This window comes from Pseudomonas sp. MWU12-2029 (assembly GCF_023242425.1).
GTDB classification, from domain to species: domain Bacteria; phylum Pseudomonadota; class Gammaproteobacteria; order Pseudomonadales; family Pseudomonadaceae; genus Aquipseudomonas; species Aquipseudomonas kribbensis.
This window is the reverse complement of sequence record NZ_JALJDY010000002.1, coordinates 632,918-674,688: the sequence shown is the minus strand read 5'-3', so window position 1 is coordinate 674,688 and position 41,771 is coordinate 632,918. Positions and strand designations below refer to the sequence as shown.

Annotated in this window: 19 protein-coding genes (1 of these 19 cut by a window edge); 8 read left to right on the top strand and 11 right to left on the bottom strand. The window is 61.7% G+C overall.

All coding sequences use genetic code 11. The features are described from left to right. Positions 1 to 75: 75 nt before the first annotated feature. The 4 genes from M5B44_RS07865 to M5B44_RS07850 form a co-directional block, all read right to left on the bottom strand. Positions 76 to 1,254: a PepSY-associated TM helix domain-containing protein gene (locus M5B44_RS07865; RefSeq protein ID WP_248738743.1), complete on the bottom strand. Its 1,179-nt coding sequence runs from the start codon at positions 1,252 to 1,254 to the stop codon at positions 76 to 78. Positions 1,255 to 1,330: 76 nt separating this feature from the next. Further along, a complete protein-coding gene (locus M5B44_RS07860) occupies positions 1,331 to 3,832 on the bottom strand; it encodes a TonB-dependent siderophore receptor (protein WP_248738742.1) in 2,502 nt (833 codons plus the stop codon). Positions 3,833 to 3,919: 87 nt separating this feature from the next. Then, a complete protein-coding gene (locus tag M5B44_RS07855; protein ID WP_248738741.1) occupies positions 3,920 to 4,930 on the bottom strand; it encodes a FecR domain-containing protein in 1,011 nt (336 codons plus the stop codon). After that, entirely contained in the window at positions 4,930 to 5,430 is a 501-nt protein-coding gene (locus tag M5B44_RS07850; RefSeq protein ID WP_248738740.1) for a sigma-70 family RNA polymerase sigma factor, read from the bottom strand. Before M5B44_RS07850 ends, M5B44_RS07855 begins: the two co-directional genes overlap by 1 nt. 311 nt (positions 5,431 to 5,741) lie before the next feature. On the opposite strand from M5B44_RS07850, the gene M5B44_RS07845 reads away from it, so the two are divergent. Beyond that, positions 5,742 to 7,622, top strand: a complete 1,881-nt coding sequence (locus M5B44_RS07845; protein ID WP_085712595.1) for a methyl-accepting chemotaxis protein — start codon at positions 5,742 to 5,744, stop codon at positions 7,620 to 7,622. Positions 7,623 to 7,680: 58 nt separating this feature from the next. Here M5B44_RS07845 and M5B44_RS07840 read toward each other — a convergent pair whose 3' ends face one another. The 5 genes from M5B44_RS07840 to M5B44_RS07820 form a co-directional block, all read right to left on the bottom strand. Beyond that, a complete protein-coding gene (locus M5B44_RS07840) occupies positions 7,681 to 8,148 on the bottom strand; it encodes an SRPBCC family protein (RefSeq protein ID WP_248738739.1) in 468 nt (155 codons plus the stop codon). 23 nt (positions 8,149 to 8,171) lie between these two features. Then, entirely contained in the window at positions 8,172 to 11,561 is a 3,390-nt protein-coding gene (locus M5B44_RS07835) for a non-ribosomal peptide synthetase (RefSeq protein WP_248738738.1), read from the bottom strand. A 13-nt stretch (positions 11,562 to 11,574) separates the two neighbouring features. Then, a complete protein-coding gene (locus tag M5B44_RS07830) occupies positions 11,575 to 12,504 on the bottom strand; it encodes a diiron oxygenase (RefSeq protein WP_248738737.1) in 930 nt (309 codons plus the stop codon). Then, a complete protein-coding gene (locus tag M5B44_RS07825; protein ID WP_263860132.1) occupies positions 12,501 to 13,274 on the bottom strand; it encodes a DUF3050 domain-containing protein in 774 nt (257 codons plus the stop codon). Before M5B44_RS07825 ends, M5B44_RS07830 begins: the two co-directional genes overlap by 4 nt. A gap of 752 nt (positions 13,275 to 14,026) precedes the next feature. Next, positions 14,027 to 14,737: a GntR family transcriptional regulator gene (locus tag M5B44_RS07820; RefSeq protein WP_248738736.1), complete on the bottom strand. Its 711-nt coding sequence runs from the start codon at positions 14,735 to 14,737 to the stop codon at positions 14,027 to 14,029. 195 nt (positions 14,738 to 14,932) lie between these two features. Between M5B44_RS07820 and lapG the strand changes: the two genes are divergently transcribed. Both lapG and lapD read left to right on the top strand, forming a co-directional pair. Next, entirely contained in the window at positions 14,933 to 15,625 is a 693-nt protein-coding gene (lapG, locus tag M5B44_RS07815; RefSeq protein ID WP_114880931.1) for a cysteine protease LapG, read from the top strand. Between the two features lie 14 nt (positions 15,626 to 15,639). Next, entirely contained in the window at positions 15,640 to 17,583 is a 1,944-nt protein-coding gene (lapD, locus tag M5B44_RS07810) for a cyclic di-GMP receptor LapD (protein ID WP_248738735.1), read from the top strand. Between the two features lie 50 nt (positions 17,584 to 17,633). On the opposite strand, the gene M5B44_RS07805 is transcribed toward lapD, so the two are convergent. Together M5B44_RS07805 and M5B44_RS07800 are read right to left on the bottom strand one after the other, a co-directional pair. Further along, positions 17,634 to 17,972 carry a tryptophan synthase subunit beta gene (locus M5B44_RS07805; RefSeq protein ID WP_085712603.1) on the bottom strand — a complete coding sequence of 113 codons (339 nt, stop codon included), beginning with the start codon at positions 17,970 to 17,972 and terminating at the stop codon, positions 17,634 to 17,636. Between the two features lie 148 nt (positions 17,973 to 18,120). After that, positions 18,121 to 34,353, bottom strand: a complete 16,233-nt coding sequence (locus M5B44_RS07800; protein ID WP_248738734.1) for an immunoglobulin-like domain-containing protein — start codon at positions 34,351 to 34,353, stop codon at positions 18,121 to 18,123. A gap of 360 nt (positions 34,354 to 34,713) precedes the next feature. Between M5B44_RS07800 and M5B44_RS07795 the strand changes: the two genes are divergently transcribed. The 5 genes from M5B44_RS07795 to M5B44_RS07775 all read left to right on the top strand — a co-directional run. Continuing rightward, a complete protein-coding gene (locus tag M5B44_RS07795) occupies positions 34,714 to 36,066 on the top strand; it encodes a TolC family outer membrane protein (protein WP_085712605.1) in 1,353 nt (450 codons plus the stop codon). Positions 36,067 to 36,100: 34 nt separating this feature from the next. Further along, complete coding sequence (locus M5B44_RS07790; protein ID WP_114880934.1) at positions 36,101 to 38,257, top strand: type I secretion system permease/ATPase; 2,157 nt, start codon at positions 36,101 to 36,103, stop codon at positions 38,255 to 38,257. After that, complete coding sequence (locus tag M5B44_RS07785) at positions 38,247 to 39,614, top strand: HlyD family type I secretion periplasmic adaptor subunit (RefSeq protein ID WP_085712607.1); 1,368 nt, start codon at positions 38,247 to 38,249, stop codon at positions 39,612 to 39,614. Before M5B44_RS07790 ends, M5B44_RS07785 begins: the two co-directional genes overlap by 11 nt. 287 nt (positions 39,615 to 39,901) lie before the next feature. Next, positions 39,902 to 40,798, top strand: coding sequence for a TauD/TfdA dioxygenase family protein (locus M5B44_RS07780; protein ID WP_248738733.1), 897 nt, complete (start codon positions 39,902 to 39,904; stop codon positions 40,796 to 40,798). An 18-nt stretch (positions 40,799 to 40,816) separates the two neighbouring features. Then, a protein-coding gene (locus tag M5B44_RS07775) for an ABC transporter substrate-binding protein (protein WP_134825062.1) crosses the window boundary here: on the top strand, positions 40,817 to 41,771 show its 5' portion. Its footprint extends 71 nt past the window's final position; the window shows 955 of its 1,026 coding nt (coding positions 1-955); the start codon lies at positions 40,817 to 40,819; its stop codon lies beyond the right edge, outside the window.

Genomic DNA, 41,771 nt, shown 5'->3' with positions numbered 1-41,771 from the left:
AAGATTAAATTCCGAAACCCCAACTGCGAAAGCAGTTGGGGTTTTGTCGTTTCAGAGCCTGCAAAAGCCCCATCTTCAAGCCGCTCTGCGTGCCTTGCTGCTTCGACGAGCCTGCCATTTGCGCCACCAGATATAGACGCCAGTCCCGGACAACCCCGCAATCAGAACACCCAATACCGCGATCATCACTTGTCCGGTAAAACCTATGATCCGTCCCCCATGTATTGGCAACTGCAACCGATAGAACCGCTCTCCCAACGTCCCTTCTCCTGCGATCTCCTGCCCCAGTAATCGTCCGTCGGTACCGTGGAAAAACAACCAGGATTTGCCGTGGGCCTCGGTGTCATGCTGTCCAAACCCTGCGCCGTAGAAGTTGTACTCAAAGCTGTAATACAACTCGCCGATCGCCGATCTCAGCCCCAACCTTTTTCCCTCCTGCTGTGCCCTTTCGTAGGCCTGTTGATAACTCAAGCGAGTGATCCCCAACTCATCGGCAGGCATTCGACCTCGGGCCTCATATACGCTCGGCTCAATCGGAGAAAACAGTGACACCGCCGGTTTGAAGACCTGGCTCGGCAAGTTCATGGCCACGCTGCTGGCGGCTATCGGTAGCAATAACAACCATAGCCACAAGCCCCCAGCCCGATGCAGATCGAAGTTGAGCCGATAGGCATGCCCGCCCTTGATCCTCCAGGCGCTCGACCACTTCCTCCAAAAGGGTTTGCCTCGCGGCAAGGTCAGCCAGAGAGCGATGAAGCAATCGATCACCCAGGCAATGGCCACCAATCCCATCAACAGTAAACCCCAGTTCCCGGGCAGCGTCAGGTTGTAGTGGAACTCAAGAATGAAAGGAATGAAGTTCTCTCGCTGAAAACAGCACTCGCCCCAATAGCGCTGGCCTTTTTGCTCGCCATTGACCGGGTCCAGGTAGAACACCTGATTACGCTCATCGAACGGTTTGCCCGTCGCCGGATCATTACGTGGAACTGCCGCCAGCAAGGCTGTGTGGCCTGCCTCATTCGGGTACTCCATGTACCAGACCTGCAGCTTCGGATGTGCAGATTGCACCGCATCGACCAGATCACCCGGTGGTAGGCGCTGCCCTTCGGCCGAAGCCTCGTAAAACCCCGGGTTCAGCCACTCATCCAACTCATGATTGAACGCCAGAATGCTCCCTGTAATCCCCGCCAACAACAGAAAAACCGCCGTGGCCAAGCCGATGTACCGGTGCAGTAAAACCAGAAACGAACGCATGAAAGCTTCCCCACGAATACGACAAAGCCAGTCCCTGAATCTCAGGAACTGGCTTTTTTATGCACAAGACAAAGGCTTAGAACTGGTAGCTGACCGTGGCGGCGACGTTGCGCTCTTCGCCCATGTAGCAGAAGTTCAGACTGGCGCAGGAAGCCACGTAGGATTCATTGGTCAGGTTGTTCGCATTCAGGCGTACATCGACGCCCTTCAAACCAACCTTGCCCAGGTCATAACCGATCGACGCGTCGAACAATGTGTAGGACGGCACCTTCATGGTGTTCTCTGCATCCGCCCAGCTATAGCCGACGTAACGCACACCGCCGCCCACTCGCACGCCATCAAGCGCTGCGCTGTCGAGCTTGTAGTCCGCCCACAGCGATGCCATGTGCCGCGGCGCCTGGGTCGGCGAATTGCCTTTGTTCTCGATCACGTTTGTCGGGGTGCTCAGGGTGCTGACCATCGACTTCGAGTATTCGATGTCAGTGAAGGTGTAACTACCGAGCACTTTCAGGTTGTCGGTGAGCTGCATATGCGCTTCCAGTTCCAGACCCTGGGAGCGGACAGCGCCTACAGCACGATAGAAGTTTTCCTGCGGCAATTTAGTCGCGAGGTTTTCCTGATCGATGCGGAACAACGAGGCCGTGAACAGATTGTCGGTGCCAGGCGGCTGGTACTTCAGACCTGCTTCCCACTGCGTGCCATCTGTCGGGGCCAGTGGATTACCGGCGCTGTCGGCATAGGAGTTCGGGTTGAACGACTCCGAGTAGCTGATGTACGGCGCCAGGCCGTTATCGAACAGATAGAGCGCCCCGACACGGCCCGTCAGTTTGGTGCGCTTGTCGCTGATCTCGGTGCCGACCGGGCGGCCCGCCTCGGCAATCCGGTTCTCCTCGGACGTCTCTACCCAGTCCTGACGCAGACCCAGCGAGAAGCGCCATTTATCCATTTCAATCAGGTCTTGCAGGTAAACCCCGGTCTGCTCCAGACGACGCAGATAACTGGTCTCGCCGTACATATCGATGGCGGCGTTGCCGTACACCGGATTGAACGCATTGATAGGTGCCAGGCCGCCGCTGGTCCAGTCGACCACGGTTTTGCGTCGCTGGTAATCCGCTCCCATCAGCACCGTGTGCTTGGTCGCACCGGTGAAGAATTCGGCCTGGAGCATGTTGTCGACGATGAACGCATGCAGGCGTTCGTCACCGCCGGTGTAGTAGCGATTCAGCTCGTTGCTGGTCGGCGACGTCCAGCCATAGGCGTACACCTGATCCATATTCACTTTGGAGTCGAGGTAACGGAAATTCTGCCGCGCGGTGAAGACGTCGTTGAAACGATGTTCGAATTGATAACCGAACGACTGCTGATCGCGAGAATAGCCATCGACTCCCGGTTCGCCTTCGAAGAAGTGCGGCGAGATCCGGTTGCCGTTGCGCTGATGAATCGTGCCATCGGCCGGCACGCCACCGTGATAGCCGCCATCCGGGTCATGCTGCAGATAGGCGTGCAGGGTCAGCGAAGTATCTTCGTTGAAGTCGATGCTGACGGTCGGTGCAAGGGCGAAGCGCTTTTCCTTGTTGTGGTCGAATTGCGTGTCGGACTGATCCGTCAAACCGATCAGACGATAGGCGATGCGCTTGTCGTCATCGACCGGGCCGCTGAAGTCAAAGCCGACACCACGCTGGCCCTGAGTGCCCACGGTGGCCTGGATCTGGTGATAGGCCTCGTACAGCGGTTTCTTGCTGGTCAGTGCCACCAGGCCGCCAGGCGAGCTACGGCCGTAGAGCACGGACGACGGGCCTTTCAGGATATCGACGCGCTCGAGGAAATACGGATCGACCTGCATGGTGCTGTAGGTGCCGCTGTCACCCATGGACTTGAGGCCGTCGAGGTAGATGTTATCCACCGAGCCATCGTTGAAGCCGCGCATCGCCACATAGTCGTAACGGTGCGTGGCGCCATAGGGGTTGGTCAGCACGCCGGGGGTGTACCGCATCGCCTGGGACACGGTTTGCGAGCCCTGGTCGTCCATTTGCTCGCGAGTGACCACGGACACGCTTTGCGATGTTTCCAGCAGTGCGGTACTGGTTTTGGTGGCGATCTGACTGTGCGTCGCGTTGTAGCCGTCCATGCTGCCCAGTGCGTTGCCGAGGGCGAAGCCTTTGATATCGGTGGTTGGCAGGGCCAGTGCTTCGGTTTCCGCAATCGAGCGCAGGACGTAGCTGCTGCCGTCCTGGCTGACCGCCTCCAGACCCGAGCCGCCCAGCAGATGACTCAACGCCTGATCGGTCGAATACTCGCCCTGCACGCCGGGTGATTGTCGGCCTTGAGTTTGCTGCGGGGTCATCGACAAGGTAATGCCGGCCTGGCGCGCAAACTGATTCAGCGCTTCGCCCAAGGGCCCGGCGGCGATGTTGTAGCGGTGGCTGCTGACCTCACTGGCGCTCGCCGCGACGCTCAGGTTCGGCAGCAGGCCGACGCCCAGTGCCGTGGAGAACAACGCGGCACGAACGGCGTGGCGCAGAAGGCCCGATTCGACGGTGAAATTCAGAGTGTTCTTACAGGTAACGCGCGCAGTCATTGTAGGTTTCCGTGGCAAGTCGCGAAGGCTGAGTTGAAGTGCTTACTGACTAAGCCGGCCTTGCCATGAAAACCCGCCAAAAAAATTTCAGACTGCTCGTTCCAGCGTTACCCACCAGCGGGTGCGATAGCGCAATTGCACCGGCAGTGTCTGCGGCAGGATCGCCAGCAGCTTGTCGGTGTCATCGAGGCGGAACACGCCAGACAAACGCAGATCGGCGACTTGTGGAGCACAACTCAAGAAGCCAGGACGATAGCGACCAACCTCTTTGAGGAAGTCGCCCAAGCGCATATTGCGCGTCACGATCAGCCCGTCGATCCAGGCGCCGGCATCCATGTCCAGCGGCGGAGCAGGGCGCGCCTGATGGTGGTCGATCAAATAACTCTGACCGGCAAGCACCTCGGTGGAAGCGCCAGCACTCGTCCGCGGCAAAAGAATCGCGACCCGGCCACTGGTGACGCTCAGGCGCGTGCAATCACCTTCCTGACGCAGGATGAAGCGCGCGTCGAACGGCTCATAGGTGCCATGACGGCTTTGCACTCGCAGCGGTCGATCGACCACCGAACCTCCGCCGGCGCCGCAGGTCACGATGATCTCGCCCCGAGTCAGTTTGATCAGCCGCTGTTGCGCCGTGTAATCGAGGTCCACGGCGCTGGCCGTGTTCAGTTCGATCCGCGTGCCGTCAGGCAACTGGAATCCACGACGTTCGCCGGTGGCGGTGGCGTAGTCGGCGCTCCATTGCTGCCAGGCCGACGTATCTCTGGCCAGCCATGCGGCGGAGCCCATCAACAACGCACCGGACAGCAGTTTCAACGCCTGGCGGCGTCCGAGGCCCTGCGCACTGTTCTCCAATGTATTGAATGCCACTTGTGCGCCTGGCACGGCACGCAGGTTGTGGGTCAATTCGTTTTGCAGCGATTGCACCCGCTGCCAGGCCAGTTCGTGATCGTGGTGTTCGGCGCGCCACTGTTCGCATTGGTGGCTCAAGCGCGAATTGCCATGATTGTTGCGCAGGCGCAGCAGCCAGTGGATCGCCTGTTTGACCACTTTCTGCTGTGGCTCGGCGCTTCGGGCGATTGACAGGTTATCCACCGGCATCAGCTTTCGTACCGCAGCACGTAGCAGTGATACAGCGCATCGGCGACGTAGCGCTCCACCGAGCGCAAGGACAGACCCATCTGCTCGGCGATCTGCTTGTGGGTCAAACCTTCGCACTGCGCCAGCAGAAATGCCTGACGCACTTTGGGCTTCAGTCCCTCAAGCATGCGGGCAATGCTTTCCAGCAGCTCAATCACCAGCGCGCGGGCTTCAGCGCTGGGTGTTTCGGCTTCGGGCAAGTGAGCGATGGTTTCCAGGTAGGCGCGTTCGATTTCTTCGCGACGCCAATGGTCGATGACCAGACCGCGAGCGATGGTGCGCAGGAACGCGCGGGGCGCCTTGAGTTCGAGACGCTCGGTGCGTTGCAGCAGGCGAACGAAAGTGTCCTGGGCCAGATCCGCCGCATCGGCCGCATTGCCCAGCCGCGCGCGCAACCAGCCGTTGAGCCAGCCGTGATGACGACTGTAAAGCGCCTGTACTGCAAACTCAGGTGAGGACATGAACGCGACAGCCCGGACGTCACAAATGATAATTAGTCGCATTGTCAGCAAGGGTTACAGAATTTGCAACCGACGCTGCAAAACAGTCATCAAAAAATGCCAGGCGAACGCTCTGGCACGCCGTTCGGCGGGAAGCTGGCAGAAATGCCGTCCATTTCCTACAAAACGCTAAGTTTTCTCCGAATCGTGCCGACAGACTGGTGAGACATGCGTGCACCAAAGTAGAGCAGCCATCAGAACGCTGCCTGCGCTGTACATGGAATGTTGCATCCGGAACGCATCCCCACTTTTGGCATAAGAAGTCCCATGAAATGAATCTCAAGTTCAGCCATAAAATCCTGTTGGCCGCCTCGGGCGTCGTGGTCCTGGCGTTCGCGCTGTTCACTTTGTACAACGACTATCTGCAGCGAAATACCATTCGTCAGAACCTGCAGTCCTCCGTCCAGCAGGCCGGCGATCTGACCGCCAGCAGTGTGCAGAACTGGATGAGCGGACGGATTCTGGTACTGGAAAACCTCGCGCAGAACGTCGCTCATCAGGGCAAGAACGCCGATTTCCCGGGGCTGGTCGATCAACCGGCCTTCACCTCGAACTTCCAGTTCACCTACGTCGGCCAGGCCAACGGTGTGTTCACCCAGCGCCCTGACGCGAAGATGCCGGACGGCTACGACCCGCGTCAGCGCCCGTGGTACAAGCAGGCCGTGGCCGCTGACCAGACCATGCTGACCCCGCCATACATGGCCGCCGTTGGCGGTCTGGTGGTGACCATCGCCATGCCGGTGAAAAAGAACGGCGAGCTGCTTGGTGTGGTGGGCGGTGACCTGAGTCTGGAAACCCTTGTGAAGATCATCAACTCGGTGGACTTCGGTGGCCTGGGCCACGCATTCCTGGTCAGCGGTGACGGTCAGGTGATCGTCAGCCCGGACAAAGACCAGGTGATGAAGAACCTCAAGGACATCTACCCGAACGCCGATGTGCGCATCCAGAAGGGCAACCAGAACGTGGTGCTCAACGGCCAGGAGCGCATCCTGTCGTTCACCCCGGTCACCGGCCTGCCGAATGCCGAGTGGTACATCGGTCTGTCGATCGACCGCGACAAGGCCTACGCTGCGCTCAGCCAGTTCCGTACTTCGGCACTGATCGCAATGTTCGTTGCAGTGGGTGCGATTGCAGTCTTCCTGAGCCTGTTGATCACCGTGCTGATGCGTCCGCTGATTACCATGGGCCGCGCGATGCAGGACATCGCTCAGGGTGAAGGTGACCTCACCCGTCGTCTGGTAGTGGAAAGCAAGGATGAGTTCGGCGAGCTGGGCAGTTCGTTCAACCAGTTCGTGGAGCGGATTCACGCGTCCATTTCCGAAGTGTCTTCCGCGACTCGTCATGTACACGACCTGTCGCAACGGGTGATGGCATCGTCCAACGCCTCGATCATCGGTTCCGACGAGCAAAGTGCACGCACCAACAGCGTGGCGGCCGCGATCAATCAGTTGGGTGCCGCCACCCAGGAAATCGCCCGCAACGCCGCCGACGCTTCGCAACACGCCAGCGGCGCGAGCGAGCAGGCCGATGACGGTCGTCAGGTGGTCGAGCAGACGATTCAGGCGATGACCGAGCTGTCGCAGAAGATCAGCCTGTCGTGCACCCAGATCGAAACCCTGAATGCGAGCACCGACAACATCGGCCACATTCTCGACGTGATCAAAGGCATCTCCCAACAGACCAACCTGCTGGCGCTCAACGCGGCCATCGAAGCGGCCCGTGCCGGTGAAGCCGGACGCGGTTTTGCGGTGGTGGCGGACGAGGTGCGCAACCTCGCTCACCGTACCCAGGAATCGGCGGAAGAAATCCACAAGATGATCACCTCGCTGCAGGTCGGCTCCCGCGAAGCGGTGACCACCATGAACGCCAGTCAGGCGTCCAGCGAAGAGAGCGTTGAAGTGGCGAACCAGGCCGGTCTGCGTCTGGTCAGCGTGACCCAGCGTATCGGCGAAATCGACGGCATGAACCAGTCGGTGGCAGCGGCGACCGAAGAGCAGACCGCCGTGGTGGAAACCCTCAACGTCGACGTCAACCAGATCAACCTGCTGAACCAGCAGAGCGTGGCCAACCTCAATGAAACGTTGAAGGATTGCGATGCGTTGTCGCAGCAGGCCAACCGTTTGAAACAACTGGTCGACAGCTTCAAGATCTGATCGCTTGCGATAAAAAACAGCCCGCTGCGGAGTGATCCGCAGCGGGCTTTTTCATGCCTTACACAAACAGCTTCAGCACATTGCCCATCGCATCATCGGCAAATCCCTGGACGAAATCCTTGAACCCCGACAGCGCCTCGGGCCCGCCGCTGGCCGGCTCGGCAATGATCGTCCAGGTCGCCCGCGACTTGCCCGCGCCCAGCGATTCCACATTCATCGCCGCCCACAGATTGGCCACGCCCAGGGTGTTGTAGATCGTGGTCCAGGTCATGCTCAGCGCCTGGTCGTCCCGGGAGTTGAGTTGCTCGACCACCACGTTGCCATCCTTGAAGAACTTCTTGCGCAGCGAAGACACGCCTTCGCCGGTCATCTCGATGTGCGAAAGCGCCGGAATGAAACGATCGAAGCCGTCGAATTTTCCGACCACCGCCCACACCTGTTTGGCGTCCACCGGCACTTCCACCGAAGACACCACGTGGCAGCCGTGAGGGTTTTTGATCAGGGTGTCGGGTTGCAGATTGCTCATGATGTTGCTCCTTGTTTGATGAGTCAGATGAAGTTGATTTCTTTCAGGTAGTCGCAGCCGCGACGCAGCAGTGCCGGGGATTTTTCCGGGTAGTGCGCGCCCATCTGTTGCACGCCGGCCTGGGCGTTGGCGTGGCCGATCAGGGAGATGTCGCCGATGTCTTCCTCAAAGCCGTTGAGGTAGAAACCGAGTACGCCGAACAGCGCGTTGTCGGCATCGACCCGACCCAGTTGCTGTTGCCAGTCGGCAACGCTGACCAGCGAAAACTCGCTGCCGGTTTCGCGGAACGATGCAACGTAGGCATCCCAGCTCAGAGGCTCCGGGTTGTGCAGGTTGAACACCGCCCGTTCGGGCGAATAACGGCTGGCATGGAAGGCGATGAAGCGGGCAAGAAAATCCACCGGCATCAGGTCGAAATTCAGCGCGAAGGCCGGCACCTGACCGAGCTGGATCGAGCCCTTGAGCATCAGCATCAAACGGTTCTTGTGCGGTTGGCAGACGCCGCTGAGGCTGTTGAAACTGATGTTGCCGGGCCGATACAGATTGACCCGCACCCCACGCTCCCGCGCCCGTTCGAGGATACGTTCGCCGACCCACTTCGAGAGGTTGTAGCCGTTGCGGATGTAGATCGGCGGCGTCGGTGCGGCGGGCAATTCCAGCACCCGGCCTGCGTCGTCGACGGTGCTGGAAGCCGACAGGGTCGAGACGAAATTGAACACTTTCTTGCTGCGCCCTTCGCACAACCGCAGCAGTTCGAAAACCGGCTCGACGTTGTCTGCCGCCAGCGACTCGTAATCGAGGACGTGATTGACGTTGGCCGCGTTGTGAACCAGCGCGCCGAACTCGCGATCCAGTCGCTCGAAGTCCTCATCGGACAGGCCCAGTTGCGGCCGGGTGATGTCCGCCGAATAGACCCGCACCCGACTCAGGTCCAGATGCTCCAGCCGGTTCTCTCGCAACGATTGGGCAAAGCGCTGCGCCGCCGTTTGCCCGCCGCCGTCGCGCACCAGACACGCCACTTCGCTGGCGCCCCACCCCAGCAACGCCTCGACGATGTGCACGCCGACAAAACTGTTGGCGCCGGTGACGATCACCTTGTGCACATCGCCCATGCGGCTGATTGGCAATGGCTCGATGTCCAGCGGTCGCTCGGCGTCGGCCATGGCCTGGGCGCTGAGCACCGCGCTGTCATCGGTGCCGCGTACCAGGGTGGCGAGCTTGGTGATGGTCGGCAGTTCGATGAAGCGGTTGATCGAAATGCTGCGGCCGAATTCCTCCCGCAGACGCAGGAGCATGCGCGACAGCAGAATCGAGTGACCGCCGAGATTGAAGAAGCTTTCATCGGTGGAGATGTCGCTGGTCGGCAGCTCCAGCAGTTCGCCCCAGATCTCCAGCAACAGCGCTTCATCAGCGTTGGCCGGCAGGCATTTCGGACCGCTGTCCTGCACGCTCACCGGCAGCTCCAGCAACGCCTTGCGGTCGACTTTACCGTTGGCGGCGAACGGCATGTTCGGCAGTTCTGTCCACGCCACCGGTTGCATGTAGTCCGGCAGGAACTGCTGGGCATGTGCCTTCAGCGCATCGCGGGCGGCGTCCGATTGCGGCTGGGCGAGGAACGCCAGAATCCGCCGCTGACTGTCGATCACAACGGCGATCTGCCGATACAACTGGCTCTCGCGCAGGCACCGTTCGATCTCTTCCGGCTCGACCCGGAAGCCGCGGATCTTCACCTGATTGTCGCGTCGTCCGCACAGCTCGATGCCGTCCTCACCCCACTTGGCCATGTCGCCGCTGCGGTAGGCGCGCAGACGCCGGCCGTCCGGCAACTCCAGGTCCAGGTAACGCTCGGTGGTCTGCTGCGGATTGTTCAAATAACCCAGGCACACGCCAGGACCGATGATGAACAGTTCGCCCACCGTTTGCTCCGGCACCGGTTGCAAATCGTCGTCGAGAATCAGTACCTGGCTGTTGGCAATCGGCCCGCCGAGGGTGCGATTGCTGTCGCCCGGTTGCAGCTGCCGCGCGGTGATCAGCACCGTCGCTTCGGTGGGGCCGTAGAGGTTGTGCAGTTTGCCTTGGCGCGTCAGTTGCTCGATCACGAACGGCTCGCAGACGTCACCGCCGGTCATGATCTGCCCGACGCTTTGCAATTGCTCCAGCGGCAGGATGCTCAGCAGTGCTGGCGGCAGGAACGCGTGGGTCAGCTGCCGGCGGCGAATCAGCGCCACCAGTTGCAGCGGATCACGGCGCTGGTTGTCGTCGGGCACCACCAGTTCCGCGCCTTCGAGCAGGGTCGGGAAGATGTCGATCAGCGACGAGTCAAAACTCAGCGACGAGAACTGCAGCACCCGGCTCTCGGCGTGCAACTGCACGTAATCGGCGTACCACGCGGTGAAGTGCGCGAGGTTGGCCTGACTGAGCAGCACACCCTTCGGATGGCCGGTGGTGCCGGAGGTGTAGAGCGCCATGCACGGTGCATCGAGCTTGGGCCGGTGAAGCATCAGCGGTAACGCCGGATCGACTTCAGTGCGGTCGATGCGGCAGACATCCAGCCCCGGCATCAAATCGCTCAGCGGATGTTCGCCATCGTGCAACAACAACACAGCACCGGCGTTTTCCAGGATGTACTGCTGGCGCTGAAGCGGATGGCTTGGCTCCAGCGGCAGATACACAGCGCCACTGCCGAGAACCGCCAGGATCGAAGCAAACAGCGCGTCGCATTTCGGCAGGCAAATCCCCACCACCCAGGGTTGCGGTTGTGTCTCCAGCATCGTCAGCAACTGCTGCTGGATCGCCCGGCTGTGATCATGCAACTGGCGATAGCTGATCGACTGCTCGGCGAGGTGCAGCGCCGGGCGTTCGGCATGCTCGATCAAGCTCTGTTGCAGGCGCTCTATGACTGGAATTTGCGCCTGTTGCAGCAAGTCCGGATTGGCCGTGGCATTGAAGCGATGCACATAGGCCAGGCTGTCGAGAAACAGCAGGTTTTCCACTTGCTCGAAGTCCGGTGCACGGGCCGTCATCGCGTGCTGGAAATATTCGGCATCGCGGGAAAAACGGCTGACCAGCAGCGCCACTTCGTCCACCACGAGTGCGAGTGTTCGCTGGCGCAGGGCCTGACCGTTGCCGGAGGGTTCGTCGGCGATGGGCACGCGGCTCAGCAGTGTCGAGTCGCAGAGGCACAGCAGATCGAGCACCGGCAGTCCGCCGACGCCCGTTGCACCGATACCCAGACGCAAGGTCAGGTGTGGTGTCACGCCGTGATTCTGTGGCGCAAGACTGCCGTCGTCGATCACCAGATCCATCGACGGAGCCGCTTCCGACAGCAATGAATGACCGTGTTGTTCGAGCTCCAGCGCCAGGTCGGTCAAGGCCTGGCTGCGGCCCTTCAGCAAAATGTCGAGACGTCTCATGTCAGCCTCCGTGTCAAACCAGGTAGTCGCGCAGGGCGTGCTGTACGCACGGTGTGTCGAGCAGTGAGCTGTTGTGGAAAAAGCGCACGATGTTGCCCACCAGCGGGTGGTGGCGATTGATCGGGAAGGCCAGCCCGGCCATCTCGTCTTTCAGTGCGCGGCGGGTCGCATCGTTGACCGGCAAGGCATCGATCAGGCGCAGGTCGAACGACTTCTGGATGTCGTTGGTCAGGTAGTGGCCGATGAACACCGGCAGGATCTGCGCGATACATTCGCGATCCGCGTCACTCGCGGTGTGCCAGTAGATGCGCACCATCCGCGCCCAGAAACTCGAGTGACGGCCCTCGTCGAGCAAGTGATCTGCCATCAGGCCCTTGATCGACGGCTTGACCGTGTCGTCCCGGGCGAACGCCGCGACATCGCCGGTCACGGTGTTCTCGGCGATGGCGACGCAGATCAGCTCCACGGCGCTGCGCAAGTGCTCCGGGGCCAATTCGACGGCGGCCGGAATCGCCCGGCTCAGTTCGATTTCATTCGGCAACTCGATGGGTTCGATGCCGGTCATGGCCACGGTCTGCTGCATGAAATCCATCGCCACCAGCGCGTGGTAATCCTCGTCCACGACCACGGTCATGGCGTCGTAGCGACAGGCGAACGGGAACGCCACGGCGAAGCGGTTCTTGGCAATGCTGCGGGCGGTCTTGTCGACGATCTCGGTCTCGAAAATCACCACGTCGTTGATGAACTTGTACAGCGTCTGCACCAGGGCAAAATCACGCTGTTCCGGGCATTCGCGCAGGAAGGTTTCACTGAGCACCAAGGGTTGGCGACTGAGCGGATAGATCAGCCGCGTATCGTCCTCCAGCACGCGGCGCGGCCGGGTGCGGATGGTGGCGCGGCTTTCCCAGGCGTCGGCGAAGGATTGGTAGTCGGCGGCGTTCATTCGGCCACCTCCGCCAGCGGCTCGCGCATGCTCAGGCGCAGGCCGTCCCACAGGGCGATGCGGCTTTCCACGGCAGCGATGGCGCTGGCATAGACCTCGGCCTCACGCTGCGGATTGCCATCGACCAGGCGCTCCAGCAGTTGCTCGGCGGCGGGGCCGTGGTCTTCGGAGTCGACTTCGATGTGTCGCTCCAGGTAGTAGCGGAAGGTCGGCGCCTGCTCCACGCCGATGCCCCAGGCATCGAGCATGCGCTGGAACATGGTCGGGATCACGCTCTCGCGACCATGCAGGAAAGCCGCGGCTACACTGTGCCCCGGTGCATGCAGCGCGGTGTGCAGGGTGTCGCGTACGAATTGCGCGGCGGCCGGGTCGACCTCGACACTTTGCAGCGCGACGTCATAGCTCACGCCCTCCTGTTGTAGCGCGACAAAGCGCTCCACCGCCGAGGTGCTCGCACCGACTTCGCGCATCGCATCCAGGTACAACTCGAAATGACTGTAATGCCCGTGTGACAGCCGATCGTCCGACTCTTCGCCAAGCACGATTTCATTGATCAATCGTGCGGCATGGGGATCGCGCGGCGGCAGCCACGGTAGTCGGGTGCAGGTCAGTTCCTGTTGCAGGCGTTTGGTCAGCGACATGAAGTCCCATACGGCAAAGACATGGGATTCCATGAAGCGTCGCAACACCGACAGCGAATCGATTTCGGAGAAGATCGGGTGAACGCTGAGTTCGGCTTTCTTTTGGGCGAGTTGTTCTTTAGTTGGCATGATGCGAGCCTCTGGCTTATAGGGATATAGGGACTGCTCAATCAATGGCTAACAACGTTGGATATAGTTTCCAGGCGAGCGATAGCCTCATTCGTTTCGATGAAAGTTGAAGTTGTATCGAGAGGCCCGGTACATCGGAACGCCAGGAGAGACTGACGTGCAGCGGGCCATGTTGTTGGAGCTTGCCGGCTTTTCGGTTCGGTATAAACCCGGCGTAGAAAAACTAATACATCGCAAAACAACTTAACAAGTATATTTTTAATTAATTTAAGTTTGCTGTTTTTCAAGTATGAGCGAAGCTGATAAAACTTTTAAGTTAAGTTTTATTTGGGCGTAGTTGCTCCTTTCGGCCTTTAAAGGCCAAAATTGAATAACAAGAGTGAATGCCTCACTCAAAGCAACTTTTGAAGTAAGTAATTGAAATGATCTGAGGGGATGAAGTTGGCCTGATACGGCGGCGAATCTTCCTTTTCCCGTGACAAGGCTCCTTCCGTAGGTTCCTGTTGCGGAGACTGCTGCCGGGGCGGCGCGTCCCCGTTCTATTTGGGTTGGCGATTCAAGGGTGCGCGTAAATCGGCGCCGCGGCTATCGTCGAAAATGACTTCCTTGCGGTGCAATTTCCGGGCTGTCCAAAGCAGGGGGGAGGTTAGAGCGAAGGCGCCGAAGTGCCACGGCAATTGAGCGTGACTGGCGTGGGGATTTGTAAGCGGGTTATTCGCCGGGTGAGCGGGAGCTCACCCGGAAGGGGGGAATCAGCGGGCTGTCTTGCGGTTTTGTGCGGCGGGGCTGGCGAGGTAACGGGTGATGACCTCGACACCGCGGTTGAGGTGCTGCTCCAGCAATGCCACAGCGAGCGGGGTGTCACGTTGCTGCACGGCTTGCAGCAACGCGCGGTGATCGTCCTGGGAGATCTTGCCCAGGCCCATGGCCTCGAGGTTGAAACGCAGGAAGCGTTCCTCTTCATTCAAACCGTCCTCGACCAGCCGCAGCAGGCGGCCGTTCGGGGATTTGCTGTAAAGCGTCATGTGGAACAGGCGGTTGAGCCGACCGATCTCCGTGTAGTCGTGCTCGGTTTCCAGCTCTTCGATGTAACCGGCGGCGCGTTCGTGGTCGGCGCTGGTCAGCAGCGAGATCGACTGACGCAGGGCTTCGGATTCCAGCAGGATGCGCAGTTCGTAGGTTTCGGTCGCGTCGCCCTGGATCAGCGGCGCTACCACGGCGCCTTTGTGGGCTACCACGCTCAACAGGCCCTGGGCTTCGAGCTGACGCAACGCTTCGCGTACCGGCATGCGGCTGACGCCGAACAGGTCCGCCAGATCCTGCTGGCGGACCGCGGTGCCGCACGGCAGGCGCCCGTCGAGAATCGCCGAGCGCAGGGTTTCCTCGATGACCGAGCGCGCCAGATGCGCGGGAATCGGCCCTTCGACTTTGATGCTGTGGAGTGGCTTGGGCTTCTGGGTCACAACTGCACACCCTGTTGACTGCGAAATTTGGATCCAAAGGACACTAGTGATTGCTCTACAGGTTGTCAAACCGTGTAGAAGAACCCTGTCACATCTGAAGTTTAGCGCGCGGGCGATGATCTCAGGGTGCCATTGTTTTTTGCTCGGCTAACCTTCACCATCAAACGCCTTTCCTCCTGCCCTGGATGCCTTGCATTGGCGGTACGTTTCGCGATTCCCCGGATTGCGCGCTGGCTTGCCTGCGCGCTGCTGCTGGCCGGCGTCATGCTGGGCGGTCTGCATGCCGATTGGGATTTTTCCGCGATCAGCCGCAAGGCCACGGCATTGTACGGACCGCTGGGCGCCGGGCAACAACGGATCGATGCCTGGCAGAATCTGCTGGCCACCCAGAAGCAGGTCAGCGAGATGGAAAAGCTCAAGGTGGTGAACCTGTTTTTCAACAAACAGATGCGCTACGTCGAGGACATCGATCTGTGGGGCCAGGTCGATTATTGGGAGACCCCCATCGAAGCCTTGTGGAAAGGCGCCGGTGACTGCGAAGACTACGCGATCGCCAAGTATTTCAGCCTGCGCCACCTCGGCGTGGCCAGTGACAAGTTGCGCATCACCTACGTCAAGGCCCTGCGGCAGAACCGCGCGCACATGGTGTTGACCTACTATTCCAGTCCCGATGCCATGCCGCTGGTGCTCGACAGCCTGATCGACCCGATCAGGCCGGCCTCCGAGCGAACCGATTTGCTGCCGGTCTACTCTTTCAATGCCGAAGGGCTGTATCTGCCGGGAGCCAAGGGCAACAAAAAGGTCGGCGACACCAAACGCCTGTCACGCTGGCAGGATGTGTTGAAAAAAATGCAGGCCGAAGGATTCCCGGTCGAGACGACTAACTAGGAGCACGCGCTCAGATGTCCTTGTTCAAACAGCTGTTGATCGCTATCTGTCTGTTCCTCGTGGTCGCCTTCACCGGCAGCTTCATGGTCAGCCTGGAGAGCTCGCGCACCCAGTATGTCAACCAGTTGCGCTCCCACGCCCAGGACGCCGCCACGGCGCTGGCGTTGTCGCTGACCCCGAACATCGACGACCCGGCGATGGTCGAGCTGCTGGTCAGTTCGATCTTCGACAGCGGTTATTACTCGAGCATCCGCGTGGTCGATCTGAAGACCGACCAGACCATCGTCGAGCGCAGCGGCATTCCCGCCGTCACCAACGTGCCGGACTGGTTCGTCAAACTGATCGGCCTTGAGCCGGCCGGCGGCGATGCACTGGTCAGCCGTGGCTGGGAACAGGCGGCGCGGGTCGAGGTGGTCAGCCACCCGATGTTCGCCCTGGCCAAACTCTGGCAGAGCGCAATCGGCAGCCTGGGCTGGCTGCTGGTCTGCGGTGCGGTGAGTGCGGTGCTGGGTGCGCTGTTGCTGCGCCGGCAATTGCGGCCGCTGGACTACATGGTCAAACAATCCCACGCCATCGCCCGTCGCGAATTCCTCAGCCTGCCGGACCTGCCGCGCACGCCTGAACTGCGTCGCGTGGTGCTGGCCATGAACCAGATGGTCGAGAAGCTCAAGGCGCTGTTCCAGGAGCAGGCCGAGCGCAGTGAAAAACTGCGCACCGAGTCCTATCAGGACAACCTCACCGGGCTGGCCAACCGACGCTACTTCGAGATGCAACTCAACGCCCGGGTGAGCAACCCGGAACAGGCCAGCTCAGGTTACTTGCTGTTGCTTCGGGTCAAGGATCTGGCTGGTTTGAACCAGCGTCTCGGCGGTCAGCGCACCGATGAATTGTTGAAAGCGGTCGGCCAGCAACTCTCTCGCGAGTGCGCCAAATACCCGGAAACCCAGAACCTCGTGACCCGCATTCGTGGCGGTGAATTCGCCGTGCTGGCGCCGGGGCTGACCCGCGAAGAAGCGCTGCAACTGGCGCAGAGTCTCGACAGCGCCCTGGGCAGCCTGCATGCGACGGGCGCCACCGACGTGGCCGCCGTGGCTTCCATCGGCGTGGCACCGTTCGCCCACGGCGATTCCCCGCAAGCGGTACTCAGCCTCGGCGATCAGGCCCTGGCTCAGGCCGAAGGTCAGGGCGAACAGAATTGGGCGTGCCTCGACCAGAGCCTGGTGGCGGACGTCGGCGACGATCATCACGCTTGGCATCGCTTGCTCGATCAGGCGCTGAACCAGCGGCGTTTCGAGTTGTTCTTCCAGCCAGTGGTGGCAGCGCAGGACACGCAACTGGTGCTGCATTACAAAGTGCTGTCGCGCCTGCTCGACGAACAGGGCCAGACCATTCCCGCCGGGCGTTTCCTGCCGTGGCTGGAGCGCTTTGGCTGGACCGCACGGCTGGACCGGCTGATGCTCGAGCGAGTGCTGGAGCAAATGGCCGGCCATGAAGAATCCCTGGCGCTGAACCTGTCCTCGGCGACCCTGGCCGATCCACAGGCGCTGAACAAAGTCTTCGAGATCCTGCGCTCGCATTCCAATCTGGGGCCGCGACTGACCCTGGAAATTGGCGAGGAGCAACTGCCGGAACAAGCGGTGCTGGAACAGTTGACCCGACGTTTGCGCGAACTCGGTTTCTCCCTGAGCCTGCAACGCTTCGGCGGGCGCTTCAGCATGATCGGCAACCTGGCGCGGCTGGGGCTGGCGTACCTGAAGATCGATGGCAGCTACATCCGCGCGATCGACCAGGAGAGCGACAAGCGCCTGTTCATCGAGGCGATCCAGCGGGCGGCGCACAGCATCGATCTGCCGCTGATTGCCGAGCGGGTCGAGACGGAAGGGGAATTGTCGGTGATTCGCGAGATGGGGTTGTATGGGGTTCAGGGGCAGCTTTTCGGTGAACCGAAACCCTGGTGATGAATTGCCCGTTCCCACGCGCAGCGCGGGAGCGGGCAGGACAAAAGAGATCAGATCAACCCGGTCTCTTCATCATCAATCAACTGGCTCAACCCGCCCAACGCTTCCCGGGCCTGGGTCCGGTCCATCAGCTTGGCCTGGGCCGCCGGCGGCAGGTCGGTGACGCGGATCACGCCTTTCTGGGTCAGGACCTGAATCAGGTCGTCGAGTACCCGGATCATTTCCAGGTCGCTCTGCTTGAGCTGCTTGAGGCTGTTTTCCACGGCCGCGTTGGCAAACCAGGCCTGGATTTCATGGTGGTCGGCGGGCAGCGTTTCCGTGGCCTCGGCCCAGGCCGCAGCTTCCACGCGAACCAACTGACCCTGTGCATCGCGTTGCACGTAAAACATTGAGCATCCCTCGGAAATGGACCGGCGTCATGCTGTCAGCAGCATAGCCAACTGCACGGGAGTATGCGGTGCGGCGACGCAATCGTCACCGGGAAGAAAGACGCAAACGTGACGGCCGCCCCATTGGGGCGGCCGTTTTGTTCACGCATCAGCTGTTGTTGTGGTCGACCTTGATGGTCGGATCGCTGCCGGCAATCAGGTTGTGAATGTTGGCAGTGGACCAGTTGTTGCCTTCCAGTTTGATCGTCACGTCCGGTGTGGCAGCAGCCGCATCGGCGGAGTTGAACTTGCCCGCCGAGCTGACTTGCAGCGACGACACGCCGTCGACCGTGGTGATCTTCAGGAAGTTGTCGATGGTGCTGCCGGACTCGCCCTGCAGCAGGTCGCGCAGGTCGATGCGGTCACCTTCGCTGGCGTTGAAGTCCTTGATCACATCGTTGCCGGTGTCGCCTGCTTTCCAGACGAAGGTGTCGGCACCGGAACCGCCGATCAGGATGTCGTTGCCCTGCCCGCCGATCAGCGTGTCGTTGCCGGAGCCGCCGAGCAGGATGTCATTGCCCTTGCCGCCGTCGAGCACGTCATTGCCGCCGCCGCCGAACAGGATGTCATTGCCTGCGCCACCCAGCAGCGTGTCGTTGCCGTCGTGGGCACCGGACACATCGAACGCCTGATAGTGCTCGGTGATGTACTGGTGCACGTTGCTGGTGGTGACTTTGCTGACATCGACGCCGGTCTGCTGCGCGACAAACGCCTGCATCGCCTGGTAACCCTCGCCGGCAATGCCGTTGAAGCTCACCAGATCGCCGAACAGGATGTCGTTGCCGTCGCCACCGTTGACGGTGTCGTTGCCCGGCATCGTCGCTTCGGTGTGGCCGATGATCGAGTTGGCCAGGTCCTTCGGATCGATGTTGGTCTGCGGGTTGTGATCGGTGTCGTACGGTTTCAGGTCATTGAGGCTGACACCGCTGTTGATCCCGATGGCTTCCACATTGGACAGGTTGCCCAGCAGTGCGAAGGCGCTGTTGGCGTTGTCAGTGGTGGCCTGGCTGGTGCTGCTGCCGGAGCCTGCCAGGCTCGACAGCTCGTAGGTGCCGTCGCCCTGGGCGTGGATGGTGCCCACGTTGCTCCAGTTCCAGCTGCCGTTCTTGTACGTCTGCAGGACCACGGCACCCGCCGTGCTGATGGTCAGGTAGTGCGTGCTGTCGATGTAGGTGCTGAAGCTGTCGCCCAGCTTGTAATTGCTGGTCTTCACCACGTCGTCGAGCTTCACGTTGCCGTACAGCGTCGGGTTGGTCTGCTCGCCGCTCTGGTAGTAGGTCGGCTGGCCGTCGGTGATGAAGTACGTGAGGTTCTTCGCCCCGGTGTTGGCAACGGCTTCGGCGCTCTGGAAGAAGTTGGCCGTAGCCTTGAACACGTCTTCGTAGTTGGTGCCGCCGCCGGAGGTCATCGAGTCCAGCACTGCCTTGAGCTTGGTCAGCGCGTTCGGGTCGTTGAGGTTCACCGACACCGACTTGTTGACCTGGGTATCGAAGTCCACCAGGAAGATGTTCACCGTCCCCGAGTTGTTGCCCATGCTCTGCTTGAGGGTGTTGAACACCGACGTCAGCGAGTCCTTCGCGGCGTTGATCGACGAGGCGCTCATGCTGCCCGAGCTGTCGACCATGAACGCGATGTTGTAGTTGGTGCCCGGCACCACGGTCAGGCCGCCGATGTCGGCGACGATGATGTCGTTGCCGTCGGTGCCGGTGACGGTGTCGTCAGCCGAAGTGGCGACAATCGAGTTGTAGACCGCCGGCACCACGGAGACCGGAATGGTCGCGGTGGTGCTGGCCGAGCCGCCCAGAGCCTCGGTCGAAGTCGAGGTCACGGTCAGGTTGAACTGGCCGTTGTAGTAGGCCGGCGGGGTCACGGTCAGGCTGCCCAGGTTCCAGCCGGTGACGTTGGCGTCGCCGCTGGTGGCGGTCACGGTGAAGCTGTGGCCCGCGCCATCGCTGAGCACCGAACCGACTGGTGCGCCGCTGATCTTGATGCTCAGGGTTTCCGAGCCGTCGGTGTCGGTCAGCGCGGTGCTGATCGACGACAGTTTCACGGTGGTGCCTTCAGCGCCGGTGTTGAGCTTGTAGCCGTCGTAATAGCCTTCGCCGTTGGTGCCGTGCAGATCGGAGACGGTCACACCGGAGTTCACCAGGTCCTGTACGCCGGTGTAGATCGGCACGCCGGCACTGCTCAGGTCGATCGGCGTACCGCCGTTGACCGACAGGTTGACGTCGTAGCTGCCCGGGCCGCTCTGGTTGTGGTGGTAGATCTCCACGGTGTAGTAACCGCTGGTGGTCGGGGTGAACGAACCGTTGAGGTTGCCGCCCGCACCCCAGGTCGTGGAGGCCACGTTCTTGCCACCGATGTTCACCAGCAGGCTGTCATCGCCGGTGCCGGTGAAGGTGTAGGTCTTGCCGGCTTCGAGGTAGATCAGGCCGGACGTCTTCGAGGCGGTGCCGGCGGCTACGCTGCCGTCGGACTGCACGTTGGTCACGGTGCCGCTGGTGTTCGGTTTGCCTGCGCCGTCGATCACGTTTTTCAGGGTGGTCGAGTTGGCGCCGCTGCCGTCGGTGCCCAGGCCCGACAGGCCGGTCCAGACGTCCTTGACCAGCCCGGTGGACTTCACGCTGTTGTCGGCCACCGACAGGGTCGGCGCATCCGCCACCGGCGTGATGTCGATCTTGATCGTGCCGGTGTTGCCCAGCAGCTGGCCGTCGGTTGGCTGGAACTTGATCTGCGCGTAGTCCGCCTGGTTGTTGCCCAGACCGGTGCCGCCATAACCGTTCACACCCGATTCGTTGGCATCCGGCAGGAAGCGCAGCTTGCCGGCGTCGATGTCGGCCTTGCTGAAGGTCTGGTTGGTGGCGACGTCTTTCCAGGTCGAACCGTCCAGGTACTGCAGTTTGCCTTCGCCCGGCAGCTGGGTGATTTTCACGCCCAGGCTCGAGGCCGGGCTGTCGACGTCGGTGACGCCGAAGGTCGACCAGCCGAGGATCAGCGGGGTGTCTTCGGTGCCGGTGACGTTGACCGGTGCTGCGACCGGCGCGTCGTTGACGGCCACCACGTTGACCGTGGTGGTGGCGACGTTGGAGTAGTTGCCGCCATCGGTCACCGTCACGGTGATGATGCGCGGCACGGTGCTCGGATCTTCACTGTTGTTGGTGAAGGTGATGTTCTTGATCTGCTGCATGTAGTCGGCCAGCGTCGCGTTGCCCGACAGAGTCAGCGTGATCGATCCATCCTTGCTGTTGGCATTGATGGTGATGCCGTTGACGCTGTTGCCCAGGTTCAGCGAGTCGCCCGGCTGACGGTTAGTCAGCACGATGGTGGCGCCGGTCAGCATGGTGCTGTCCGGGTCGGTGATGCTGATGTCGGTGTCGGCAATCGACACGCCCGCGCCCGGGGTGTTCTCGGTGAAGGTCACCTTGTAGTCGGCCCCGGTGGCGCCGCTGGAGTTGTTGGCGTCGAGGTCGATGACCGGTGGCGCATCGTTGTCGATGATCGAAGTGCTGACGCTGCCGTTGGTGCTGCTGACCGCCAGGTTCTCGAAGTTGCCGCCGGTGGCCGAGTCGATCTTGACCACGAAGTTCTCGGTGCCCTCGGTGATCTTGTCGTCGATGGTCGCGACGTTGAACTGCGCGCTGCTGGCGCCCGCCGGGATCTTCACGGTGTACACGCCGGTGAAGTCCGAACCGTCGGCGGCGGTGCCGCTGTAGACGATTTTCAGGGTCACTTCGGTTTGCGCCGGGTGGGTCAGGCTCACGGTGTAGGTCGCGGTCTGGCCTTCGGTCACCGAGGTGCTGCCGGTGATGCTGACGGTGGTGGTGTCGATGGTGTCGGTGACGTTGGTCACCGCTGGCGTGTTGCTGGTCACCAGGTTTTCGAAGTTGCCACCGGTGGCGTTGGTGATGGTTGCCTGCACGGTGCCAGCGTCTTTGTAGACGTCGTCAGCCGGTGCCGGAACGGTCACGGTGCCAGTGGTTTTGCCGGCCTCGATGGTGATCACCGAACCGTTGCTCAGGGTCACGGTCACCGGCGTGCCTGCCGCGTTGGTCAGGGTCGCGGTGTAGGTGATCGAGCCACCTTCGGCCACGGTGCCGGTCGCGGTCAGCGACAGGTTGGTGGTGTCGATGGTGTCGGTCACGGTGGTGCTGACCGGCGTCTTGTCGGCCACGAGGTTTTCGTAGTTGCCGCCGCTGACGTTGGTGATCGAGTTGGTCAGTGGTGCATGACCATTCAACACGTCGTTCGGTGCCGTCGTGGTGACGGTGCCGGTGGTCTTGCCGATGTCGATGGTGATGGTCTGTCCGTTGGACAGGGTCACGGTCACTGGCGAACCGGTCACTGGCGCGCCGACAGTTGCGGTGTAGACCACGTTGCCGCCCTCGGCCGCTGTTGCGGTCGCCGTCAGCTTCACGGTGGTGGTGTCGATGGTGTCGGTGACGTTGGTCACGGCTGGTGTGTTGCTGGTCACCAGGTTTTCGAAGTTGCCACCAGTGGCCGACTTGATTGTTGCCTGAACGGTGCCGGCGTCTTTGTAAACGTCATCGGCTGGCGCAGGAACAGTCACGGTGCCGGTAGTTTTGCCGGCGTCGATGGTGATCACGGCGCCGTTGCTCAGGGTTACGGTCACCGGAGTGCCGGCGGCGTTGGTCAACGTTGCGGTGTAGACGATCGAACCACCTTCGGCCACGGTGCCGGTCGCGGTCAGCGACAGGTTGGTGGTGTCGATGGTGTCGGTGACGGTGGTCGACACAGGCGTCTTGTCGGCTACGAGGTTTTCGTAGTTGCCGCCGCTGACATTGGTGATGGCGTTGGTCAGCGGTGCGTGACCGTTCAACGCATCGTTCGGTGCGGTGGTGGTCACGGTGCCGGTGGTCTTGCCCACTTCGATGGTGATGGTCTGGCCGTTGGACAGGGTCACGGTCACTGGCGAACCGGTCACCGGTGCACCAACAGTCGCGGTGTAGACAACATTGCCGCCCTCGGCCGCTGTTGCGGTCGCCGTCAGCTTCACGGTGGTGGTGTCGATGGTGTCGGTGACGTTGGTCACCGCTGGCGTGTTGCTGGTCACCAAGTTTTCGAAGTTGCCACCGGTGGCGTTGGTGATCGTGGCCTGAACAGTACCGGCGTCCTTGTAGACGTCATCGGCTGGAGCCGGAACAGTCACGGTGCCGGTGGTTTTACCCGCCTCGATGGTGATCACGGCGCCATTGCTCAACGTGACGGTCACCGGAGTGCCCGCAGCGTTGGTCAGGGTGGCGGTGTAGATGATCGAACCGCCCTCGGCGACCGAATTGGTGGCGCTCAAGGACAGGTTGGTGGTGTCGATGGTGTCCGTGACAGTGGTGCTGACTGGAGTCTTGTCGGCGACCAGATTCTCGTAGTTGCCGCCGCTTACACCGGTGATTGCGTTAGTCAGTGGCGCATGACCATTCAACACGTCGTTCGGCGCGGTGGTGGTGACGGTGCCGGTGGTCTTGCCGACTTCGATGGTGATCGACTGACCGTTCGACAGGGTCACGGTCACTGGCGAGCCGGTGACAGGTGCACCCACGGTGGCGGTGTAGGTGACGGTGCCACCCTCGGCCGCTGTCGTGGTCGCCGTCAGCTTCACGGTGGTGGTGTCGATGGTATCGGTGACGCTGGTCACCGCTGGCGTGGTGCTGGTCACCAGGTTTTCGAAATTGCCACCGGTGGCGGACTTGATTGTTGCCTGTACGTTGCCGGCGTCCTTGTAGACGTCATCGGCCGGCGCAGGAACGGTCACGGTGCCGGTGGTCTTGCCCGCGTCGATGGTGATGACAGCACCGTTCGACAAGGTCACGGTCACTGGCGAGCCAGCGGCGTTGGTCAGGGTCGCGGTGTAGGTGATCTGGCCACCTTCGGCCACGGTGCCGGTCGCGGTCAGCGACAGGTTGGTGGTATCGATGGTGTCGGTGACGGTGGTCGAAACCGGTGTTTTGTCGGCGACCAGATTTTCGTAGTTGCCGCCAGAAACGTTGGTGATGGCGTTGGTCAACGGCGCGTGACCGGTCAGCACATCGTTTGGCGCGGTGGTGGTCACGGTGCCGGTGGTTTTGCCCACTTCGATGGTGATGGTCTGGCCGTTCGACAGGGTCACTGTCACTGGCGAGCCGGTAACTGGTGCCCCCACGGTAGCGGTGTAGGTGACGGTGCCACCTTCGGCAGCGGTTTCGGTCGCGGTCAGTTTGACCGTGGTGGTGTCGATGGTATCGGTGACGTTGGTCACGGCTGGTGTGTTGCTGGTCACCAGGTTTTCGAAGTTGCCGCCGGTGGCGGATTTGATCGTGGCCTGAACGGTGCCGGCGTCCTTGTAGACGTCATCGGCTGGCGCCGGAACAGTGACGGTGCCAGAGGTTTTGCCCGCGTCGATGGTGATCACCGCGCCGTTCGACAACGTCACGGTCACTGGCGAGCCAGCGGCGTTGGTCAGGGTCGCGGTATAGGTGATCTGGCCACCCTCGGCCACGGTGCCGGTCGCGGTCAGCGACAGGTTGGTGGTGTCGATGGTGTCGGTAACGGTGGTCGAAACCGGTGTTTTGTCGGCGACCAGGTTTTCGTAGTTGCCACCGGAAACGTTGGTGATGGCGTTGGTCAACGGCGCGTGGCCAGTCAGCGCATCGTTCGGCGCGGTGGTGGTGACGGTGCCGGTGGTTTTGCCCACTTCGATGGTGATGGTCTGACCGTTGGACAGGGTCACAGTGACTGGCGAGCCGGTCACTGGCGCGCCAACAGTCGCGGTGTAAGTAACGGTGCCGCCTTCAGCTGCCGACTCGGTCGCGGTCAGTTTGACCGTGGTGGTGTCGATGGTATCGGTGACTTGGGTCACCGCCGGAACGGTGCTGGTCACCAGATTTTCGAAGTTGCCGCCAGTGGCGTTGGTGATCGTTGCCTGAACAGTCCCGGCGTCCTTGTAGACGTCATCGGCTGGCGCAGGAACGGTCACGGTGCCGGTGGTTTTACCGGCCTCGATGGTGATCACGGCGCCGTTGCTCAGGGTCACGGTTACCGGAGTGCCCGCAGCGTTGGTCAGTGTGGCGGTGTAGATGATCGAACCGCCCTCGGCGACCGAATTGGTGGCGCTGAGGGTCAGGTTGGTGGTGTCGACGGTGTCGGTGACCGTGGTCGAAACCGGGGTCTTGTCGGCCACGAGGTTCTCGTAATTACCGCCGCTTACGCCGGTGATCGCATTGGTCAGCGGCGCGTGGCCGGTCAACGCATCGTTCGGTGCGGTGGTGGTCACGGTGCCGGTGGTCTTGCCGACTTCGATGGTGATCTGCTGTCCGTTCGACAGGGTCACGGTGACTGGCGAACCGGTCACAGGTGCGCCCACAGTCGCGGTGTAAGTAACGGTGCCGCCTTCAGCCGCCGACTCGGTCGCGGTCAGTTTGACCGTGGTGGTGTCGATGGTGTCAGTGACATTGGTCACGGCTGGTGTGTTGCTGGTCACCAGGTTTTCGAAGTTGCCACCGGTGGCGGACTTGATTGTCGCCTCCACGGTGCCGGCGTCCTTGTAGACGTCGTCGGCTGGCGCAGGAACGGTCACGGTGCCGGTGGTTTTACCCGCTTCGATGGTGATCACGGCGCCGTTGCTCAACGTCACGGTCAGTGGCGTGCCGGCCGGGTTGGTCAGGGTCGCGGTGTAAACGATCGAGCCGCCTTCGGCCACGGTGCCGGTCGCAGTCAGCGACAGGTTGGTGGTGTCGATGGTGTCGGTGACGGTGGTGCTGACCGGCGTCTTGTCCGCTACGAGGTTCTCGTAGTTGCCGCCGCTCACGTTGGTGATCGCGTTGGTCAGCGGCGCATGGCCGTTCAGCACATCGTTCGGCGCCGTGGTGGTCACGGTGCCGGTGGTCTTGCCCACTTCGATGGTGATTTGCTGACCGTTGGCCAGGGTCACGACCACCGGCGAGCCAGTCACCGGCGCGCCCACGGTCGCGGTGTAAGTAACGGTGCCACCTTCGGCGGCAGTTTCGGAAGCGGTCAGCTTCACGGTCGTCGTGTCGATGGTGTCGGTGACTTCGGTGACGGCTGGAACGGTGCTCGGAACGAGATTCTCGAAGTTGCCACCGGTTGCATCCTTGATGCTGACTTCGACCTTGCCGGCATCCTTGTAGACGTCATCGGCCGGCGCCGGAACGGTCACCGTGCCAGTGGTCTTGCCGGCTTCGATGGTGATGACGGCGCCGTTCGACAGGGTCACGGTCACCGGGGTGCCGGCCGGGTTGGTCAGGGTCGCGGTGTAGACGATCGAACCACCCTCGGCCACGGTGCCGGTCGCGGTCAGCGACAGGTTGGTGGTGTCGATGGTGTCGGTGACCGTAGTCGAAACCGGGGTCTTGTCGGCAACGAGGTTCTCGTAATTGCCGCCGCTCACATCAGTAATCGCGTTGGTCAGCGGTGCATGGCCGTTCAGCGCGTCGTTAGGTGCGGTAGTGGTGACGGTGCCGGTGGTCTTGCCGACTTCGATGGTGATTTGCTGACCGTTGGACAAGGTCACGGTGACTGGCGAACCGGTCACAGGCGCGCCCACAGTCGCGGTGTAGGTGACGGTGCCGCCTTCAGCCGCCGACTCGGTCGCGGTCAGTTTGACCGTGGTGGTGTCGATGGTGTCAGTGACCTGAGTCACGGCCGGAACGGTGCTTGGCACCAGGTTCTCGAAGTTGCCGCCAGTGGCCGTCGAAATGGTCGCTTCGACTTTGCCCGCATCCTTGTAAACGTCATCGGCCGGAGCCGGAACGGTTACGGTGCCGGTGGTTTTACCAGCGTCGATGGTGATGACTGCGCCGTTCGACAGGGTCACGGTCACCGGGGTGCCGGCCGGGTTGGTCAGGGTCGCGGTGTAGACAATCGAACCGCCTTCGGCCACGGAGCCGGTAGCGCTCAGGGTCAGGTTGGTGGTGTCGACGGTGTCGGTCACGGTGGTGCTGACCGGAGTCTTGTCGGCGACCAGATTCTCGTAGTTGCCACCGGTCACGCCAGTGATTGAGTTGGTCAGTGGTTCATGACCGTTCAACGCATCGTTCGGTGCGGTGGTGGTGACGGTGCCAGTGGTTTTACCGACTTCGATGGTGATCTGCTGACCATTGGCCAGGGTCACGGTCACAGGCGAACCGGTGACAGGCGCGCCGACGGTAGCGGTATAGGTGACAGTGCCGCCTTCAGCAGCGGTTTCGGTCGCGGTGAGTTTCACCGTGGTGGTGTCGATGGTGTCGGTGACGTTGGTCACGGCCGGAACGGTGCTCGGCACCAGGTTCTCGAAACCGCCGCCGGTGACGGTCGAAATGGTCGCTTCGACTTTGCCGGCATCCTTGTAAACGTCATCGGCTGGCGCCGGAACGGTCACGGTCCCCGTAGTCTTGCCGGCTTCGATGGTGATCACCGCGCCGTTCGACAGGGTCACGGTCACCGGGGTGCCGGCCGGGTTGGTCAGGGTCGCGGTGTAGACAATCGAACCGCCCTCGGCCACCGAGTCGGTGGCGGTCAGGTTCAGGTTGGTGGTGTCGACCGTGTCCGAAACCGAAGTGTTGGCCGGTTTGCTGTCGACCGCCAGGTTCTCGTAGTTGCCGCCGGTGGCCTTGTCGATGGTCACGCTCAGCGAGCTGCCGCCCGCCAATGGGCTGTTCGGCGCGACGAAGTTCACGGTGCCGGTGGTCTCGCCCACGGCGATGGTGATGGTCTGGCCGTTGGACAGGGTCACCACGACCGGCGAACCGGTTACTGGCGCCGTCACGGTCGCGGTGTAGACCACGGTTTCGCCTTCGGCGACGTTGGCGGTGGCGGTCAGCGACACGGTGGACGTGTCGATGGTGTCGTGGACGGTAGTGACCGCCGGGGCAGTGCTGGTGACCAGGTTTTCAAAGTTGCCGCCGGTGGCGCCCTTGATGGTCGTTTCAACGGTGCCGGCGTCCTTGTAGACATCGTCCTTCGGCGCGTCGACGGTCACGGTGCCGGTGGTTTTGCCGGCTTCGATGGTGATCACGGCGCCGTTGCTCAACGTCACGGTCACCGGGGTGCCGGCGGCGTTGGTCAGGGTCGCGGTGTAGGTGATCTGGCCACCTTCGTTGACTTCCGGCGTCGCGCTCAGGGTCAGGTTGGTGGTGTCGACGGTGTCGGTGACAGTAGTCGAAACCGGAGTCTTGTCGGCCACGAGGTTTTCGTAGTTGCCGCCGCTCACGCCAGTGATTGAGTTGGTCAGCGGTTCGTGACCGTTCAACGCGTCGTTCGGCGCGGTGGTGGTCACGGTGCCGGTGGTCTTGCCGACTTCGATGGTGATCGACTGACCGTTGGCCAGGGTCACGGTGACCGGCGAACCGGTTACCGGAGCGCCAACAGTCGCGGTGTAGGTGACGGTGCCGCCTTCAGCCGCCGACTCGGTCGCGGTCAGTTTGACCGTAGTGGTGTCGATGGTGTCGGTGACTTCGGTGACAGCCGGGACGGTGCTCGGCACCAGGTTCTCGAAGTTGCCGCCGGACGCGTCCTTGATCGTGACTTCAACCTTGCCGGCGTCCTTGTAGACGTCATCGGCCGGGGCTGGAACGCTCACGGTGCCGGTGGTTTTACCGGCTTCGATGGTGATCACGGCGCCGTTGCTCAACGTCACGGTCACCGGCGTACCAGCGGGGTTGGTCAGGGTGGCGGTGTAAACAATCGAGCCGCCCTCGGCCACGGTGCCGGTCGCGGTCAGCGACAGGTTGGTGGTGTCGATGATGTCGGTCACGGTGGTGCTGACCGGAGTCTTGTCGGCGACCAGGTTCTCGTAGTTGCCGCCGCTTACGTCGGTAATCGAGTTGGTCAGCGGTGCATGGCCGTTCAACGCGTCGTTCGGCGCAGTGGTGGTCACGGTGCCGGAGGTTTTGCCCACTTCGATGGTGATCGACTGACCGTTGGACAGGGTTACGGTGACTGGCGAACCGGTCACAGGTGCGCCCACAGTCGCGGTGTAGGTGACGGTGCCACCTTCAGCTGCGGATTCGGTCGCGGTCAGTTTGACCGTGGTGGTGTCGATGGTGTCGGTGACTTCGGTGACGGCCGGAACGGTGCTCGGCACCAGGTTCTCGAAGTTGCCGCCAGTGGCCGTCGAAATGGTGGCTTCGACTTTGCCCGCGTCCTTGTAAACGTCATCGGCCGGGGCCGGAACGCTCACGGTACCGGTGGTTTTACCGGCTTCGATGGTGATGACGGCGCCGTTGGACAAGGTCACGGTCACCGGCGTGCCCGCCGGGTTGGTCAGTGTGGCGGTGTAGACGATCGAACCGCCCTCGGCCACGGAGCCGGTAGCGCTCAGGGTCAGGTTGGTAGTGTCGACGGTGTCGGTCACGGTGGTGCTGACCGGCGTATTGTCGGCGACGAGGTTTTCGTAGTTGCCGCCGCTCACGCCAGTGATCGAGTTGGTCAGCGGCTCGTGACCGTTCAACGCATCGTTCGGCGCTGTGGTGGTGACGGTGCCGGTGGTTTTACCGACTTCGATGGTGATCTGCTGACCATTGGCCAGGGTCACGGTCACTGGCGAGCCGGTCACTGGCGCGCCAACAGTCGCGGTGTAAGTAACGGTGCCGCCTTCAGCTGCCGACTCGGTCGCAGTCAGTTTGACTGTGGTGGTGTCGATGGTGTCGGTGACTTCGGTCACCGCTGGAACGGTGCTTGGCACCAGGTTTTCGAAGTTTCCGCCGGACGCATCCTTGATGGTCACTTCGACTTTACCGGCATCTTTGTAAACGTCATCGGCTGGAGCCGGAACGGTCACGGTGCCTGTGGTTTTGCCCGCTTCGACGGTGATGACGGAGCCGTTGCTCAACGTCACGGTCACCGGGGTGCCGGCAGGGTTGGTCAGGGTAGCGGTGTAAACAATCGAACCGCCCTCGGCCACGGTCCCGGTCGCGGTCAGCGACAGGTTGGTGGTGTCGACGGTGTCGGTCACTGTGGTGCTGACCGGGGTTTTGTCAGCTACGAGGTTTTCGTAGTTGCCGCCACTCACGCCGGTGATCGAGTTGCTCAACGGTTCATGACCGTTCAACGCGTCATTCGGTGCGGTGGTGGTCACGGTGCCGGTGGTCTTGCCGACTTCGATGGTGATGGTCTGGCCGTTGGCCAAAGTGACAGTCACTGGCGAACCGGTCACAGGCGCGCTGACCGTCGCGGTGTAGGTGACAGTGCCGCCCTCGGCCACCGACGTATCGGCGCTCAGCTTCACTGTCGATGTATCGATGGTGTCGGTGACTTCAGTGACAGCCGGGACGGTGCTTGGAACAAGGTTCTCGAAGTTGCCGCCGGACGCATCCTTGATGGTGACTTCGACCTTGCCGGCGTCCTTGTAGACGTCATCGGCCGGCGCAGGAACAGTCACGGTGCCAGTGGTTTTGCCCGCTTCAATGGTGATGACCGAGCCATTGCTCAATGTCACAGTCACCGGCGTACCGGCCGGGTTGGTCAGCGTGGCGGTGTAGACGATCGAACCACCTTCGGCGACAGAGCCGGTGGCGCTGAGGGTCAGGTTGGTGGTGTCGACGGTGTCGGTCACGGTGGTGCTGGCCGGCGTCTTGTCGGCCACCAGGTTTTCGTAATTACCGCCGCTTACGTCAGTAATCGAGTTGGTCAGCGGTTCATGACCGTTCAACGCATCGTTCGGCGCTGTGGTGGTGACGGTGCCGGTGGTTTTGCCCACTTCAATGGTGATTTGCTGACCATTGGCCAGGGTCACGGTCACCGGCGATCCGGTCACTGGCGCGCCAACGGTAGCGGTATAAGTGACAGTGCCACCTTCTGCTGCCGACTCGGTCGCGGTGAGTTTCACCGTGGTGGTGTCGATGGTGTCAGTGACTTCGGTAACCGCTGGAACGGTGCTTGGCACCAGATTCTCGAAGTTGCCGCCGGACGCGTCCTTGATCGTGACTTCAACCTTGCCGGCATCCTTGTAGACGTCATCGGCCGGTGCAGGAACAGTCACGGTACCGGTGGTTTTACCGGCCTCGATGGTGATGACCGAGCCATTGCTCAGCGTCACGGTCACCGGCGTGCCGGCCGGGTTGGTCAGGGTCGCGGTGTAAACGATCGAACCGCCTTCGGCCACGGAGCCAGTGGCGCTCAGGGTCAGGTTGGTGGTGTCGACGGTGTCGGTGACAGTCGTCGAAACCGGAGTCTTGTCGGCCACGAGGTTTTCGTAGTTACCGCCGCTCACGTCAGTGATCGAGTTGGTCAGCGGTTCGTGACCGTTGAGTGCATCGTTCGGTGCGGTGGTGGTGACGGTGCCAGTGGTTTTACCCACTTCGATGGTGATCTGCTGACCATTGGCCAGGGTCACGGTCACTGGCGAGCCGGTGACAGGCGCGCCGACGGTGGCGGTGTAGGTGACAGTGCCACCTTCAGCTGCCGACTCGGTAGCGGTCAGTTTGACCGTGGTGGTGTCGATGGTATCGGTGACTTCGGTGACGGCCGGAACGGAGCTCGGCACCAGGTTCTCGAAATTGCCACCGGTGGTACCGGTAATGCTGACTTCGACTTTGCCCGCATCCTTGTAGACGTCATCAGCCGGTGCCGGAACGGTCACGGTGCCAGTGGTTTTGCCAGCCTCGATGGTGATGACCGAGCCGTTGCTCAAGGTCACGGTCACCGGCGTACCGGCCGGGTTGGTCAGAGTCGCGGTGTAAACAATCGAACCGCCCTCGGCCACCGAACCAGTCGCAGTCAGCGACAGGTTGGTGGTGTCGACGGTGTCGGTAACCGTGGTCGAAACCGGGGTCTTGTCGGCCACGAGGTTTTCGTAGTTACCGCCGCTCACGTCAGTGATCGAGTTGGTCAGCGGCGCATGGCCGTTGAGTACATCGTTCGGCGCGGTGGTGGTCACGCTGCCGGTGGTCTTGCCGACTTCGATGGTGATGGTCTGACCGTTGGCCAGGGTCACGGTGACCGGGGAGCCAGTCACCGGTGCGCCAACGGTGGCGGTGTAAGTGACGGTGCCGCCTTCAGCGACAGAAGTGTCAGCTGTCAGTTTCACGGTTGAAGTGTCGATAGTGTCGGTCACTTCGGTAACCGCCGGGACAGTGCTCGGAACGAGGTTCTCGAAATTGCCGCCGGACGCATCCTTGATGGTGACTTCGACTTTGCCGGCGTCCTTGTAGCCGTCATCGGCAGGGGCCGGAACGGTCACGGTGCCAGTGGTCTTGCCGGCTTCGATGGTGATCACCGCGCCATTGGACAGGGTCACGGTGACTGGCGAGCCGGCGGCATTGGTCAGGGTCGCGGTGTAGACGATCGAACCGCCCTCGGCCACGGAGCCAGTGGCGCTCAGGGTCAGGTTGGTGGTGTCGACGGTATCGGTGACCGTGGTCGAAACCGGGGTTTTATCGGCTACGAGGTTTTCGTAGTTGCCGCCGCTCACGCCAGTGATCGAGTTGGTCAGGGGCGGATTGCCGGTCAGCGCGTCATTCGGCGCGGTTGTGGTCACGGTGCCGGTGGTCTTGCCGACTTCGATGGTGATCTGCTGACCGTTGGCCAGGGTCACGGTCACAGGCGAACCGGTCACCGGCGCGCCAACGGTGGCGGTGTAGGTAACAGTGCCACCTTCGGCTGCGGTTTCGGTCGCGGTGAGTTTCACCGTGGTGGTGTCGATGGTGTCAGTTACTTCGGTCACGGCCGGAACGGTGCTCGGCACCAGGTTCTCAAAGTTGCCGCCGGTGGTGCCGGTAATGCTGACTTCGACTTTGCCGGCATCCTTGTAGACGTCATCGGCCGGTGCCGGAACGGTCACGGTGCCGGTGGTCTTGCCCGCTTCAATGGTGATGACGGAGCCGTTGCTCAACGTCACGGTCACCGGCGTGCCGGCCGGGTTGGTCAGGGTCGCGGTGTAAACGATCGAGCCGCCTTCGGCCACGGAACCGGTCGCGGACAGCGACAGATTGGTGGTGTCGATGGAATCGGTGACGGTGGTGGTCGCCGGCGTGGTGTTCGGCACCAGATTCTCGAAGTTGCCGCCGGTAGCACCGGTAATGGTGGTGCTGACGGTGCCGCCGTTGTTGTAGACGTCATTCGGTGCGGTCGGCACGTTGACGCTGCCGCTGGTCTTGCCTGCTTCGATGGTGATGGTCGAGCCGTTCGACAGGGTGACGGTCACCGGCGTCTGCGCCGGGTTGGTCAACGTCGCGGTGTAGGTGATCTGGCCGCCTTCAACCACGGTGCCGGTCGCGGTCAGGGTCAGGTTGGTAGTGTCGACCGAATCGACGATATTGGTGACGGCTGGCGTCGGGTTCGGCACCAGATTCTCGAAGTTGCCGCCCGTGGCACCGGTGATGGTAGTGGTGACGGTGCTGCCGTTGTTATAGACGTCATTCGGTGCTGTCGGAACGTTGACGGTGCCAGTGGTCTGGCCGGCGCCGATGGTGATGGTCGAGCCGTTCGACAGGGTGACGGTGACCGGCGTCTGCGCCGGGTTGGTCAGGGTCGCGGTGTAGGTGATCTGGCCACCTTCGGTGACGCTGCTGCCCGCCGTCAGGGTGACGGTGGTGGTGTCGATGGTGTCGGTGACCTGGGTCACGGCCGGAGTGGTCGGCACGGTAACGGTAATGCCATTGCCGCCAGTTGTGCCGGTGACGGTCACGTTGATCTGGCTGGCGTCGTTGTAGACCGTGTCATTCGGGGCCAGCGGCACGTTGACGGTGCCAGTGGTGGAACCGGCCGGAATCACGATCACCGCGCCATTGGACAGGGTGACGGTCAGGTCGGTCAGCGGCGCCTGGGTCAGGGTCGCGGTGTACACCAGCACGCCGCCCGCTTCGGTGATGGTCGGCGTGGCGCTGAGGCTCAGGGTCGAGTCGCGCAGGGCGTTGGTGGTGGTGTCGGTGGTCTGGCCGCCGGTGATGTTCTGGGCGGCCTGGCCGCCGGAGTTGATGCCCGCGGTCGGGAAGCCGATGGTCGGATCGACACGGCCAGCGGTCGCATCAAGCATCACGAAACTGTGGCCGCCACCGGCGGCGCCGCCTGTACCAGCGGCGGTCGGGCCGGCTGCGGCGGCCTCAAGGGCGGTAGTCGGGTCGACACCGGCGGCAATGGCTTGTTGCAGTTCTTCAACGGACGGCGCGGCCTGCGCAGTGGCCTCGGCCAGGTCGGTGACGGAGTCCGGAGTGTCGGCGCTCCATTGAGTGTCACGACCCAGATCGAGGGTGCGGCCATCAGCCAGTTCCAGGGACACCGCGCCAGAGACGCCAGTATCGACCTGATCGCCGGCGAACAGACGGTCGCCTTCAACGAGTACGCGACGGACGCCCTCTGGGGACACCACGAAAACCTGACCGACAATGCTTTTGACGATGGCCACAACACTGCTCATTGAAGACTCTCCGGGTGTCACGTTCAGTTGACTTCCATAGACCTGATGGCTTTTCTGCGCCGATTCAGTCTGGACGTACTTTTAAAAAAATGTGAATCAAGTTTGACGCTGATCTTCGTCAATATTTTGGCTAGAATCTTTCGCTATTAACTTTATGCCAAACTATTGACCTTATGGATGCCATCCTAAACAATCGCCCCACTAATGTCACATTGATATTTACGCGGCGACTTGCCCTTGAGCATGTGATCCAGTTCCGGTTTTAAACTTTCCGACATACGGTCATTCCGGTTGCCATCATCCGACGCAGCACCCTTATTTGCTGTGATTCACGACAAGAAGTTTTGGGAATTCCTTACCATGCGTTCGCCCCTGTTCAAGGCTCTACCTTTCGCTCTCGCCGCGTCTTTTGCTCAAGCACAATCCTTACCGGAAGCCATGCAACAGGCACTGGATGTCCATCCGGAAATCCAGGCAGGGGTCAACAGTCGATTGGCTGCGGATTATCAGTTAAAGGCTGCCAAAGGTGGATACCTGCCCAAGGTCGATCTGCTCGGCGGTTATGGCCGTGAAGGCACCGACAGCGTCACCACCCGCGCCAACGGCGGCGGCAATCACTGGGAAACCCTGAACCGTGGCGAGTCGAGTGTGCGATTGTCGCAAATGGTTTTTGACGGTTTTGCGACGTCCAGCGAAGTCGGGCGTCAACAAGCCACCGTCAACTCCCGCGCCTATGCCTTGCTTGGCACCTCCGAGCGCACCGCGCTGACCGTGGCCCAGGTTTACCTGGATGTGCTGACCCGTCGCGAATTCGTGCGCCTGGCCGAGGAAAACCTCAAGAGCCACCAGCGTATCTACGACCAGATCCAGTTGCGCACCCAGCGCGGCGTCGGCAGCGGTGCCGACCTCGATCAGGCTGAAGCGCGGATGGCCCAGGCCCGCAACAATCTGATCACCGAGCAGACCAACCTGGCCGACTCGGAAACCAACTTCCTCAGCGCCGTCGGCCAGATGCCCGATCAACTGGAGCGTCCGGCGCCGTTCATGGCGATGATGCCGGCCAACCTCAATGAGGCTCGCGCGCAGATGCTGGAAAACAGCCCGATCCTGCGTTCGGCCGAGTCCGACATCGCCGCTGCCGAAAAGCAGTACGAAACCGCCAAGTCGACCTTCTACCCGCGTTTCGACGCCGAGCTGGGCCGCACCGCCGACAACGACCTCGATGGCCAGAACGGTCACAACAATGAATGGCAGGCCATGCTGCGCATGCGCTTCAACCTGTATTCCGGCGGCAGCAACAAGGCTGACCTGGAGTCCAAGTCCTACCTGTCGAACCAGGCGCTGGACATCCGCAACAACGCCTTGCGTCAGTTGAACGAAGAACTGGGCCTGGCCTGGAACGCCTTGAACAACGCCAATGCCCAGGTGCCGATCGCTCAGCAGTACGTTGATCACAGCACCGCAGTGCGCACCGCGTACCAGCGCCAGTTCAGCCTTGGCGAACGAACCCTGCTGGATTTGCTCGACAGTGAAAACGAACTGTTCACCGCTTCGCGCCGTCTGGCCGAGATCAAGAACATTCAGTTATTTACTCAATACCGAATCAAGGCGACCATGGGCGAGTTGCTCAAGAGCCAGGGAGTGGTCGCACCGATGGCATCCGTTGTGCAGAACGACGTGAAGCCCAAGGTTCAACTGCCCGGGATGAATTGAGTTGTCCCTTTTCAACTGTTAAAGAGTGTCGAGCGTGGAATCAGAAGTCAGTCGAGTTCATCTCAGTCATGATCCACGCGCGTTGCACGACGATCCGTTACTGGATGGTCTGCTCGCCCTTTGCATGCTGCACCAGAAACCCGCCAGCGCGGCGATGCTGACCACCGGTCTGCCGCTGCCCAAGCAACGCCTGAGCGTCGAACTGCTGCCCCGTGCAGCGGCACGCGCCGGGCTGCAGGGGCGGGTGCTGCAACGCAAGCTGGAAGAAATTCCGGCCATCGCCATGCCGGCGCTGTTGCTGCTCAAGGATGGCCGCAGTGCCGTCCTGCTTGGCTGGCAGGGAGAGAACGAAGCTCGGGTGCTGCTCAGCGAAAGCGATGGCGGCGAGTCTCTCGTCAACCGTGAGCTGCTGGCCGACGACTACCTCGGCAAAGTGTTCTTCGCCCAACCCCAGCACAAATTCGACGTCAACCACGGCACGCTGATCCCGCGTGCACGCTCGTGGTTCCGCGACACCCTCAAGCGCTCGCGCTGGCTGTATGCCGACGCCATCGCCGCCAGTTTCCTGATCAACATCATCGCCATGGCAGCCCCGCTGTTCGTGATGAACGTCTACGACCGCGTGGTGCCGAACCAGGCCGAAGCGACCCTGTGGGTGCTTGCGCTGGGCATCACCGGCGCCTACCTGTTCGACCTGATCCTCAAGAGCCTGCGCAGCCTGTGCCTGGATCTGGCCGGCAAGAAAACCGACCTGATCATCTCCGCCACGCTGTTCGAACGCATCGTCGGCATGGCCATGAAATACCGGCCGGCGCGGGTCGGCAGCTTTGCCCAGAACATCCATGAGTTCCAGAGCCTGCGCGACTTCCTCGCCTCGCTGACCCTGACCAGCCTGATCGACCTGCCGTTCACCATCCTGATCTTCATCGTCATCGCCATTCTTGGCGGGCATCTGGTGTGGATTCCGGTGCTGGCCTTCCCGATTGCGCTGCTGATCGGCTATGCGTTGCAGAAGCCGCTGGTGGCCACCATGGAGCGCACCATGGCGCTGGGTGCCGAGCGTCAGTCGAGCCTGATCGAAACCCTCGCCGGCCTCGACGCGGTGAAGGTCAACAACGCCGAAAGCGAACGCCAGTACCAGTGGGAGCAGACCATCGGCACCCTCAGCCGCCTCGAGCTGCGGGTGAAAATGCTTTCCGGTCTGGCGATGAACATCACCCTGCTGATCCAGCAACTGGCCGGGGTGATCATGATCGTTTTCGGCGTGTACCAGATCATCGCCGGCAACCTGAGCATGGGCGGCCTGATCGCCTGCTACATGCTCAGTGGCCGCGCACTGAGCCCGCTGGCGTCGCTGTCCGGTCTGCTGACTCGTTACCAGCAGGCGCGGGTGACCATGACTTCGGTCGACCAGATGATGGAGCTGCCGCAGGAGCGCAATTTCGAAGAGCGCCCGCTGAGCCGCAAGGTCCTGCAAGGTGCGATCGAATGCCGTCAGCTCAACTTCACCTACCCCGATCAACAGAACCCGGCGCTGAAAAACATCAACCTGGTGATCCGTCCCGGCGAGAAGATCGGCATCATCGGCCGCAGCGGCTCGGGCAAGAGTTCGCTGGCCAAGCTGCTGGTGGGCCTGTATCAGCCGGATGACGGCGCGTTGTTGGTCGATGGCGTCGACATCCGCCAGATCGACGTCAGCGAGCTGCGCTACAACATCGGCTACGTGCCGCAGGACATCCAGCTGCTGGCCGGCACCCTGCGTGACAACCTGATTTCCGGTGCCCGTTACGTCGAGGACGAGCTGGTGCTGCAAGCCGCCGAACTGGCCGGCGTGCATGAATTCGCCCGCCTGCATCCGCAGGGTTATGAACTGCAAGTCGGCGAGCGCGGGCAGAACCTGTCCGGCGGCCAGCGGCAGAACGTCGCCCTGGCCCGGGCGCTCCTGCTCAATCCGCCGATCCTGCTGCTCGACGAACCGACCAGCGCCATGGACAACACCGGCGAAGAACGCCTCAAGCAACGCCTCGCTGCAGTCGTTGAAAACAAGACCGTGGTGCTGGTGACGCACCGGGCATCACTGCTGTCGCTGGTGGATCGCCTGCTGGTGGTCGACCGTGGACAGATTCTCGCCGATGGCCCGAAAGCCGCCGTGATGGAAGCGTTGAAGAAGGGGCAGATCAGTGTTGCTTAAGTCGGGTTTCAAGGATTCGATCCGTCGCTACTTCAAAGGCTCTGCATCGCTGCAGGGCCAGCCGCTGCCGGAGGTCAACAAGGCCTTGATCGAGGACGCGCCGCGGGTGGTGCGGCTGACGATCTGGGCGATCATCGGTTTCTTCGTGTTCCTGATGCTGTGGGCCAACTTCGCCGTCATCGACGAAGTGACCAAGGGCGACGGCAAGGCGATTCCGTCGTCGAAGATTCAGAAAATCCAGAACCTCGAGGGCGGTATCGTCTCCGAGCTGTTCGTCAAGGAAGGCCAGATCGTCGAGGCCGGCGCACCGCTGGTTCGCCTGGACGACACGCGCTTCGCCTCCAACGTCGGCGAGACCGAAGCCGATCGACTGTCGATGCTGCTGCGGGTCGAGCGCCTGAGCGCCGAGGTCGATGACCGGCCGCTGAATTTCCCCGAGGACGTGCTCAAAGCCGTGCCGGGTCAGGCCAAGAGTGAAGAGTCGCTGTATGTCAGCCGTCGCCAGCAATTGCACGATGAGGTCGGCGGCTTGCAGGAACAGTTGATCCAGCGCCAGCAAGAGCTGCGCGAATTCACCTCGAAGCAGGCGCAGTACCGCCAGCAACTCGGCCTGCAACGCCAGGAAATCAACATGTCCGAGCCGCTGGTGGCCCAGGGCGCGGTATCGCCGGTGGAAGTGCTGCGACTCAAGCGTGCCGAAGTGGAAACCCGTGGCCAGCTCGACGCCACCACCCTGGCGATCCCGCGTGCCGAATCGGCGATCAAGGAAGTACAGCGCAAGATCGACGAGACTCGCGGCAAGTTCCGCAGCGACGCCCTGACCCAGCTCAACGAAGCCCGTACCGACCTGAACAAGGCCCAGGCCACCGGCAAGGCGCTGGAAGACCGGGTCAGCCGTACGCTCGTCACCTCGCCGGTACGGGGCATCGTCAACAAGATGCTGGTCAACACCATCGGCGGCGTGATCCAGCCGGGCAGCGACCTGCTGGAAATCGTGCCGCTGGACGACACCTTGCTGGTCGAAGCGAAGATCCGCCCGCAGGACATCGCGTTCCTGCATCCGGGGCAGGACGCGACGGTGAAATTTACCGCCTATGACTACACCATCTATGGCGGCCTGAAGGCGAAGCTCGAGCAGATCGGCGCCGACACCATCACCGATGAAGACAAGAAAACCACCTACTACATCATCAAGCTGCGCACCGAGCGCAGCCATCTCGGCACTGACGAGAAGCCGCTGCTGATCATCCCGGGGATGGTGGCGTCGGTGGACATCATCACCGGCAAGAAGACCGTGCTGAGCTACCTGCTCAAGCCGATCATCCGGGCGCGGGCCGAGGCGCTGCACGAGCGGTAAGTCTTCACGGACACCTTCGCGGGACTCGCGAAGGTGTCCGCCGCAACACCACGTCCCGTCAAGAAGTGACGCAAATGGTCACTCACCATCCAGTCCATTCCGAAGCAATCGCCATATCGTTATTCGCTAACGGTATTTAAATATCGCTTCTTATAGCTATAAAGTCAGCCTCCTGCGTACCTGCCGACCAATCGGCGCGCCGCACGACACGAACCCACACGCAATCCAGCGTGAGTTTCTGATCGACGTGCGCGCCATTGAGCGTGCCGTGCGTGGGAGATTGATTGATGTCCGCAGCTACTGCTACCCCAAGCGCCGCGACTGTCGCGCCGCAAACCTTCGAGATCCGCCCGTTCAGCGGTGCCGTCGGCGCCGAAATCATCGGCCTCGACCTGACCCGTCCGGTCAGCGATGAAGACTTCGCCCGCATCCACCGGGCGCACCTCGATCACCACGTCGTGGTATTCCGCGACCAGCGCATCACCCCGCAACAGCAGATCGATTTCAGCCGCCGCTTCGGCGTGTTGCAGATCCATGTGCTCAAGCAGTTCCTGCTGGCCGATCACCCGGAAATCCTCATCGTTTCCAATATCGTCGAGAACGGCCAGAACATCGGCCTCGGTGATGCCGGCAAGTTCTGGCACTCGGACCTTTCCTATAAAGAGCTGCCGAGCCTCGGCTCGATGCTGCACGCCCAGGAGCTGCCGTCCGAAGGCGGCGACACCCTGTTCGCCGACATGCACAAAGCCTGGGACAGCCTGCCCGACGCCCTGCGCAAAGCCGTCGAAGGCCGCTCGGCTGCGCATTCCTACACCGCGCGTTACAGCGAAACCAAATTCGAAGGCAACTGGCGCCCGACCCTGACCCCGGAGCAATTGGCACAGGTCGCCGAGGTCGTGCACCCGGTGGTTCGTACCCACCCGGAAAACGGCCGCAAGGCGTTGTTCGTCAGCGAAGGCTTCACCACCCGCATCGTCGGCCTGCCGGAAGACGAGAGCAAGCAACTGCTCGACGAGCTCTACACCCACAGCGTGTTGCCGCAGAACATCTATCGCCATCAATGGCAGCCCCACGACCTGGTGTTTTGGGACAACCGTTCGCTGATCCACCTTGCCGCCGGCTGCCCTGCGCACCTGCGCCGCAAGTTGTATCGCACCACCATCCAGGGCGACGCGCCTTTCTGATTTGCCGGAGATCCGATCATGTCCAAACGTCTTCCATTCGCACCGCTGGCGGCGGCGATCGGCCTCGGTTTCAGCCTGATCGCCGGCAGCCTGGTGGCGCCGACCGTGGCTCACGCCGAAGGTGAAATCCGCATCGCCGAACAGTTCGGCATTGTCTATTTATTGCTCAATGTGGTGCGCGATCAGGGACTGATCGAGAAGTACGGCAAGCAGGAGGGGCTCGACATCAAGGTCGACTGGACCCAGTTGTCCGGCGGCGCGGCGGTCAACGATGCGCTGCTTTCCGGTTCCATCGATATTGCCGGCGCCGGTGTCGGGCCGTTGCTGACCATCTGGGATCGCACTCACGGCAAACAGAACGTCAAGGCCGTGGCCTCGCTGGGCAACTTCCCTTACTACCTCGTCAGCAACAATCCCAAGGTCAAAACCATCGCCGATTTCACCGAGAAGGACCGCATCGCGGTGCCGGCGGTTGGCGTTTCCGTGCAGTCGCGTTTCCTGCAATACGCGGCCGCCAAGCAATGGGGCGACAAGGAATTCAATCGCCTCGACAAGTACACCATCGCGGTTCCGCACCCGGACGCCACGGCTGCACTGATTGCCGGCGGCACCGAGCTGACCGGGCATTTCTCCAATCCGCCGTTCCAGGATCAGGCGCTGCAGAACCCGAATGTGCACGTGGTGCTCAATTCCTATGACGTGCTCGGGCCGAACTCACCGACGGTGTTGTTCGCCACCGAAAAATTCCGCAACGAGAACCCCAAGACCTACAAGGCGTTCGTTGAAGCGCTGACCGAAGCCGCGCAGTTTGCGCAGAATGACAAAGGCGCAGCAGCGGACACCTATATCCGCGTGACCAAGGCCAAGATCGACCGCGCCGAGCTGCTGAAAATCATCGACAACCCGCAGTTCGAATTCAGCGTCACGCCGAAAAACACCTACCCGCTCGCCGAATTCCTCTACCGCGTCGGCG

Bases quoted from the DNA above. Each gene is read 5' to 3' on its own strand.
- M5B44_RS07800 (WP_248738734.1), bottom strand. From the start codon at position 34,353: ATGAGCAGTGTTGTGGCCATCGTCAAAAGCATTGTCGGTCAGGTTTTC.
- M5B44_RS07850 (WP_248738740.1), bottom strand. From the start codon at position 5,430: ATGTCCTCACCTGAGTTTGCAGTACAGGCGCTTTACAGTCGTCATCAC.
- lapD (WP_248738735.1), top strand. From the start codon at position 15,640: ATGTCCTTGTTCAAACAGCTGTTGATCGCTATCTGTCTGTTCCTCGTG.
- M5B44_RS07805 (WP_085712603.1), bottom strand. From the start codon at position 17,972: ATGTTTTACGTGCAACGCGATGCACAGGGTCAGTTGGTTCGCGTGGAA.
- M5B44_RS07840 (WP_248738739.1), bottom strand. From the start codon at position 8,148: ATGAGCAATCTGCAACCCGACACCCTGATCAAAAACCCTCACGGCTGC.
- M5B44_RS07845 (WP_085712595.1), top strand. From the start codon at position 5,742: ATGAATCTCAAGTTCAGCCATAAAATCCTGTTGGCCGCCTCGGGCGTC.
- M5B44_RS07865 (WP_248738743.1), bottom strand. From the start codon at position 1,254: ATGCGTTCGTTTCTGGTTTTACTGCACCGGTACATCGGCTTGGCCACG.
- M5B44_RS07835 (WP_248738738.1), bottom strand. From the start codon at position 11,561: ATGAGACGTCTCGACATTTTGCTGAAGGGCCGCAGCCAGGCCTTGACC.
- M5B44_RS07860 (WP_248738742.1), bottom strand. From the start codon at position 3,832: ATGACTGCGCGCGTTACCTGTAAGAACACTCTGAATTTCACCGTCGAA.
- M5B44_RS07825 (WP_263860132.1), bottom strand. From the start codon at position 13,274: ATGCCAACTAAAGAACAACTCGCCCAAAAGAAAGCCGAACTCAGCGTT.
- M5B44_RS07830 (WP_248738737.1), bottom strand. From the start codon at position 12,504: ATGAACGCCGCCGACTACCAATCCTTCGCCGACGCCTGGGAAAGCCGC.
- M5B44_RS07780 (WP_248738733.1), top strand. From the start codon at position 39,902: ATGTCCGCAGCTACTGCTACCCCAAGCGCCGCGACTGTCGCGCCGCAA.
- M5B44_RS07855 (WP_248738741.1), bottom strand. From the start codon at position 4,930: ATGCCGGTGGATAACCTGTCAATCGCCCGAAGCGCCGAGCCACAGCAG.
- M5B44_RS07795 (WP_085712605.1), top strand. From the start codon at position 34,714: ATGCGTTCGCCCCTGTTCAAGGCTCTACCTTTCGCTCTCGCCGCGTCT.